Source organism: Ruegeria sp. AP12 (assembly GCF_056540025.1).
Genome location: NZ_JBQFVZ010000003.1, coordinates 1 through 55,760, shown reverse-complemented (window position 1 = coordinate 55,760; position 55,760 = coordinate 1). Strand labels below are relative to the sequence as shown.

The 55,760-nt window shown below is 59.7% G+C and carries 57 protein-coding genes and 2 pseudogenes (1 of these 59 running past the window's edge); 24 read left to right on the top strand and 35 right to left on the bottom strand.

Translation table 11 applies throughout. The annotated features are described in order from the left end of the window. Nucleotides 1-254, top strand: the end of a protein-coding gene (gene msrA, locus ACR0E6_RS11185; protein ID WP_170623512.1) for a peptide-methionine (S)-S-oxide reductase MsrA. Its footprint begins 418 nt before the window's first position; the window shows 254 of its 672 coding nt (coding positions 419-672); its start codon lies beyond the left edge, outside the window; the stop codon is at nt 252-254. Here the strand turns inward: msrA and ACR0E6_RS11180 are convergent. Then, nucleotides 251-1,123, bottom strand: coding sequence for a ribokinase (locus ACR0E6_RS11180; RefSeq protein WP_480583289.1), 873 nt, complete (start codon nt 1,121-1,123; stop codon nt 251-253). The genes msrA and ACR0E6_RS11180 overlap by 4 nt on opposite strands. Nucleotides 1,124-1,126: 3 nt before the next feature. Then, the gene (locus ACR0E6_RS11175; RefSeq protein ID WP_480583286.1) at nt 1,127-3,382 is read right to left on the bottom strand and encodes an NADP-dependent malic enzyme; all 2,256 of its coding nucleotides are present in this window, start codon (nt 3,380-3,382) and stop codon (nt 1,127-1,129) included. 161 nt (nt 3,383-3,543) lie between these two features. On the opposite strand from ACR0E6_RS11175, the gene mutS reads away from it, so the two are divergent. Further along, nucleotides 3,544-6,159 carry a DNA mismatch repair protein MutS gene (gene mutS, locus ACR0E6_RS11170; protein ID WP_480583899.1) on the top strand — a complete coding sequence of 872 codons (2,616 nt, stop codon included), beginning with the start codon at nt 3,544-3,546 and terminating at the stop codon, nt 6,157-6,159. Between the two features lie 58 nt (nt 6,160-6,217). On the opposite strand, the gene ACR0E6_RS11165 is transcribed toward mutS, so the two are convergent. Then, nucleotides 6,218-6,781, bottom strand: coding sequence for a nucleotide exchange factor GrpE (locus ACR0E6_RS11165; protein ID WP_480583283.1), 564 nt, complete (start codon nt 6,779-6,781; stop codon nt 6,218-6,220). 10 nt (nt 6,782-6,791) lie between these two features. Then, nucleotides 6,792-7,856, bottom strand: a complete 1,065-nt coding sequence (gene hrcA / locus ACR0E6_RS11160) for a heat-inducible transcriptional repressor HrcA (protein WP_170631560.1) — start codon at nt 7,854-7,856, stop codon at nt 6,792-6,794. Between the two features lie 112 nt (nt 7,857-7,968). Between hrcA and rph the strand changes: the two genes are divergently transcribed. The 4 genes from rph to ACR0E6_RS11140 are packed head-to-tail and all read left to right on the top strand — an operon-like array spanning nt 7,969 to nt 10,794. Then, nucleotides 7,969-8,682 carry a ribonuclease PH gene (rph, locus tag ACR0E6_RS11155; RefSeq protein ID WP_170735534.1) on the top strand — a complete coding sequence of 238 codons (714 nt, stop codon included), beginning with the start codon at nt 7,969-7,971 and terminating at the stop codon, nt 8,680-8,682. Next, nucleotides 8,679-9,293 (top strand): RdgB/HAM1 family non-canonical purine NTP pyrophosphatase, encoded by a 615-nt coding sequence (gene rdgB / locus ACR0E6_RS11150; RefSeq protein ID WP_480583279.1) that lies wholly within the window; start codon nt 8,679-8,681, stop codon nt 9,291-9,293. The genes rph and rdgB overlap by 4 nt, the downstream gene beginning before the upstream one ends. Next, nucleotides 9,286-10,437 carry a radical SAM family heme chaperone HemW gene (gene hemW, locus ACR0E6_RS11145; RefSeq protein WP_480583276.1) on the top strand — a complete coding sequence of 384 codons (1,152 nt, stop codon included), beginning with the start codon at nt 9,286-9,288 and terminating at the stop codon, nt 10,435-10,437. The genes rdgB and hemW overlap by 8 nt, the downstream gene beginning before the upstream one ends. A 3-nt stretch (nt 10,438-10,440) precedes the next feature. Then, the gene (locus ACR0E6_RS11140) at nt 10,441-10,794 is read left to right on the top strand and encodes a YbaN family protein (protein ID WP_480583273.1); all 354 of its coding nucleotides are present in this window, start codon (nt 10,441-10,443) and stop codon (nt 10,792-10,794) included. Here the strand turns inward: ACR0E6_RS11140 and ACR0E6_RS11135 are convergent. From ACR0E6_RS11135 to ACR0E6_RS11105, 7 genes are all read right to left on the bottom strand, one after another. Further along, nucleotides 10,784-11,680 carry a ParB/RepB/Spo0J family partition protein gene (locus ACR0E6_RS11135; RefSeq protein WP_480583270.1) on the bottom strand — a complete coding sequence of 299 codons (897 nt, stop codon included), beginning with the start codon at nt 11,678-11,680 and terminating at the stop codon, nt 10,784-10,786. The two genes, ACR0E6_RS11140 and ACR0E6_RS11135, sit on opposite strands and share 11 nt — an antisense overlap. Nucleotides 11,681-11,700: 20 nt before the next feature. Next, nucleotides 11,701-12,504 (bottom strand): AAA family ATPase, encoded by an 804-nt coding sequence (locus ACR0E6_RS11130; RefSeq protein WP_170453354.1) that lies wholly within the window; start codon nt 12,502-12,504, stop codon nt 11,701-11,703. Further along, nucleotides 12,497-13,117 (bottom strand): 16S rRNA (guanine(527)-N(7))-methyltransferase RsmG, encoded by a 621-nt coding sequence (gene rsmG / locus ACR0E6_RS11125; protein WP_480583267.1) that lies wholly within the window; start codon nt 13,115-13,117, stop codon nt 12,497-12,499. The genes ACR0E6_RS11130 and rsmG overlap by 8 nt, the downstream gene beginning before the upstream one ends. Beyond that, entirely contained in the window at nt 13,114-14,982 is a 1,869-nt protein-coding gene (gene mnmG, locus ACR0E6_RS11120; protein WP_480583264.1) for a tRNA uridine-5-carboxymethylaminomethyl(34) synthesis enzyme MnmG, read from the bottom strand. Before mnmG ends, rsmG begins: the two co-directional genes overlap by 4 nt. 12 nt (nt 14,983-14,994) lie before the next feature. Continuing rightward, nucleotides 14,995-16,281, bottom strand: a complete 1,287-nt coding sequence (gene mnmE / locus ACR0E6_RS11115) for a tRNA uridine-5-carboxymethylaminomethyl(34) synthesis GTPase MnmE (RefSeq protein WP_480583261.1) — start codon at nt 16,279-16,281, stop codon at nt 14,995-14,997. Nucleotides 16,282-16,311: 30 nt separating this feature from the next. Next, nucleotides 16,312-17,583 (bottom strand): transcription termination factor Rho, encoded by a 1,272-nt coding sequence (gene rho, locus ACR0E6_RS11110; RefSeq protein ID WP_170520887.1) that lies wholly within the window; start codon nt 17,581-17,583, stop codon nt 16,312-16,314. A gap of 122 nt (nt 17,584-17,705) precedes the next feature. Then, nucleotides 17,706-18,155: a CopD family protein gene (locus ACR0E6_RS11105; protein WP_480583258.1), complete on the bottom strand. Its 450-nt coding sequence runs from the start codon at nt 18,153-18,155 to the stop codon at nt 17,706-17,708. A 404-nt stretch (nt 18,156-18,559) separates the two neighbouring features. Here ACR0E6_RS11105 and ACR0E6_RS11100 point away from each other — a divergent pair, with 404 nt between their 5' ends. The 4 genes from ACR0E6_RS11100 to dnaQ are packed head-to-tail and all read left to right on the top strand — an operon-like array spanning nt 18,560 to nt 21,294. After that, entirely contained in the window at nt 18,560-19,159 is a 600-nt protein-coding gene (locus ACR0E6_RS11100) for a Maf family protein (RefSeq protein ID WP_480583255.1), read from the top strand. Then, a complete protein-coding gene (locus ACR0E6_RS11095) occupies nt 19,156-19,989 on the top strand; it encodes a shikimate dehydrogenase (protein WP_480583252.1) in 834 nt (277 codons plus the stop codon). The genes ACR0E6_RS11100 and ACR0E6_RS11095 overlap by 4 nt, the downstream gene beginning before the upstream one ends. Continuing rightward, nucleotides 19,986-20,579 (top strand): dephospho-CoA kinase, encoded by a 594-nt coding sequence (gene coaE, locus ACR0E6_RS11090; protein WP_480583249.1) that lies wholly within the window; start codon nt 19,986-19,988, stop codon nt 20,577-20,579. Before ACR0E6_RS11095 ends, coaE begins: the two co-directional genes overlap by 4 nt. Then, nucleotides 20,572-21,294, top strand: a complete 723-nt coding sequence (gene dnaQ, locus ACR0E6_RS11085) for a DNA polymerase III subunit epsilon (RefSeq protein ID WP_480583245.1) — start codon at nt 20,572-20,574, stop codon at nt 21,292-21,294. Before coaE ends, dnaQ begins: the two co-directional genes overlap by 8 nt. A 24-nt stretch (nt 21,295-21,318) precedes the next feature. On the opposite strand, the gene secB is transcribed toward dnaQ, so the two are convergent. Both secB and ACR0E6_RS11075 read right to left on the bottom strand, forming a co-directional pair. After that, nucleotides 21,319-21,819 carry a protein-export chaperone SecB gene (gene secB / locus ACR0E6_RS11080; RefSeq protein ID WP_170453344.1) on the bottom strand — a complete coding sequence of 167 codons (501 nt, stop codon included), beginning with the start codon at nt 21,817-21,819 and terminating at the stop codon, nt 21,319-21,321. A 54-nt stretch (nt 21,820-21,873) separates the two neighbouring features. After that, nucleotides 21,874-22,374 carry an FxsA family protein gene (locus tag ACR0E6_RS11075; protein ID WP_170631592.1) on the bottom strand — a complete coding sequence of 167 codons (501 nt, stop codon included), beginning with the start codon at nt 22,372-22,374 and terminating at the stop codon, nt 21,874-21,876. A 108-nt stretch (nt 22,375-22,482) separates the two neighbouring features. Between ACR0E6_RS11075 and ACR0E6_RS11070 the strand changes: the two genes are divergently transcribed. The 3 genes from ACR0E6_RS11070 to ACR0E6_RS11060 are packed head-to-tail and all read left to right on the top strand — an operon-like array spanning nt 22,483 to nt 24,766. After that, nucleotides 22,483-23,142, top strand: a complete 660-nt coding sequence (locus ACR0E6_RS11070) for a Tim44/TimA family putative adaptor protein (protein ID WP_170453342.1) — start codon at nt 22,483-22,485, stop codon at nt 23,140-23,142. After that, entirely contained in the window at nt 23,139-24,179 is a 1,041-nt protein-coding gene (gene mltA / locus ACR0E6_RS11065) for a murein transglycosylase A (protein WP_480583241.1), read from the top strand. The genes ACR0E6_RS11070 and mltA overlap by 4 nt, the downstream gene beginning before the upstream one ends. Then, nucleotides 24,179-24,766 carry a Smr/MutS family protein gene (locus tag ACR0E6_RS11060; RefSeq protein ID WP_480583239.1) on the top strand — a complete coding sequence of 196 codons (588 nt, stop codon included), beginning with the start codon at nt 24,179-24,181 and terminating at the stop codon, nt 24,764-24,766. Before mltA ends, ACR0E6_RS11060 begins: the two co-directional genes overlap by 1 nt. Here the strand turns inward: ACR0E6_RS11060 and ACR0E6_RS11055 are convergent. From ACR0E6_RS11055 to hslU, 3 genes are all read right to left on the bottom strand, one after another. After that, nucleotides 24,763-25,983, bottom strand: a complete 1,221-nt coding sequence (locus ACR0E6_RS11055; protein ID WP_480583236.1) for an MFS transporter — start codon at nt 25,981-25,983, stop codon at nt 24,763-24,765. The genes ACR0E6_RS11060 and ACR0E6_RS11055 overlap by 4 nt on opposite strands. Continuing rightward, nucleotides 25,980-27,080, bottom strand: coding sequence for an alpha/beta fold hydrolase (locus ACR0E6_RS11050; RefSeq protein WP_170520864.1), 1,101 nt, complete (start codon nt 27,078-27,080; stop codon nt 25,980-25,982). Before ACR0E6_RS11050 ends, ACR0E6_RS11055 begins: the two co-directional genes overlap by 4 nt. Nucleotides 27,081-27,176: 96 nt before the next feature. Further along, nucleotides 27,177-28,484 (bottom strand): ATP-dependent protease ATPase subunit HslU, encoded by a 1,308-nt coding sequence (hslU, locus tag ACR0E6_RS11045; protein ID WP_480583233.1) that lies wholly within the window; start codon nt 28,482-28,484, stop codon nt 27,177-27,179. A 199-nt stretch (nt 28,485-28,683) separates the two neighbouring features. On the opposite strand from hslU, the gene ACR0E6_RS11040 reads away from it, so the two are divergent. After that, the gene (locus tag ACR0E6_RS11040) at nt 28,684-29,085 is read left to right on the top strand and encodes a DM13 domain-containing protein (protein WP_170453336.1); all 402 of its coding nucleotides are present in this window, start codon (nt 28,684-28,686) and stop codon (nt 29,083-29,085) included. 209 nt (nt 29,086-29,294) lie between these two features. Beyond that, nucleotides 29,295-30,536: an MFS transporter gene (locus tag ACR0E6_RS11035; protein WP_480583230.1), complete on the top strand. Its 1,242-nt coding sequence runs from the start codon at nt 29,295-29,297 to the stop codon at nt 30,534-30,536. Here ACR0E6_RS11035 and hslV read toward each other — a convergent pair. Next, entirely contained in the window at nt 30,528-31,085 is a 558-nt protein-coding gene (gene hslV, locus ACR0E6_RS11030; RefSeq protein ID WP_170520858.1) for an ATP-dependent protease subunit HslV, read from the bottom strand. The two genes, ACR0E6_RS11035 and hslV, sit on opposite strands and share 9 nt — an antisense overlap. A 197-nt stretch (nt 31,086-31,282) precedes the next feature. Here hslV and ACR0E6_RS11025 point away from each other — a divergent pair, with 197 nt between their 5' ends. Next, nucleotides 31,283-31,477 carry a DUF1127 domain-containing protein gene (locus ACR0E6_RS11025; protein ID WP_170453333.1) on the top strand — a complete coding sequence of 65 codons (195 nt, stop codon included), beginning with the start codon at nt 31,283-31,285 and terminating at the stop codon, nt 31,475-31,477. Between the two features lie 61 nt (nt 31,478-31,538). Here ACR0E6_RS11025 and ACR0E6_RS11020 read toward each other — a convergent pair whose 3' ends face one another. The 10 genes and pseudogenes from ACR0E6_RS11020 to regB all read right to left on the bottom strand — a co-directional run bounded on the left by ACR0E6_RS11020 (nt 31,539) and on the right by regB (nt 44,151). Further along, nucleotides 31,539-31,901: a Lin0512 family protein gene (locus ACR0E6_RS11020; protein ID WP_170520856.1), complete on the bottom strand. Its 363-nt coding sequence runs from the start codon at nt 31,899-31,901 to the stop codon at nt 31,539-31,541. After that, nucleotides 31,898-32,248: a Lin0512 family protein gene (locus tag ACR0E6_RS11015; RefSeq protein WP_480583227.1), complete on the bottom strand. Its 351-nt coding sequence runs from the start codon at nt 32,246-32,248 to the stop codon at nt 31,898-31,900. The genes ACR0E6_RS11020 and ACR0E6_RS11015 overlap by 4 nt, the downstream gene beginning before the upstream one ends. A 75-nt stretch (nt 32,249-32,323) precedes the next feature. Beyond that, nucleotides 32,324-32,662: pseudogene (gene trxA, locus ACR0E6_RS11010) on the bottom strand (thioredoxin); the annotation flags it as partial. A gap of 42 nt (nt 32,663-32,704) precedes the next feature. After that, nucleotides 32,705-36,064 carry a double-strand break repair helicase AddA gene (addA, locus tag ACR0E6_RS11005; RefSeq protein ID WP_480583224.1) on the bottom strand — a complete coding sequence of 1,120 codons (3,360 nt, stop codon included), beginning with the start codon at nt 36,062-36,064 and terminating at the stop codon, nt 32,705-32,707. Then, a complete protein-coding gene (addB, locus tag ACR0E6_RS11000; RefSeq protein ID WP_480583221.1) occupies nt 36,061-38,985 on the bottom strand; it encodes a double-strand break repair protein AddB in 2,925 nt (974 codons plus the stop codon). Before addB ends, addA begins: the two co-directional genes overlap by 4 nt. Further along, a complete protein-coding gene (locus ACR0E6_RS10995; protein ID WP_480583218.1) occupies nt 38,978-39,664 on the bottom strand; it encodes a nucleotidyltransferase family protein in 687 nt (228 codons plus the stop codon). The genes addB and ACR0E6_RS10995 overlap by 8 nt, the downstream gene beginning before the upstream one ends. Then, the gene (locus ACR0E6_RS10990) at nt 39,661-40,665 is read right to left on the bottom strand and encodes an aminoglycoside phosphotransferase family protein (RefSeq protein ID WP_480583216.1); all 1,005 of its coding nucleotides are present in this window, start codon (nt 40,663-40,665) and stop codon (nt 39,661-39,663) included. The genes ACR0E6_RS10995 and ACR0E6_RS10990 overlap by 4 nt, the downstream gene beginning before the upstream one ends. Continuing rightward, nucleotides 40,662-41,135: a tRNA (adenosine(37)-N6)-threonylcarbamoyltransferase complex ATPase subunit type 1 TsaE gene (tsaE, locus tag ACR0E6_RS10985; protein ID WP_480583213.1), complete on the bottom strand. Its 474-nt coding sequence runs from the start codon at nt 41,133-41,135 to the stop codon at nt 40,662-40,664. Before tsaE ends, ACR0E6_RS10990 begins: the two co-directional genes overlap by 4 nt. Before the next feature lie 41 nt (nt 41,136-41,176). Next, the gene (locus ACR0E6_RS10980) at nt 41,177-42,685 is read right to left on the bottom strand and encodes a PAS-domain containing protein (RefSeq protein ID WP_480583210.1); all 1,509 of its coding nucleotides are present in this window, start codon (nt 42,683-42,685) and stop codon (nt 41,177-41,179) included. 68 nt (nt 42,686-42,753) lie between these two features. Then, on the bottom strand, nt 42,754-44,151 hold the full coding sequence (gene regB / locus ACR0E6_RS10975; RefSeq protein ID WP_480583207.1) for a sensor histidine kinase RegB: 1,398 nt from the start codon (nt 44,149-44,151) through the stop codon (nt 42,754-42,756). A 90-nt stretch (nt 44,152-44,241) separates the two neighbouring features. Between regB and ACR0E6_RS10970 the strand changes: the two genes are divergently transcribed. Further along, nucleotides 44,242-44,868 carry an SCO family protein gene (locus tag ACR0E6_RS10970; RefSeq protein WP_170453322.1) on the top strand — a complete coding sequence of 209 codons (627 nt, stop codon included), beginning with the start codon at nt 44,242-44,244 and terminating at the stop codon, nt 44,866-44,868. An 80-nt stretch (nt 44,869-44,948) separates the two neighbouring features. Then, on the top strand, nt 44,949-45,503 hold the full coding sequence (locus ACR0E6_RS10965) for an ActR/PrrA/RegA family redox response regulator transcription factor (protein WP_050604676.1): 555 nt from the start codon (nt 44,949-44,951) through the stop codon (nt 45,501-45,503). A 44-nt stretch (nt 45,504-45,547) separates the two neighbouring features. Here the strand turns inward: ACR0E6_RS10965 and ACR0E6_RS10960 are convergent, their stop codons facing one another. From ACR0E6_RS10960 to ACR0E6_RS10950, 3 genes are all read right to left on the bottom strand, one after another. Further along, complete coding sequence (locus ACR0E6_RS10960; protein ID WP_480583203.1) at nt 45,548-46,108, bottom strand: CHAP domain-containing protein; 561 nt, start codon at nt 46,106-46,108, stop codon at nt 45,548-45,550. Between the two features lie 283 nt (nt 46,109-46,391). Then, nucleotides 46,392-47,108, bottom strand: coding sequence for a DUF2059 domain-containing protein (locus ACR0E6_RS10955; RefSeq protein WP_480583199.1), 717 nt, complete (start codon nt 47,106-47,108; stop codon nt 46,392-46,394). A 14-nt stretch (nt 47,109-47,122) separates the two neighbouring features. Then, on the bottom strand, nt 47,123-47,713 hold the full coding sequence (locus ACR0E6_RS10950; RefSeq protein ID WP_480583195.1) for an HD domain-containing protein: 591 nt from the start codon (nt 47,711-47,713) through the stop codon (nt 47,123-47,125). Between the two features lie 206 nt (nt 47,714-47,919). Between ACR0E6_RS10950 and ACR0E6_RS10945 the strand changes: the two genes are divergently transcribed. From ACR0E6_RS10945 to ACR0E6_RS10935, 3 genes are all read left to right on the top strand, one after another. Continuing rightward, nucleotides 47,920-48,234: a hypothetical protein gene (locus ACR0E6_RS10945; protein ID WP_170453319.1), complete on the top strand. Its 315-nt coding sequence runs from the start codon at nt 47,920-47,922 to the stop codon at nt 48,232-48,234. A 103-nt stretch (nt 48,235-48,337) separates the two neighbouring features. Then, nucleotides 48,338-49,726 carry an adenosylhomocysteinase gene (gene ahcY, locus ACR0E6_RS10940; RefSeq protein WP_480583191.1) on the top strand — a complete coding sequence of 463 codons (1,389 nt, stop codon included), beginning with the start codon at nt 48,338-48,340 and terminating at the stop codon, nt 49,724-49,726. A 13-nt stretch (nt 49,727-49,739) separates the two neighbouring features. Beyond that, nucleotides 49,740-50,486 (top strand): extensin family protein, encoded by a 747-nt coding sequence (locus ACR0E6_RS10935; RefSeq protein ID WP_170631632.1) that lies wholly within the window; start codon nt 49,740-49,742, stop codon nt 50,484-50,486. Between the two features lie 14 nt (nt 50,487-50,500). Here ACR0E6_RS10935 and ACR0E6_RS10930 read toward each other — a convergent pair whose 3' ends face one another. Next, a complete protein-coding gene (locus tag ACR0E6_RS10930; RefSeq protein ID WP_480583187.1) occupies nt 50,501-51,148 on the bottom strand; it encodes a DUF899 family protein in 648 nt (215 codons plus the stop codon). A gap of 191 nt (nt 51,149-51,339) precedes the next feature. Between ACR0E6_RS10930 and ACR0E6_RS10925 the strand changes: the two genes are divergently transcribed. Further along, nucleotides 51,340-51,681, top strand: coding sequence for a DUF2853 family protein (locus ACR0E6_RS10925; RefSeq protein ID WP_170453316.1), 342 nt, complete (start codon nt 51,340-51,342; stop codon nt 51,679-51,681). A gap of 225 nt (nt 51,682-51,906) precedes the next feature. Here the strand turns inward: ACR0E6_RS10925 and ACR0E6_RS10920 are convergent, their stop codons facing one another. From ACR0E6_RS10920 to tsaD, 4 genes are read right to left on the bottom strand one after another with little or no spacing between them, the layout of a single operon-like run. Beyond that, the gene (locus ACR0E6_RS10920) at nt 51,907-52,329 is read right to left on the bottom strand and encodes an EVE domain-containing protein (RefSeq protein WP_480583182.1); all 423 of its coding nucleotides are present in this window, start codon (nt 52,327-52,329) and stop codon (nt 51,907-51,909) included. After that, the gene (locus ACR0E6_RS10915; RefSeq protein WP_170453314.1) at nt 52,329-52,598 is read right to left on the bottom strand and encodes a YciI family protein; all 270 of its coding nucleotides are present in this window, start codon (nt 52,596-52,598) and stop codon (nt 52,329-52,331) included. Before ACR0E6_RS10915 ends, ACR0E6_RS10920 begins: the two co-directional genes overlap by 1 nt. Nucleotide 52,599: 1 nt before the next feature. Next, nucleotides 52,600-53,562, bottom strand: a complete 963-nt coding sequence (locus ACR0E6_RS10910) for an NAD(P)H-dependent glycerol-3-phosphate dehydrogenase (protein WP_480583179.1) — start codon at nt 53,560-53,562, stop codon at nt 52,600-52,602. After that, a complete protein-coding gene (tsaD, locus tag ACR0E6_RS10905; RefSeq protein ID WP_480583176.1) occupies nt 53,559-54,656 on the bottom strand; it encodes a tRNA (adenosine(37)-N6)-threonylcarbamoyltransferase complex transferase subunit TsaD in 1,098 nt (365 codons plus the stop codon). The genes ACR0E6_RS10910 and tsaD overlap by 4 nt, the downstream gene beginning before the upstream one ends. A 130-nt stretch (nt 54,657-54,786) precedes the next feature. On the opposite strand from tsaD, the gene ACR0E6_RS10900 reads away from it, so the two are divergent. Beyond that, nucleotides 54,787-55,467 carry a uroporphyrinogen-III synthase gene (locus ACR0E6_RS10900; RefSeq protein ID WP_480583173.1) on the top strand — a complete coding sequence of 227 codons (681 nt, stop codon included), beginning with the start codon at nt 54,787-54,789 and terminating at the stop codon, nt 55,465-55,467. Nucleotides 55,468-55,521: 54 nt separating this feature from the next. Then, nucleotides 55,522-55,760 (top strand): annotated as a pseudogene (locus ACR0E6_RS10895) (hypothetical protein); the annotation flags it as partial.

Below are 55,760 nucleotides of genomic sequence, written 5' to 3'. Positions count from 1 at the left end.
CGCAAGCGGAAAAGGCCAAGGCACAGGCGCAGGCCGCATTGGGTCAGACGGTGGTGACGCCAATCTTGCAAGAATCTACCTTTTACCCGGCCGAGGCTTACCATCAGGATTATTACAAGGGCGAAAAACTGGTCTTCACCCGCTTTGGTCCGAAACGTCAGAAGAACGCCTATAAGGCCTATCGCAATGCCTGCGGTCGGGATGCGCGTGTGAAACAGCTTTGGGGCACAGACGCACCCTTTGCCGGGTCTTAATCGAAAGACGCGTCGCGCACTTCGCGCAGATCAGGAATGACATCCGCCGTACCGTGCCGCGTGACCATCAGGGCCGCGGCACGATTTGCTTGCAGGATCGCCTGTTCCATCGGCATCCCCCGGTCCATTCCGGCCAGAACATAGCCGGTGAACGTATCACCCGCCCCGGTCGTATCCACCGCCTCAACTTTATGTGCTGCGAATTCGACCGGATCGCAGCCCTGTTGCAAGTAGCGCGCGCCTTTTGCGCCCAGCGTCACGATCACGTGGCGCACCGGCAGATCCGCTGCGTCCAATCCGGTTTCCTGCCGCAATTGCTCGGCTTCGACCTCGTTCAAGATCAGGAAATCCAGATACGGCAGGATATCCTTCACCGCCTGCGCCTGAAACGGAGCCGCCGCGTAGCAGACAGTCAAGCCAAGCTCATGCCCAATTCGCGCCGCTTCGACCTGCGCGTTGGTTTCGTTCTGTAGAACCAGAAGGTCGCCGGTATTGGCTGACGCCAGAGCCTGCCCAACAGGACCGGCTTCAAGCGCGTGATTGGCACCGGGATAGAGCACGATCAGGTTCTCGCCCTGCGCATCGACAGCTATGATCGCGTGGCCCGTGGGTACATCAACCTCGGCAATGAACCGCGTATCGACGCCATATTCAGTCAGCCGATCCTTCGCCCAGCGCCCATCCGGTCCGACGGCACCAATATGGCTGACACGCGACCCGGCCCGCGCACCCGCGACCGACATATTGGCCCCTTTACCGCCCAGAAACCGCTCCAGCCCGCTGGCCGCCAATGTTTCCCCCGGTGCGGGCAGATGCGGCAGGGCATAGACCATATCCGCATTGATCGAGCCAAGGTTCCAGATCGTCATGGCTTACCCAATATCGCAGGAGGCCAGGATGGCCATGTTCAGAATGTCATTCGCGGTCGAGACGGTCGAGCAGATCTGGATCGGTTTATCGACACCTGAGAGGATCGGGCCAATTACGGTGGCCCCGCCCATTTCCTGCATCAGTTTGGTTGAGATCGAGGCCGAGTGCCGTGCCGGTACGATCAGGATATTCGCCGGCCCGGTCAGACGCTGGAACGGATAGCTGGCCTGTTGATCGACGTTCAGCGCCACATCCACGGTCATCTCTCCCTCGTATTCGAAATCAACACCGCGCTGATCCAAAACCGCTGGCGCGCGGTGCATCTTTTCCGCGCGTTCTGATACCGGGTAACCGAAAGTCGAGAAGCTGACAAAGGCCACCCGAGGCTCCAGTCCCATATGGCGGGCAACAGCCGCAGCCCGTTCGGCGATGTTCGCCAGATCATTCTCATCGGGCCATTCATGCACCAGCATGTCGCCGATCAGCACAATCCGGCCCTTGTGCAGCAGAGCACTGACCCCGGCAGCCCCATGCGCGGCGTCGGCATCAAAAACATGGTTGATCCGATCCAGCACATGCGCCGATTTCCGCGTCGCCCCGGTGACCAGACCATCGGCATGACCATGGGCCAGCATCAGGGACGAAAACACATGCCGGTCGCGCGCGGCCAAACGGTGAATGTCCTTGCTGTCAAAGCCCTTGCGCTGCAATCGTTGGTAGAGGAAGTCCTTGTAGGTATCCAAATGCGTGGTGTTGGCCGCGTTGACCACCTCCAACTCACGCACGGCATCGCCAAGACCAGCGGCTTCCAGCTTTTCCTTCACATCATCCTGACGGCCTACGACCATGGCCTTGCCGAAGCCCGAGCGCTGATACATCACCGCCGCGCGCAACACGCGGGGATCGTCTCCCTCGGCAAAGACCATCCGGCTTTGCGCCGCACGGGCACGAGCATTTAGTCCGCGCAGAATGCTGGCCGTCGGGTCCATGCGGGATTTCAGGCTCAGCTCATAGGCGTCCATGTCGATGATCGGACGCCGCGCCGCGCCGGTATCCATCCCGGCCTTGGCGACCGCAGGCGGGATACGGTGGATCAGGCGCGGATCGAACGGCGTCGGGATGATGTAATCGCGGCCAAAGGTCAGCGATTTACCATAGGCCATGGCGACTTCATCCGGCACATCCTCGCGCGCCAGACGGGCCAGCGCATGAGCACAGGCGATCTTCATCTCGTCATTGATGGCGCGGGCATGGATGTCCAACGCGCCACGGAACAGGTAGGGGAAGCCCAGAACGTTGTTCACCTGGTTCGGGTAGTCGCTGCGCCCGGTGGCGACGATGGCATCGACGCGGACCTCGTGCGCTTCTTCCGGCGTAATCTCGGGATCCGGGTTGGCCATGGCGAAAATCACCGGGTTGTCGGCCATGCTGGCGACCATATCCTGCGTCACCGCACCTTTGACCGACACGCCCAGGAACACGTCCGCGCCCTTCATGGCCTCTTCCAGCGTGCGCAACTCGGTGGTGATCGCGTGGGCCGATTTCCACTGGTTCATGCCCTCGGTCCGGCCCTGATAAATCACGCCCTTGGTGTCACAGACGATGCAATTTTCATGCTTTGCACCCATCGCCTTGAGCAGTTCGATACAGGCAATCCCCGCAGCGCCTGCCCCGTTCAGAACGATCTTCACATCCTCGATCTTCTTGCCCGAGATATGCAGCGCGTTCAGCAGACCCGCCGCACAGATCACCGCCGTGCCATGCTGGTCGTCGTGGAAGACGGGGATGTCCATCTCTTCCTTCAGGCGCTGCTCGATGATGAAACATTCCGGCGCCTTGATGTCTTCCAGATTGATGCCGCCAAATGTCGGCCCCATCAGCTTGACCGCGCGGCAGAACTCATCTGGGTCCTCGGTGTCCAGTTCGATATCGATCGAGTTCACGTCAGCAAACCGTTTGAACAGGACGGATTTGCCCTCCATCACCGGTTTGGAGCCCAGCGCGCCAAGATTACCCAGACCCAATACGGCAGTGCCGTTCGAGATCACGGCGACCAGATTGCCCTTGTTGGTATAGTCATACGCCGTCTCGGGCGCTTCGGCGATGGCTTCGCAGGGAACCGCCACGCCGGGGCTGTAGGCCAGCGACAGATCGCGCTGGGTGGTCATGGGAACGGTGGCCTGCACCTCCCACTTGCCGGGGGTGGGGTCCAGGTGAAAGGCCAGCGCCTCTTCTTTGGTGATCTTCGCTTTGGGCATTTTAAACGTCGGTTCCATGACTTCGGGGCTGACGCCTCATAGCGCAGGCGGGGCTGCGCCTCAACGGGAATACGTTTTCACCTTTCGTCGCGGGGGCCGCGTTTGTAAGGTCGCGCCCGGAATACGCCAGAAGGGGGCCGCTTTTGTCCACAGTCACGCCGATGATGGCGCAATATCTCGAGATCAAAGAGGCCCATGCCGATGCCCTGCTGTTTTATCGCATGGGCGATTTCTACGAGATGTTCTTTGAGGATGCAGTGAATGCCGCCGAGGCGCTGGATATCGCCCTGACCAAACGCGGCAAGCACAACGGCACCGATATTCCCATGTGCGGCGTGCCTGTTCATGCCGCCGAGGGCTATCTGCTGACCCTGATCCGCAAGGGGTTCCGCGTGGCTGTCTGCGAACAGATGGAGAGCCCGGCTGAAGCGAAGAAAAGAGGCTCTAAATCAGTGGTAAAGCGCGATGTCGTGCGTCTGGTGACGCCCGGCACCCTGACCGAGGACGCGCTGCTTGAGGCCCGCCGCCACAACTTTCTGGCCGCTTATGCCGAGGTCCGGGATGAGGCCGCTTTGGCCTGGGCCGACATTTCCACCGGTGCGTTTCACGTGATGCCTTTGACGTCCATACGCCTCAGCCCCGAACTGGCCCGGCTTGCCCCGTCCGAGTTGATCGTGGCAGACGGGTCGGAACAGCCTCTGCAGGAATCCGTCCGCGATCTGGGCATTTCACTCACTCCCATCGGGCGCGCCAGTTTCGACAGCACCGCGGCAGAAAAACGCATCTGCGGGTTGTTTCACGTGGGCGCTTTGGACGCCTTCGGCACCTTCGGGCGTGCCGAGATTTCGGCCATGGGCGCTTTGATCGACTATCTGGAGATCACGCAAAAGGGCAAACTGCCCCTGTTGCAAACGCCGCTCAAGGAATCCGAAGACCGCGTTGTGCAGATCGACGCGGCGACGCGGCGCAATCTGGAACTGACCCGATCTTTGTCCGGCGGACGCGCCGGATCGCTGCTGTCGGTGGTCGACCGCACAGTCACACCGGGCGGCGCGCGGCTGCTGGAACAGCGCCTCTCCAGCCCCTCGCGCAATCTCGACGTCATCCACGCCCGTCTGGACGCGGTGAGCTTCGCCACCGAAGACAGCCTGACCGCCTCGGACCTGCGCGAGGCGTTGCGCAAAACCCCCGATCTGGACCGCGCCCTGTCGCGGCTTTCGCTGGAACGCGGTGGCCCCCGCGATCTCGCCGCCATCCGCAACGGTCTGGCGCAGGCGGCGACCATCGCCGAACTCTGCGCCCCGCAAGACCTACCCGTCCTTCTGGCCACCGCCGTGCAGAACCTGACCGGTTTCGACGACCTGCTGACCCTGCTGGACGACGCCCTTGTCGCCGAACCGCCCCTGCTGGCCCGCGACGGTGGCTTCATCGCCCCCGGTTTCGACAGCGAGTTGGACGAGGCCCGCACCCTGCGCGACGAAGGCCGATCCGTCATTGCAGGGTTTCAGCAGAAATACGCGGAACATACCGGCATCACATCGCTGAAGATCAAACACAACAACGTGCTTGGCTATTTCATCGAAACCACGGCAACCCATGCCGAAAAGATGCTGAACCCGCCGTTCTCCGAGACCTATATCCACCGCCAGACCACCGCCAATCAGGTGCGGTTCACCACCGTTGAACTGTCCGAGATCGAAACCCGCATCCTGAATGCGGGTAATCTGGCGCTGGAGATTGAAAAAAGGCTCTATCAAAGGATTTCTGGTGAGATTCTGGCCAAAGCTGCGCATCTGAATCAAGCCGCCCGAGGGCTGGCCGAACTCGATCTGACCACCGCGCTGGCCGATCTGGCACGCGGCGAAAACTGGTGCTGCCCGCAGGTCGACACCTCGCGCGCCTTCGACGTTCAGGGCGGTCGCCACCCGGTTGTCGAACACGCCCTGCGCCAGCAAGGTGGCGATGCCTTCATCGCCAATGACTGCGACCTCAGCGCCGACAAGGGTGCCGCCATCTGGCTGCTGACCGGCCCCAACATGGCGGGTAAATCAACCTTCCTGCGCCAGAACGCCCTGATCGCCTTATTGGCGCAAATGGGCAGCTACGTCCCGGCAGAGAAGGCCCATATCGGCCTCGTCAGCCAGTTGTTCAGCCGTGTCGGCGCATCCGACGATCTGGCACGGGGCCGCTCGACCTTCATGGTGGAAATGGTAGAAACCGCCGCCATCCTGAACCAGGCCGACGACCGCGCGCTGGTGATCCTCGACGAGATTGGCCGCGGCACCGCCACTTATGACGGGTTGTCGATCGCCTGGGCCACATTGGAACATCTTCACGCGGCCAACCAATGCCGCGCGCTCTTTGCGACCCACTACCACGAACTCACCGCGCTGGCCGGTAAACTCGAAGGCGTCGACAACGCCACCGTGGCGGTCAAGGAGTGGGAAGGCGAGGTGATCTTCCTGCACGAGGTCCACAAAGGCGCCGCCGACCGGTCCTACGGCGTACAGGTCGCCCAGCTTGCAGGCCTGCCCGCATCGGTGGTGGACCGGGCGCGTATCGTACTGGACCAGCTGGAAAAAACCGAACGCGAAGGCGGCAAGCAAAAAGCCCTGATCGATGACATGCCCCTGTTCTCCGCCGCGCCGCCCCCGCCGCCGCCAGCCCCCAAGGCTTCCCCTGTCACCGACATGCTGGCGGATATTCTGCCGGACGAGCTTACCCCGCGCGAGGCCCTCGACCTGATCTACAAACTGAAAGAGGCGGCCAAATCCTGACCGCCCCTTCTTCTGTTCAAAAATACCTCCGCCGGAGGCTTGGCCTCGCAGAGGCCAATCAGCTCGCAGATGTCGACGACACCCCAACCTGCGCCGGACGCAGCAACCGGTCATGCAGCATGAACCCTTCGGCAGAAACCTGAATGATATCGCCCGCGCGGGTCCCCGGCACCGGAGCCTCAAACATCGCCTCATGCACATTCGGATCGAAGCGGTCGCCAACTTCGGGCGTGATCACCTCGATCCCGTGCTTCTGGAACACATCCTTCAGCGCCCGCATGGTCAGCTCAACACCTTCCAGCAAACCGGCAGCCACTTCTTTCTGCTCATCCGTCGCCGCCTCAAGCGCGCGTTTCATGTTGTCGTAAACCGGCAGCATGTCGCGCGCCAGTTTCGATCCACCATATTGCTCGGCATCACGGCGCGCCTTGTCGCCACGCTTGCGCGCGTTCTCGGCATCCGCCAGCGCGCGCATGAACTTGTCCTTGTAATCGTCCCGCTCGGCACGCAGCGCGTCGATCTCCAGCGCCTCTTCGCTGATATCCATCAGCTCTTCGGCCAGCTCTTCCGCCTCGGCGGTTGCGATATCGTCCAGAAAATCTTCGTTCTTGGGCTCTGCCATCTCTTACCCTCTAGCTCCGGTCGGATATCAGCTTGCCGACCAGTTGCGCCGTATAATCCACGATCGGCACGATCCGTCCATAGTTCAGACGCGTGGGCCCGATGACCCCGACCGCACCGATTATCTTTCGATCAGCGTTCATATATGGAGACACCACCAAAGAGGAACCCGAAAGTGAGAAAAGTTTGTTCTCGGACCCGATAAAAATGCGCACACCGTCGCCTTCTTCGGTCAATTCCAGAAATTCCGCGATGTCCCGCTTGCGTTCCAGATCGTCAAACAGGGTGCGGATACGGTCCAGTTCCTCGGCCTCGCCCGAGTCACCCAGCAGATTCGCCCGCCCGCGCACGATCAAACGGGCCGAGTCGCCCCCGTCCCCGTCCCAGGCGGCCATGCCGCTTTCGACCATCTCGCGTGCCAGCACGTCGATTTCCTGTTTGCGCGCGTCGATCTGGCTTTGCATCTGACGGCGCACTTCGCTCAGCGTGCGCCCCTCGATCAGCGCATTCAGGAAATTCGCCGCCTCGCGCATCGAACTGGGCGTCTGCCCCGGAGGCGGCGTGAACAGACGGTTTTCCACATGCCCGTCCGAGAACACCAGAACCACCAGCGCGCGATCATGCGCCAATGAGACAAACTCGATATGTTTGATCTCGGTTTCATGTTTGGGCGTTAGAACCAGCGAGGCACCATGTGTCACGTGTGACAAGGCCGACCCCACTCGGTCCAGCATCCCGCCTACATCGCCTGCATTAGAGCCTAATGTTTCATCCAGCTTCTGCCGGTCATCAGCCCCCAGATCGCCAACTTCAAGCAAGCCATCCACAAACATCCGCAGACCCTGCTGGGTCGGAATCCGCCCGGCACTGACATGGGGGCTGTCGAGCAGGCCGAGATATTCCAGATCCTGCATCACGTTGCGCACGGTTGCGGCGCTGACTTTTTCCGACAGGGTGCGGGTCAATGTCCGGCTACCAACGGGTTCGCCGCTGTCCAGATAGCTTTCGACGATCAGCCGGAACACCTCGCGCGACCGGTCGTTCATCTCGCTCAGAATTTTGCTTGCTTCGCTCATCCGCGTTCCTTTGCTGGATCGCCATTAAATCGCAGGCAAATGAAAGGTCAATCGGGGTTGCATCGTAACGCTGCGGGGCGTTATCCCCAACCCAGCAAACAAAGGATTTTCCATGCGACCCTCAGGACGTGATCTAAACGAAATGCGCGCGGTTTCAATCGAGACCGGCTTTACCAAACATGCCGAAGGTTCCTGCCTGATCAAGATGGGCGATACCCATGTACTGTGCACCGCCACCATCGAGGACCGGGTGCCGCCGTTCATCAAGGGCTCGGGTCTGGGCTGGGTTACTGCCGAATACGGAATGCTGCCCCGCGCGACCAACACTAGGATGCGGCGTGAGGCGGCAAGCGGCAAGCAAGGCGGGCGCACCGTGGAAATCCAGCGCCTGATCGGCCGCGCCCTGCGCGCCGGTGTGGATCGGGTTGCATTGGGCGAACGACAGATCACCGTCGACTGCGATGTGATCCAGGCCGATGGTGGCACCCGTTGTGCTTCTATCACCGGCGGTTGGGTGGCGCTGCGTCTGGCGGTAAACAAGCTGATGAAGGCGGGCGATGTGATTTCGGACCCCTTAGTGGACCCTGTTGCAGCGGTTTCTTGCGGTATTTACGCCGGTCAGCCGGTTCTGGATCTGGACTATCCCGAGGACAGCGAAGCGGGCGTCGATGGAAACTTCATCATGACCGGATCGGGCAAACTGATCGAAGTGCAGATGAGCGCTGAAGGATCCGTCTTCAGCCGCGCCCAGATGGATCAGCTGATGGATCTGGCCGAAAAAGGCGTGGCTGAACTGGCTGCCGCGCAGAAAGCCGCCACCGCATGACCCGCAAGTTCGACGGGGACAGGCTGCTGGTCGCAACCCACAACAAGGGCAAGCTTGAGGAGATGGCGCATCTGCTTGAGCCCTTTGGCGTGACCGTTGTCGGCGCGGGCGAGATGAACCTGCCGGAACCGGAAGAGACCGAGGATACCTTTGTCGGCAACGCCCGGATCAAGGCTCATGCCGCCGCCAAGGCTACCGGTCTGCCTGCCCTGTCGGACGATTCCGGGATCACCATCGACGCGCTGGACGGCGCGCCGGGCGTTTACACTGCCGATTGGGCCGAAACCGGCAGTGGCCGCGATTTCCTGATGGCCATGACACGCGCGCATGATGAGCTTGAGGCGAAAAACGCACCCCATCCCCGCACCGCGCAATTCCGCTGCACTCTGGTTCTTGCCTGGCCCGACGGGCATGACGAGGTGTTCGAAGGCATCGCCCCCGGCCATCTGACCTGGCCAATCCGTGGCAAGGACGGGTTCGGCTATGATCCGATGTTTGTCCCCGAGGGCCATGACATTACCTTTGCCGAAATGGATCGCTGGGAAAAGAACAAGATCAGCCATCGCGGCCGCGCCGTGCGCGCCTTTGTTCAGGGCTGTTTCGGTGGATGACTGGCGACATGGAGGTTTCGGCCTCTATGTCCACTGGCCCTTTTGCGAGGCCAAATGCCCCTATTGCGACTTCAACAGTCACGTTTCCAGAAATATTGATCAAAAACAATGGCTTGGCGCATATCTGGGTGAATTGCACCGCAGCGCCGCCGAAACCCCGAATCGCGTTCTTGATACGATCTTCTTTGGCGGCGGCACCCCATCGCTGATGGACCCCGACACCGTCGCCGCGGTGATCGACACGGCCCGCGCCCTGTGGCGCCCCTCGAACGATATGGAAATCACGCTTGAGGCCAATCCCGGCTCGGTCGAAGCTGGTCGGTTTGCCGCCTATCGCGACGCCGGGGTGAACCGCATCTCGATGGGGGTTCAGGCCCTGAATGACGACGATCTGCGCCGATTGGGCCGCATCCATACGGTGGCCGAGGCCCGCGCCGCCTATGACATCGCGCGCAATTGCTTTGACCGGGTCAGTTTCGATCTGATCTATGCCCGACAACACCAGACCTTGGGCGCGTGGCGCGCGGAACTGTCTGATGCACTGTCGATGGCCGTCGACCACCTGTCGCTGTACCAACTGACCATCGAGGACGGCACCGCCTTTGGCGACCGTTACGCCCTAGGCAGGTTGCGCGGCCTGCCCGAAGATGACAGCGCCGCCGATATGTACTTGGCCACGCAGGACATCTGCGACGCCCACGGCCTGCCTGCCTATGAGGTCTCCAACCACGCCCGCCCCGGTGCGGAATCCCGGCACAATCTGATCTATTGGCGCTACGGCGATTATGTCGGGATCGGTCCCGGTGCCCATGGGCGGGTCACGTTGAATGGCCAGAAACACGCAACCGAGACCTACCTGAACCCGGACCGCTGGCTGAAAGCGGCCACACAAGGCAACGGGGAAAAAGAGCGCACATCGTTATCCCCGACGGATCAAGCCAAAGAATACCTTATGATGGGTATGCGCGTAGCTGAAGGACTAGATATTGATCGATACAGTCGATTATCTGGCCTACCCCTGCCCTCGGACGCACTGGATCACCTGACCGATATCGGCATGATCCACCATCAAAACGGGCGACTTATGGCAACAGCGGATGGGCGCGCGGTTTTGAATGCGGTGATCCGAGAGCTTTTGGAGTAGCGGATGCAGTTTCTCTGGGCCGGGCTGGGACTTGTTTGCGTTGCGCTTGCAATGGTCGGAGTCGTTCTGCCTTTGCTGCCTACGGTGCCTTTTCTGCTGCTGGCTGCGTTTTTTTTCGCCCGATCCTCCTCCCGCCTACATAACTGGCTGATCACGCACAGGCTGTTCGGGCCAATGATCCTGGACTGGCAGCGATCCGGCGCAATCCGCCCGGCCGCAAAAAAGGCGGCCACCTTGTCGGTCGCCGCCGTGTTCGGGCTCTCGGTCATGTTATCTGCGCCGCCCCATGTCCTGATCATTCAAGCCGTCGTTCTGGGCGGCGTCATGGTCTTTATCTGGACCCGCCCTAGCGGCTGAGTTTTGCACACAGATCGTCCAACTGATCCAGATTCTCATAGGTCAGAACAACCTGCCCGGTCTCGGTTCCCGGCTTGTGATTGATCGACACTTTCATCGCCAGAATAGCCGAGAGATCCTTCTCCAGCGCCCGCGTATCCGCATCCTTGCCTGCATTCAGGTTTCGCGACCTCGGCGCGGGGCGGTCAGTATCACCCTGCTGCTGCTTCTTCACCAAAGCTTCGGTGGCGCGGACGGACAGACCTTCTTTAACTACCTGTTTGGCAAGTTCCGACGGATTCTCGGCCGTGATCAGCGCCCGCGCGTGCCCTGCGGACAATTTGCCTTCGATCACCAATGTCTGCACATCTATCGGCAAGGACAAAAGACGCAGAAGGTTTGCAATATGGCTGCGGCTTTTGCCCAAAGCCTCGGCCAGTTTTTCCTGCGTGTGACCAAACCGGTCCATCAACTGCTTATATCCGGCGGCTTCTTCCACCGCGTTCAGATCGGCCCGCTGAATGTTTTCAATGATTGCAACTTCCAGAACCTCGGTATCGTCCAAATCCCGAACTATGACTGGAATATCATGCAGTTGCGCCATTTGCGCCGCACGCCAACGACGCTCACCCGCGACGATTTCATAGGCGCCTTCGCCAATGGACCGCACGATCAGGGGCTGGATGATGCCCTTTTCCTTGACCGAGGCCGCGAGCTCATCCAACTGCTCTGGCGAAAACGTCCGGCGCGGCTGATTTGGGTTGGCTTGCAGCATTTCAATCGGAACCGTCAGGTCAGGTCGACGCGGCTGAGTCGGTGCCAGACCATCAGCTTCCTGAGTTACATCCGCCATCAGGGCAGACAACCCGCGTCCCAGCCCCCTTGGTTTTGCTTTCTTGGCGCTCACGTCGCCCTCCTCACTGCCGCTTAAGCGGCGACTTTATTGTTCTTGTGCATGACTTCGCGGGCCAGATGCCGATACGCCATCGCCCCAAGCGAACCTGAATCATATTGCAAAACAGGCAACGCATAAGACGGGGCCTCACTGACCCGGACATTCCGCGGTATCTTGGTTTTAAAAACCATCTCACCCAGATTGTCACGCGCATCTTTTTCGACCTGACGGGACAAGTTGTTGCGGTTGTCATACATGGTCAACACAACACCTTCGATTCTCAGGTCCGGATTCGCGGTTTGCCGAACCTCTCTGATCGTCAGCATAAGCTGCGAAAGACCTTCCAGCGCGAAGAATTCGCTTTGCAATGGAACCAGCACCGAATGGGCGGCAACCATGGCGTTCACAGTCAACAAATTCAGGGATGGGGGGCAGTCGATCAGAACAAAATCAAGCTCAAAACTGTCGATCGAGGTCTGACGCAGCGCATCATGCAACAGATAGCTGCGTTTTTCGTTGGAAATCAGTTCGATATCGGCAGAACTCAGGTCAACAGTGGCCGGAACGACAAACAGCCCATCAATCTCGGTCTCCTGCACAACCGCTTCCAAGGGCGCATCGTCAAGAATGAGGTCGTAGGTGGTCCAATCCCGATCTTCGACACCCAGCCCGGTTGAAGCATTACCCTGAGGATCCAAGTCAACCACCAAAACGCGGCATCCGGCCTCGGCCAACCCTGCTGCCAGATTGATCGCCGTGGTTGTCTTTCCAACTCCGCCCTTCTGATTGGCAACCGCAATTATCCGGGGCCCGGAAGGACGAGACAGATCAACCACGTGATACTCCTTTGATCTTAAGGATGACAGCCTGGGGTTCTGTTAAACTTGTAATCGGCTCGGCTTCGAATTTCCATTCTTCCTGTGCCTCGACCAGTTCTTTTTTCCAGTTCGCGCCTTTCGGCAACAAGGCCGTGCCGAACTCGGCTAAATGCCTGTCACAAAATGACAAAAGCGTATTCAAGTCTGCCAGGGCCCGGGCTGATAGGATGTCAGCGCCCAATGGATCAATCGCTTCGATCCTTTTGGAGATCACCTGGCAGGAAACCCCGCATTCCCGCGCGACATTCCGCAGAAAAGCAGATTTCCTTTGATCGCTTTCGACAAAATGAAAATGGGTGTTCGGCGCCTCTTCCACAGCAATGATCGCACAGACCATCCCGGGAAAACCGCCACCGCTACCCAGATCAGCCCAGGCTTCAAAGGGATCAGCGCACCGGAACACCTGTACTGAATCCAGAATGTGCCGATTCCAGATGTCATTCATGCTGTTACGCGATACCAGGTTGATCCTTGGATTCCAGCGCTTCACCAGGTCAACATAGAGGCTCAGCCGCTCGAATGTTTCACGTGAAACATCGAGCGCATCGAGTTTTGAATGGTCCAGAGTCATGCTTTTCGCGCTTTTTCGTCCCGACGCAACTTGGCCAGCACCAGTGTCAAAGCCGCCGGAGTCACGCCTTCAACCCTGCTGGCTTGGGCGATATTTGCTGGTTTGGCTTGCGAGAGTTTCTGTTTCATCTCTGATGACAACCCATCGAGCGAAAAGAAATCGAATTCGCGCGGAATAACATAGGATTCATCGCGCTTCATGGCTTCGACGTCGCGCTGCTGTCGTGCGATGTAATTCGCATACAGCGCATCCCGCGCGATCTGAAGCCGAATGTCAGGTTCAACCGGGGTCAACTGAGGAATGAGCGGCAGCATATCTTCAAAAGAGACGTCTGGAAACGCCAGAATCGCCATCCCATCCCGGCGATTTCCGTCCTGATTGACGTTGATTCCAGCCTCTCTGACCTGTTTTGGGGTGTATGTCTGCTGGGTCAGCAGTGACTTAGCGCCATCTAGCTTGTCCATTTTGGCTTCAAAATGGGCACGGCGTTCCTGACCAACACATCCAGTCTGCACCCCCAGCGGGGTCAAGCGTTGGTCCGCATTGTCCGCCCGCAGAGACAGCCTAAACTCGGCGCGTGAGGTGAACATACGGTACGGCTCAGCCACCCCTCGGGTCGTCAGATCATCAATCATGACGCCGATATAGCTGTCAGCCCGCGTGAAGTGCAGCGGATCTTTGCCCTGCACGTCCAATGCCGCGTTGAGGCCCGCGACCATGCCTTGGGCTGCCGCCTCCTCATATCCTGTAGTTCCATTGATCTGACCCGCAAGATATAGGCCGGGAACATCCGGCAGAGACAGTCTTGCCGTCAGCACACGCGGATCGACGTAATCATATTCAATCGCATATCCAGGCTGAAGAATCTCGGCCTGTTCCAACCCCTTGATCGACCGGACATAGTCCAGCTGCACGTCTTGCGGCAGCGAGGTTGAGATTCCGTTGGGGTAGATTGTATGATCATTCACGCCTTCCGGTTCCAGGAAGATCTGATGCGAGTCCTTATCCGCGAACCGAACAATCTTATCTTCGATTGACGGGCAATACCGAGGTCCAACACCGTCGATATGACCGCCATACATTGCCGATTTACTTAGGTTTTTCTCAATAATCTCATGGGTCCGCGCGTTTGTATGTGTGATTCCGCAAGAGATTTGGGGCGCGACAACCGAAGTCGACAAGAACGAAAACAGGGTTGGCTCATCATCCCCGTCCTGCCGTTCTAACCCAGTCCAGTCGATGGTTCGCCCGTTCAGCCGAGGTGGCGTACCTGTTTTCAGGCGTCCGGCCGGCAGGTTGTAGCTGTCCAGCCGCTCTGCCAGTTTGACAGAGGGGCGGTCGCCCATGCGGCCTCCAGGCTTGGACACGTCACCGATATGAATAACGCCGCGCAGGAAGGTGCCGGATGTAAGGATGACAGCGCGCGCTTTGACCTCTGAACCGTCGCCAAGCTTCACTCCGGCCACGCGCTCCCCATCCATCAGAAAATCGATCACTTCACCGACAATGACTGACAGATTGCTCTGGCGTTCCGTCTCATTCTGCATCGCCGCGCGGTACAGGGCGCGGTCGGCTTGGGTTCTGGGCCCTTGCACGGCCGGGCCTTTGCGGCGGTTCAAAAGACGAAACTGGATACCCGCCTGATCCGCGACTCGGCCCATAACGCCATCCAGCGCGTCGATTTCGCGCACAAGATGGCCCTTCCCCAGCCCACCAACGGCCGGGTTGCATGACATGACCCCGATGTCTGATGCGGACAACGTGACCAGTGCTGTCGCCGCTCCCATACGGGCTGCGGCGTGAGCGGCTTCGGTTCCGGCATGGCCGGCGCCTATGACTACAACATCGAAGTCCGAATGTTTCACGTGAAACACTCCCTATTTTCCAAGACAGAAGCTTGAGAAGATTTCGTCCAACAAATCTTCAACCCCAATTCTGCCGACCAAAACCTCAAGCGCGCGGATCGCGGTGCGCAGTTCTTCTGCTGCAATATCATACAGGTCCGGACCTGATTCCAGAACCGACATGGTAACGGTCAACGCCTCTTTGGCGTTGATCAGCGCAATCCTGTGCCGTTCGCGGGTAGCTATACCATGGCTAGTGGTTCGTTCACCAAGAACACACGATATGTTGGAAATCAGCTCATCTATCCCTTGCCCGGTTTTACCCGAGACACCGAGCGTACCACCTTGCTGAAGATCCGCTTTCGGCCTGACCTGAATGTCACCGGACCGCATTTCGACGCCAAGCTCTGATGGATCGTCGGTGAGGAAAACACGCAAGTCAGCTGCTTCCGCGCGCTTCTTCGCCAGCGCAATACCCAGGTTTTCGACATGATCTTCGGTGTCGCGCAACCCGGCTGTATCCAACAGAGTGACCGGCAGCCCGGCCAGATCCATGCGCACTTCGATCACATCCCGCGTTGTACCCGCATATTCCGACGTGATTGCAGCCTCGCGCCCGGCCAAAGCGTTCAACAGAGTGGACTTGCCTGCATTGGGCAGGCCTACAATGGCAACTTCGAACCCGGTTCGTATGCGTTCTGCGATCCGAACACTGTCTGCTTCGCGTTGCAACTCTGTGCTCACGCCTAAGATCAACTGCCGGACTTCCGGGGTCACATCGGTGGGAACCTCTTCATCGGCGAAATCAATCACAGCCTCCAACAGGGATGCAGCCCGGATCAGATCGCGCCGCCAGCGTTCGGCCAGATTACCCAACTCTCCGGCCAGAATCGTCTGTGCCTGTTTGCGTTGCGCTTCGGTTTCGGCGTCGATCAGGTCTGCCAGACCCTCGACCTGAGTCAGGTCCATCTTGCCGTTTTCAAGGGCGCGACGGGTGAATTCTCCGGGTTCGGCCAGACGCAACCCGTCAGTCTCAGACAGGCATCGCATCACAGCATTGACGGCGGCGGTACTGCCGTGGATTTGCAACTCGGCGACGTCTTCACCGGTAAAGCTGGCCGGGGCCCGAAAGGTCAGGATCAGCCCATCATCCAGACGCGCGCCATCTGCGTCCCGCAGGGTGCGCAGGTTCATACCCCGCGGCGGAAGAGGGCCACCGGCTATCTTTTCCGCAGCGGTACGGGCGACAGGACCAGAGAGGCGGATGACCGCCACCCCTGCTTTGCCTTGCGCGCTGGCCAAGGCGAATATCGTATCCATTCGAAGGCCTCGCGTGGGTTAAGACCTGTGTCAGGTGTTCATCGAATCGAAGAACTCGCCGTTTGTCTTGGTCTGTTTCAACTTGGACAACAGGAACTCGATGGCGTCGGTCGTGCCCATCGGGTTGAGGATACGACGCAGAACGAAGGTCTTGGCCAGATCGCCCTTGTCGACCAGCAGGTCCTCTTTCCTTGTACCGGACTTGAGGATGTCGATCGCCGGGAACACGCGTTTGTCGGCAATCTTGCGGTCCAGGACGATTTCCGAGTTACCGGTGCCTTTGAATTCTTCGAAGATCACCTCGTCCATCCGGCTGCCAGTGTCGATCAGCGCCGTGGCGATGATGGTCAGCGAGCCACCCTCTTCGATATTCCGTGCCGCGCCAAAGAACCGCTTGGGCCGTTGCAGGGCGTTTGCGTCCACACCGCCGGTCAGAACCTTACCCGAGGATGGCACCACGGTGTTGAACGCCCTACCAAGTCTTGTGATTGAGTCGAGAAGAATAACAACATCTCGTTTGTGTTCGACCAGACGTTTGGCCTTTTCGATCACCATTTCCGACACGGCCACGTGACGCGTTGCTGGTTCGTCGAAGGTCGAAGACACGACCTCACCCTTCACCGAGCGCTGCATGTCCGTCACCTCTTCGGGGCGTTCGTCAATCAGCAGGACGATCAGATAGCACTCCGGGTGGTTCTGTTCGATGGAATGAGCGATGTTCTGCAGGATCACTGTCTTACCGGTCCGCGGCGGGGCCACGATCAGCGACCGCTGACCCTTACCGATGGGCGAGACCAGATCGATCACGCGGGCCGATTTATCCTTGATGGTCGGGTCTTCGATCTCCATCTTCAGCCGCTCATCTGGGTAGAGCGGCGTCAGGTTGTCGAACAGGATTTTGTGCTTGGCCTTCTCAGGGTCTTCAAAGTTGATCTTTGTGACCTTGGTCAGCGCGAAATACCGCTCGCTATCATCCGGCGCTTTGATTTCGCCTTCAACGGTGTCGCCGGTGCGCAGCGAATGCAGGCGGATCATGTCGGGCGAGACATAGATGTCATCGGGACCCGGCAGATAGTTCGCCTCGGGCGAGCGCAAGAAGCCGAAGCCGTCCTGCAGAACCTCAAGCACACCATCGCCGCCAACGGTCCAGCCCTCATCCGCGCGTTCGCGCAGGATCTGGAACATCATCTCGCCCTTGCGCATGGTCGAGGCGTTTTCGATTTCCAGCTCTTCGGCCATCGCCAGAAGGTCTTTGGGGCTTTTGGCCTTCAGGTCGGCCAGATTCAGGGAGTCAGTGGACATGATATATACCTTCACCGCTGACAGCGCGGCACGAAGTGGAATTTCAGTACGGAAGATACGCCGCCCGGACGGGCGTGTTGACCCCTACATAAGCGCGCCTGCGCCGGGAGTCAAACAGCCCCTCAGAACTTCAGAACGACCGCCAGGACGATGATTACCATCAAAAGGGTCGGAACCTCGTTCATCATGCGATACTGCCGCCCTGTGAGCGTATTTTGCCCCTCAACGAAGTCCTTGCGTCGTGCCATCAGCCAGTGATGGAACCAGGTCATCCCGATCACGGCTGCCCCTTTCAGCCAGGGCCAGGTAAAATCCCATCCGACGATGCCCGGCGTGAACACCATGATCAGGCCACACACCCAAGCCACGATCATCGCGGGACGCATGATCACGCGCAGCAGCTTTTCTTCCATTTCAAAGAAGATCTCTTGCGCGCCATCGACAGCCTGCGCCTTTTCAACGTGATAGACGAACAATCGGGGCAAGTAGAACAGGCCAGCCATCCATGAGATCACGGCCATGATATGCAATGCCTTCACCCATGGGTAGATCGTGAAAAGCAGATCAGTCATTCCGGCTCCGGTCGTTGCTCGGAACTCTCCCTAATAAAAAAATAAGAAAGAAGAAAGGAAGATGGTTTTGTAGGGTGCGTAATTTCCGTGGATTACTTTTTTACCCCTTGGTTTTCCCCAGGTGGACAGTTTTGACGAGACGCAGGCCGATTCTGTGAGTTTCAGAAATAGATATTAAATAACAGACACTTATACCATATCTATCTAACACCTTCTGGGGATAACTGCCTGAATATCTATGGGGGATTCAGTTATCCCTTGGTTCCGAGTTATCCTTGTCCCGGATGGACAGCGTTTGGGCGACTCGGGGAAGTTTCGAGCAGATTTCCCGGGCTTGCGTGTCAATCGGAAAACCATACAAAGCGTCCAAGAACGCTCAACGATTTGCACACGGGGTTGTCCACATGTCTGTCCCCATCATCCTGGCCTCGGGCTCAAGCATTCGCGCGCAGCTGCTGGAAAATGCAGGCGTGCCCTTCACCGTGCAGGTGGCGCGCGTGGATGAGGATACCATAAAGCGCGCGTTGCTGGCTGAAGAGGCCTCGCCCCGCGACATCGCAGATGCGCTGGCCGAGATGAAGGCGCGCAAGATCAGCGACAAGTCCCCCGGCGCGATGGTGTTGGGTTGCGATCAGGTGCTGGATTTCGAGGGGCAGTTGCTGTCGAAACCAAAATCGCCCGAGGACGCTTTTGCGCAGCTCAAGGCGATGCGGGGTAAACGCCATATGCTGTTGTCAGCGGCCGTGATCTATCAGGATGGTGAGCCGATCTGGCGACATATAGGACAGGTCCGCCTGCGGATGCGGATGAGTTCCGATGCCTATTTGCGTGATTACATCGACCGGAACTGGGACAGCATTCGCCACGCGGTCGGGGGGTACAAGCTGGAAGAAGAAGGTGTGCGCCTGTTTGCAACCATTGACGGCGACTATTTTAACGTTTTGGGTATGCCCTTGTTGGAACTGCTCAACTATCTGGCTGTCAAAGGGGTGATCGATCAATGACGGACTATCGGGTACCTCTGGCCGGGGTGATCGGGCATCCGATCGGGCATTCCCGGTCGCCCAAGCTGCATGGGCATTGGCTGAAAACCTATGGGTTGCCGGGGCATTACATTCCGATGGATGTGGCCCCTGCGGATCTTGAAACCGTACTGCGGACCCTGCCCAAGGCCGGGTTTGTGGGCGCGAATGTGACCGTGCCCCATAAAGAAGCCGCACTGCGGATCGCCGATCATGTCTCTGACCGGGCAACGGTGATCGGGGCAGCCAATACGCTGGTGTTTCGCGAGGATGGCTCGATCCATGCCGACAACACCGACGGCTATGGGTTCATGGAGAATCTGCGCAGCGGCGCGCCGGACTGGAACGCTCAAGACGGGCCAGCCGTGGTGTTTGGCGCCGGTGGGGCGGCGCGTGCAATTCTGCAGGCCTTGGCCGAAGCTGGCGTGCCCGAGATTCTGCTGACCAACCGCACCCGCGCGCGGGCGGACCATCTGAAAGAGGAGTTCGGCCAACGCATCACCGTGGTCGATTGGGTTCAGGCCGGAAATGTCGTGGAAAATGCGGAGCTTGTGGTCAACACAACCTCGCTGGGCATGCAGGGTCAGCCGGAATTGCGGGTACCATTGGACGGGTTGCAGCCCGGCGCGGTGGTGACCGATCTGGTCTATGCCCCGCTGAAAACCAACCTGCTGAAAACGGCAGAAGAGGCAGGCTGCACCACGGTCGATGGGCTGGGCATGTTGCTGCATCAGGCGGTTCCAGGGTTCGAACGTTGGTTCGGTGTCCGCCCCGAGGTTGACGCCGACACCCGCGCGGCGGCATTGGCATGAGCTTTGCGCTTGGCCTGACCGGCTCGATCGGCATGGGCAAAAGCACCACGGCGCAGATGTTTGTCGATGAAGGCTGCGCGCTCTGGGATGCGGATGCGGCTGTGCATCGGCTTTATGCGCCGGGTGGTGCGGCGGTTGCGCCGATGGGTGCGGCCTATCCTGATGCCATCATCGACGGATCGGTCAGCCGGGACGCGTTGAAACAGATCATTTCACAGGACGGGTCTGCGCTGAAGGCCATTGAGGCAATCGTCCACCCTTTGGTCGCGGCGGACCGGGCGGCCTTCCGCGAAAGCGCGACGGCAGACATTCTGGTGTTCGACATCCCCCTAATGTTCGAAACCGGAGGCAATGCGGCAATGGACGCGGTCGCCTGTGTCTCGATCCCGGCCGAAGAACAAAAGCGCCGCGTCATGGCGCGCGGTACGATGACCGAGGCGCAGTTTGAGCAGATCAGAGCCAAGCAACTGCCAAATGACGAAAAATGCGCGCGGTCGGATTACGTGATCGTGACCAACACTCTGGACCACGCCCGCGCGCAGGTGCAGGATGTGGTCAGGCAAATACGGGCGGGGTTGGCAGATGCGTGAGATTGTACTCGATACCGAAACCACGGGCTTTGATCCCGAAAGCGGCGACCGGATTGTCGAAATCGGCGCGGTCGAGCTGTGGAACCATGTGGCCACGGGTGAGACCTATCACGTCTATATCAACCCCGAACGGTCGATGCCGGAAGAGGCGTTTGGTGTGCATGGAATTGGCCCCGACCTGCTGGAATCCCCACGCCCGCCCGAAAAGGGTGAGGTGACGCTGAAAGACAAGCCCGTTTTTGCCAAGATCGGGCAAGGCTTCCTGGATTTCATCAGGGATTCAAAACTGGTGATCCACAACGCATCCTTCGATATGAAATTCCTGAATGCGGAACTCAGATGGATGAATCTGCCGCAGATTCCCATGGATCAGGCGCTGGATACGCTGGCCATAGCGCGCAAACGGTTTCCAGGCTCACCCGCGTCATTGGACGCGCTGTGCCGCCGGTTCAACATCGACAATACCAATCGGGTGCTGCACGGGGCGTTGCTCGACTCGGAAATTCTGGCCGAGGTCTATCTGGAACTGATCGGCGGTCGGCAGCCTGATTTTGGCCTGTCCACCTCGGCTGCATCAGGTGCAGGTGGTGCGGATGACTGGCGTCCGACGCCACGCGCAACGGCCCTGCCCCCTCGGATCACCGATGAGGAACGCGCAGCGCATGAGGCTTTTGTTGAAAAACTGGGCGACAGCGCCCTGTGGACCCGCGCCTGAACCGGTCAGGCACGGGTCAAACCCTTAGGCGTCGGTCTTTTCGGCCTGCGCGGCCTGACGACGCATCAATTCGTTGCGATAGAGCGCCACGAAATCGATATTGTCCAGGTTCACCGGCGGGAAGCCACCGTCGCGGGTGATGTCGCTGACGATGCGGCGCAGGAACGGGAACAGCATCCGGGGGCACTCGATCATCAGGAACGGATGGATCTGATCCTCTGGCACGCCTTCCACGTGGAACAGGCCGCAATAGTCCAGTTCGCACAGGAACAGGACATCGTCCATGCCCTTGGCTTTCGAGGTCAGCTTCAGCTTGACCGAAACCTCGTACTGATGCTCGGTCGGGCGCTTCTTCGCGTCCAGGTTCACCTGAACCTGAATCTCGGGCTGTACGTCACCCGACACGCCTTTTTGCGCCATGACGTTTTCAAAGGACATGTCACGGATGAACTGTCCCAGAACACGCATCTGAACCTGCGGGGCAGCTTGGGCCGCAGTGTTTTCTGCAGCGTTTTCTTCGGCCATGGATCTACTCCAAAAATGAAATTCGACACTGCTTAGCAACTTGAGGGCGGTACCTCAATGCTGGGGCGGGCCTTCGACCCATTTTGAAGGCTTCGAGGGCTCTTTCCTTGGGCGCACCTCGGTAAATTCTCCGTCAATCACGTCGCCCTGATCGAAGGGGCCGCGCCCGGCCTGAAACCCGGCACCCGTTCCCATCTGGAACTGGGTGACTTTGACCTTGGACTTCAGATACCGGAACACCGCCACCCGAACGCCCGGAATAAGCAGGGCAAAACCAATGGCATCGGTGAAAAAGCCCGGCGTCAGCAGCAATGCGCCGGACAACAGGATCATGGCCCCATGGGCCAAAGGCTCGGTCGGGTCGTCCAGCTTGGCAAAGGATTGCTGCAATTGTCCCAGCGCCATGCGACCTTGTGTCCGCACCAAAACAGTGCCCAAAACCGCTGTCAGGACCACAATTCCCAGCGTTGGCCACAGGCCGATCAGACCACCCACTTGAATAAACAGGGCGATTTCGATGATCGGAACCAACAAAAATGCCAAGAACAGATACATTTGCGTTATCCTTTCCATATGGCCGGGCTGTGGACTTGCCACCAACTGTCACCTACATAGTGGCAGGAGGCCGCGTACACAAAGTCTCGGTTCTGAAAAGAGGATGAAATGAACGAACCCATGATCCAGTTGCTGGTCCTGGCCGGAATTGCCATTTTCCTGATCCTGCGCTTGAAAAGCGTGTTGGGTTCGCGTGAAGGTTTCGAGAAACCTCCTGTTCCGCATCAGCCCGATACGGGCGCATCCCGTCGTGATTTCGAGGTGATCGAAGGCGGCCCCGATCATGACATCACCGACCATGTGCCCGAAGACAGCGAACAAGCGCAAACCCTGGCCGCGATGAAGCGGGTCGAGCCCAGCTTTTCCGTCAGCGAGTTTGTTCAGGGCGCGCGCGGTGCTTATGAGATGATCGTGATGGGGTTCGAAAAGGGCAATCTGGACGAAATCCAGCCCTTCCTGGCGGAAGATGTGTTTGACACCTTCGTCTCGGTCGTGGCGGCCCGCGAAGATCAGGGCCTGACCATCGAGGCCGAGTTCATCGGTGTGCGCGAAACCACGCTTGCGGATGTGTCCTTCGACAAGGACACTAATGAGGCCGAGATCACCATGAAATTCATTGGTGAGCTGACCTCGGTCGTGCGCGATCGCGGGGGTGACATTATCGAGGGCAACCCGAACACCGTGAAACGCCAAAAGGACAGCTGGACCTTTGCCCGTGTGATGGGCAAGGACGATCCGAACTGGCTGCTTGTTGCCACGGACGCATGATTGCCACGCTCCGGTCGCTTTTACTGGTGGGCGTCATGACCACCGCCAGCGCCGCCGGAGCCGAGGCGACGCGATCTATCCTGTCGTTTGACGATCTGCAGGGCTGGGCCGAGGATGACCACGGCGCGGCCCTTTCCGTTTTTCTCAACACCTGCGGCGATCTGAAAGACCCGGACTGGCGCGCGCTATGTGGCGTGGCCCGGACCTATGAGCCGGATGCCGCGCGGGCGTTCTTTGAACTGTTCTTTCGCCCGGTTCTGGTCGAAGACGGTGAAGACGCGCTGTTCACCGGGTATTTCGAGCCCGAACTGGACGGATCGAAAACCCGCACCGACCGTTTCAAATATCCGATCTACAAGATGCCCCCCGAAGCGCGGGCCGAGGGGCCGTGGCTGAGCCGCAGGGACATCCTGACCGGCGATGTGATGCAGGGGCGCGGGCTTGAGATCGCCTGGGTCGATGACCCAGTCGAGCTGTTCTTTCTGCAAATTCAGGGCTCGGGCCGGGTTCGTCTGCCGGATGGTGGGGCATTGCGTGTTGGATACGGCGGCGCGAATGGTCATCCCTACCGGTCGATTGGCGTGGAATTGGTTCGGCGCGGGATTTTGGGCTCGCATGAGGTCAGCGCTCAGATGATCCGCGCCTGGGTGCGCAAGAACCCCGAAGCCGGGGCTGAACTTCTGTTCCACAACCCATCTTATGTGTTCTTCCGCGAAGTCAGCCGCGTCGCGCCCGAACTGGGGCCGCTAGGGGCCATGAACCGATCCATCACCACCATGCGCAGTATCGCCGCCGATCCGGCCTATACGCCGCTGGGTGCCCCTGTCTGGGTGGAAAAAGACGGGAAGAACCCGCTGCGTCGATTGATGATCGCGCAGGACACCGGCGCGGCGATCAAAGGCGCGCAGCGGGCGGATATTTTCTTTGGGACCGGGGACGAGGCCGGTCAAGCAGCCGGGCGACTGAAAGACCCCGGCCGGATGGTTGTACTGCTGCCAATCCAGCGCGCCTACGCTCTGTTGCCGGATGAATTCTGATGACCCGGCGCAAACTGACCAGTGAAGAGATCGATCTGTGGCGCAAGGTCGCCAAGCAGGCTGAGCGGCTGCACCCCGAGATCCCTCAGACCGTGCACCCGACGACCTTGCCGAAACCAATGCCCAAGAAACTGCCAAAACCGCGGATCGAGGCGTTTGAGTTGGGGCAATCCCATCAGAGTAAACCTTCTGGGAACACGCTGAAGCCGTCGATCACGGAAACGCTGCGGTCTGCACCGGTGCAGATGGACACCAAGGCGTTCAGTCGCATGAAGCGCGGCAAGTTGAAGCCCGAGGGCAAGCTGGACCTGCATGGCATGCGGATCGATACGGCGCATCCAGCGCTTGTGCGCTTCGTGCTGACCGCGCAGGCGCAGGGAAAGCGGCTGGTGCTGGTGATCACCGGCAAGGGCAAAGATCGCGATGAGCCCGGTCCGATCCCCACACCACGTGGCGTGCTGCGCAATCAGGTGCCGCATTGGCTGTCGATCCCTCCGCTGGCGCAGGCGGTGATGCAGGTGACGCCCGCCCATATCAGCCATGGCGGGGATGGGGCGTATTACGTCTATCTGCGGCGCTCACGTTAGAAATCGGCCTTGGCACGGTGAATGCCCAGCCAGATCAGCGCGCAGACCAGCAGGAAAAATCCGGCGACCCACAGAAATTGCGCGCTGAGCGAAACCCCGAGGTCGATCAGCACACCGGTCAGAACCGGGCCGATGGCCGACCCAAGAACCATCAGCGCTGTCGCCAATGCCTTGATCGCGCCGATATGCCGGGTGCCGTAGAACTCGGCCCAGAAGGCGCTTGGCAAGGTGTTATGCGCCCCAGCGGTGATGCCCAGAAAGATCAATCCGATCAGAGCGTTGCCGATGGTGTCCGAGAAAGCCAATACGCCAAAGCCAATCGCCATGGGGATTTGGTAAAACGGCATGATCCGTGCGGTGCCCCATTTGTCCAACGCCCAGCCTGCCGCAAACATGGCAAGGATCGAGACCCCCGCGAAGACGGGAAACAAGGCGACCAACTGGATATGAGGCCAGTCCTTGACCTCGGCCAGATGCACTTGATGAAAGAAGAAGGCGGTGATGAAGGCCGAGGGCCCCAGGATCGACGGAGCCATGCACCAGAACAGCGGGTGAAACAGCGCCTCGCGCCGGGTCCAGTGACGCCCCTGCATGCCGGTTGACGCGTATTCGTCCGCCAGGGCTTGGGGCGTGCGTTCCTGACGCAGCAGGCGGATCAGAACCGGGATGCCCAGCAGGATCAGACCCGCCGCAATGACCCAAAGCCAGCGCCAGTCCAGAAACGCCATCGTAGCGACAAAGGTCAAAGGCAGCAGCGATTCGCCAATCGAATAACCCAATGAGGCGATGGACAGGGCTTTGCCCCGCGATGCGGTGAACCAACGCGCCATCGCCACCTGCGCCAGATGGACGCTCATCCCCTGCCCGAACAGGCGCAGGAAAAAGACAACCAGCGGCAACAGAACGATCCAGCTGTTCAGCGCCATCGCCAGCGCGGCCAAGGCCAGACCTGCCAGAACGACGGGGCCCAGCGCCCGCACGCGGAAGACGTCGGTCAGCCCCCCGGCCCAGACCATCACGCCTGCCGCCACCAGCGTACCCAGCGAATAAAGCCCGCCCCAGGCCCCGTGGCTTAGCCCGTAATCCGCCCGGATTTCCCCTGCGAAGATCGAAATGAAGAAAGTCTGCCCAAAGCTGGACAGGAAGGTCAGCAATAATCCTGTGCCAAGCCAGGATGCGTTGTCGAAAAGAAACTGACGCAGGCTGAACCGCGTCACGGGGTCGACACCTCGGCCTGTCCGGATTCGGTCAGAACAATCTCGGTCGCGCCTGTTGGATTGCGCTCGCTGGGCGGAACCAGAATATCGATGCCCGGCCGCTCATCCGGCCCGAACGTGTTGCTGACCCGTCGCAGCGAACTGAGAATGGCCAACAGCGCCGGCGAGGTCGCGGCCACAAAATGCGAAGATTGCGCATCGCTGTTAAAGGCGGTCGTGTCGATCACGTTGATCGGAAACTCCTGCAAGGTCTCAATCGAACTGATATTGCCCAGCCGTTCGCCCTCGGCCGTGCCGCGCAGCCGGGCCGAGACGTTCAGGATCTTGTCCTTCTGCGATACCATCACGATGAACGGGTCAGGCGGGGTCGCGATCCGGCTCATCTGCGAGCGGAACAGATCCACATCCAGATCGGGTGAGATCAGGACAACCCCATCGAGGTTGCGTTTCGACCAGCCGGGTTCCTGAAGCTCGGCCTGTCGCATCATCTCCATCGACAAGGCGCTGCCCATGGAATGCGCCAGCAGGATCACGCGTTTGACCCCCATGGACTTCAACTCTCGAATGGTCTGTTCCAATCCGTCTCGGGCAAACAACATGCTGTCCAGATCATATGCATAACCATAGCCGGTCGCCCGGCTGGGCCATGAATAGACCAGCGTCGTTCCGGGAATGCCGATGTCATGAGACAGCTGAGCCGCGCGAAAAATGGTCTCGGTCTGGGTCGAGTTATAGCCGTGGACAAAGATCGTCACATCATCCTGACCCCGCAGATGCTGCCGCAACCCTTGGGCGCCGTTCAGCTGCTCGACTTCCGCCAGCACAAATTCCTTTTGCGGGTTCGGGTTGGCGTAAGAGAATTTCAGGCTGCCGGGCGTATGCGAGGGCGGGATGGACACGGTGGTCTCAAGAAATTGCAGCGCCTCGCCGCGCCGAAAGCCAAAGGATCCGTCAGGTTCACGCGCGCGGGTCGTGCTGGCAAAGACGGTCTTGGGCGTGCCAACCGACAGCGCGGTTGGAACGATTTCCGAAATCGTCCTGTCGACGCAGGCCCCCAGAGACAGGGATAGAAACAATAGGATGAAATAGCGCAACACGACCTGCCCCCGGAACGTTTGGCGCTAAGCTATCGAATTCTGGCCCCACGTCCAGCAACATGGGGCCTGTGCGACGGCAAGTTTCGGCTGAATCTGTTACAGAACGTAACGGCTGAGGTCGGTGGACCTGGTCAACTCGCCCAGATTGTCTTCCACGAATTGCGCGTTCACAGTGATCTCGGCCCCGGCCTGATCCGGTGCGTTGAACGAAAGCTCTTCGAACACCCGCTCCATCACCGTGTAAAGCCGCCGCGCGCCGATGTTTTCGACGCTTTGGTTCACATCCGCCGCAATCCGCGCCAGCGCCGCGATCCCGTCTTCGGTAAAGCTGACCGTGACCTCTTCGGTGCCCATCAGGGCGGTGTATTGGCGGGTCAGCGCGTTGTCGGTTTCGGTCAGGATGCGAACGAAATCCTCTTCCGTCAGGGCGCGCAGTTCGACGCGGATCGGCAGACGGCCCTGCAATTCCGGCAACAGGTCGGACGGCTTGGCAATGTGGAACGCACCGGACGCGATGAACAGGATATGGTCGGTTTTCACCGGGCCATGTTTGGTGCTGACTGTGGTGCCTTCGATCAAAGGCAGCAGGTCGCGCTGCACCCCCTCGCGGCTGACATCGCCGCCGCGCGCGTCCGAGCGGGCACAGACCTTGTCGATTTCATCCAGAAACACGATGCCGTTCTGTTCGACCGAGTCCAGCGCAGTCTTGGTGACGGTTTCATCGTCCAGCAGCTTGTCTGCCTCTTCCCCGATCAGCGCGCCATAGCTTTCGGCCACGGTCATGCGCTTTCTGACGGTGCGCCCGCCAAAGGCCTTGCCGAAAATGTCACCCAGATTCATCATCCCCATCTGCCCGGCCGGCTGGCCGGGAATGTCCAGCATGGGCATCGGGTTCGAGGTATCGGACAGTTCCAGCTCGATCACCGTATCGTCCAGCTCGCCCGCTTTCAGCTTCTTGCGGAACATCTCACGCGTGCCTTCACGGGCGTCTTCGCCTGCAATGGCGGTGATGACGCGATCCTCGGCGGCCTCATGGGCACGGGCCTTTACATCCTCGCGCATGTATTCTCGGGTCTGGACAATGGCCGCATCGGCCAGATCGCGCACGATCTGTTCGACGTCGCGACCGACATAACCGACTTCGGTGAACTTGGTGGCCTCGACCTTGATGAAGGGCGCGCGGGCCAGCTTGGCCAGACGGCGGCTGATCTCGGTCTTGCCGACGCCGGTGGGGCCGATCATCAGGATGTTCTTTGGATAGACCTCATCCCGGATATCGTCGGCCAGTTGCTTGCGCCGCCAGCGGTTGCGCAGCGCCACGGCCACGGCGCGTTTGGCGTCTTTCTGCCCGATGATAAAGCGGTCCAGTTCCGAGACGATCTCGCGCGGGGTCAGGTCGGTCATATGCGTTCTATCCGTTTGTTTCGCAGCGGAACCTAATCATACCGGGCGAAAACACAAGCCGATCACGAAAACATCACGCCAACTCACAGAAAGCACACGGATTTTCGTGGTGATGTGAATCGCCATCCCCATGTGCGTTACGGCATAACCATCCGCGATGGGCAAACCCGCCTGCATCTATTTATGGAGATACCTCATCATGATGACTCGTCGTTCGCTTTTTGTGAAAGCTGCAGCCACCGGCGCGGCCCTGACCCTGGCCGGCACCACCACTGCCCTGGCCGGCGGCGCCAAAAAGAAAGGCAATTTCGAAGGCCGCTCGAACCACATCACAAGCGGTTCGGTGAAACTGGTCAAGGATGGCGACCGTTACATCGTTGAGCTGGGCGACGACTTCTCGCTGGATGGTGGCCCCGACCCGCGCGTGGCCTTTGGTAAAGACGGCACCTACGCCCCCGACAGCAAGCTGGGCGCGCTGCTGAACCTGACCGGCAAGCAATCCTACGCCGTACCGCCGACCATGGATGTGTCGGGCTACAACGAAGTCTACATCTGGTGCGAGGTTGCCGGTGTACCGCTGGGCGTTGCGTCGCTGAAGTAACCACTCTGGTCAGAGGTCGGGCCAACCGACCTCTGACACATCGTACAAGCGTTTCGGGTTTAACTTGAAACACGAATACCCTGCCACGCCTTCGGCGTTCTCGGGACATTCGCGTTGCGGTAAGAGTCAGGTAAAACCCGAAACGCTTTAGGTAACAGGACAACTGTCTGCTACACTCGCCCCAAGGTATTGGAACCGGGGGCGTTTTTATGACCAAGATTGCCAAGATCACCTTGCTGTTCGTGGTGTTTGTCGACCTGATCGGGCAAGGGCTGGTCTTTCCGATCATCAATTCCCTGATCATGGAAACCAAATCCGGCTTCCTTCCCAACAACACCCCCGAAGGCCGGAGGCATTTTTACTATGGCCTCGTGATCGGGTGTTTCTTTCTGTCCTGGTTTCTTGGGGTCGTTTACGTCTCGAAAGTCTCGGATTCCATCGGGCGCAAGAATGCGTTGTTGGTCTGTCTGGGTGGCGCGTTGGTCGGTTATGCGCTGACCATCGCTGCGCTGTATATGAACAGCCTGCTGATGCTGATCATCGGGCGCTCGATCACCGGGTTCACGGCGGGCAACCAACCTATCGCGCAGGCGGCGATGATAGATGGCAGCACCGATGCCGCCGACCGCGACCGCAACATGGGCTATATCGTGACCGGTGTCAGCTTTGGCCTTGTCGGCGGCCCGATTATCGGGGCCGTCCTGTCCGATGCCGCCCTGCTGGGCAGTTATGCCACCCTGAAAACCCCGTTCTACGGGGCCTTCGTTCTGGTGCTGGTCGCCATCTTCCTAGTGACGACATTCTTCAAGGACACCCGTACCGACCGCGAACCCTTTGTCTTCCGCCCGCGCGACATCACCGACAGCCTGATTGCCGTGCGCGGTCATCCGATGGTTCTGAAAATCCTGCCGGTCTATTCATTCTTCATGATCGCCAACGTGACCTTCTATGTCTTTGTCGACAATTTCCTGACCAGCCGCTTTGACTATGGCGTGATTGGGGGCAGCATGGCCATGGTGGTAATCGGCGTCGCGCTGGCGTTTTCCAGCACCTTCCTCGTCAAACCCGCGCAAGAGAGGTTCAGCAAGCATTCGATCATCTACAAGTCGCTGATCGCCATGGTGATCTGCGGGCTGGCATTTGCCTTCAGCCCCAGCGGAGTACTCAGCTATGTGCCGGTTTTCCTGTTCTATTTCCTGTTCGGCGTCGCCTACCCGACCCTGCTGGGGCTGTTCTCATCCAGCGTCAGCGAGGCGGATCAAGGTTGGGTCATGGGCGTGACCACCGCCGTTTTCTGTCTGGCGGGTGGCATCATGTCCCTGATCGGCGGCGGATTGATGAGCATCGACATCCGCGTGCCCTACTACATCGTCGTCATCGCCGCGATCTTCGGCCTGATCGGAATGCACCGCCGCTGGAAAGGGAAAGAGATCAAGGCGCTGTTAGCCTGAAATGGTCTCAACCGTCAGATTGCCGTTGGTATAGACGCAAATATCGGCAGCAATCGCCATCGCCTCACGCGCCACCTGCTCGGCCTCTTTGTCGCTGTCCATCATCGCGCGGGCTGCGGCCAAGGCGAAGTTTCCGCCCGATCCAATTGCGGCCACGTTATGCTCGGGCTCCAGCACGTCCCCTGCCCCGGTGATTACCAGCAGGTCCTTGCCGTCGGTGACGATCAGCATAGCCTCTAGCTTTTGCAGGTATTTGTCGGTGCGCCAGTCCTTGGCCAGCTCGACCGAGGCGCGGGCCAGTTGGCCGGGCGTGGCCTCAAGCTTGGCCTCCAGACGTTCCAGCAGCGTAAACGCATCGGCGGTCGAACCGGCAAACCCGGCGACCACTTCGAACCCGCCCGGTGTCAGGCGACGCACCTTGCGGGCGGTGCCTTTGATCACGGTCTGACCCAGGCTGACCTGCCCGTCCCCGGCTATGACAACCTGCCCGCCTTTTTTGACGCCAATGATCGTTGTGCCATGCCAACCGGGAAATTCGCTGTCTGCCATGAAAGCCTCCGTTCTTGTCGGCGTTATATATGGGCCGGGCGCGGGATCGGCGCAACCCGTTGTGAAACTGCCCAAAAGATATGCAATAAATGCAAATCAGGACTGCCAAACCAGCAATTGTGAGTTTCAGATGAAGACCCTACATGGGCCTCACAACCGACAACCGGTCGGCTGTTTCACATCAAAGGACTGCGCACATGGCAACCACTGCAAATATTCATGCGCCGCTCGGAGCAGCTACCATCCTGCACGTAGTGGACGCGTTCACCAACGCTTTCGAAACCGTTGTTGAATGGAACGAGAGCCGTAAGACCCGCAAGCTTCTGTCGGAACTGAGCGACACACAGCTGGAAGATATCGGTCTGGTTCGCGCGGATATCGCGAAGCTCTGATCCTTCGACCGGATCGTCAAATCGGAACAGCCGCCCGGATCCCCGAGCGGCTTTTTCTTTGTCATTTCAAAGCGTATTTACCGACCTGAGACGGCACAAATGCCTCGATTGCAGCCGTTGCCACGATGTGACGGGTGCCAGCCGCCTGATCTACCACGTCCTGTCCCCCCAGCACTGCATGTACTTCGGCCTGTCCGCGCGGAAGGTCGGCCGCCACCTGGGCACAATCGACCTGATCGGGGTTTTGCACGCCGATTGTCACCTGCACCCGCATCTCGCCGTGATCGACGCCAAGATTCGAGAACAGCGTGATCGAGGAGTGATGCAGCGCGTCCTGCACCGCACGCCGCGCGGCCTTGGTATAGTCCTGACCATAGAGGTCATTGCCCATCCCCATTTCCAGAATGATGCGCTGTTCGCTCATTGCACCGCCTCCATGTCGAACGAAACCGCAAGCGCGGCATTGGCGATGACCGTGCGACCAGTGCTGCCGGGCTTGTCGATGTCCAGACCGCCCTTGGTGACGGTGACGCTGGGCGAGCCATAGGGAAATACCGCGACCAGCTTGCTGGTATCCACCTGATCGGGCTGTTGTACCCCGATCTCGACATCGATGATCATCGCCTCTTTCGGAAAGCCGAACAACTCGGCCATGTCGATCGAGTTATGCCACAACGCATCCTTGATCGCGCGCAGCGCTGCTTCGGTGTAATCCATCCGGCGCAGCGATGTGCCCATGCCGAATTCCACCAATACCCGTGTTTTGGCCATCTGCCCCCTCCGGTTTTTCAATAAAAAAGGCGCCCGGTTGCAGGCGCCTTTGATCTTTCATCAATCCCAAGCGGATCAGATGGATTCTTCGATCCAGCTTTGCAGCGCCGCCTTCGGTGCCGCGCCCGCGCGGTTCGAGACGACCTGACCGTCCTTGAAGATGAACAGCGCCGGGATGCCACGGACGCCCATGGCGGCGGCGGCGTTGGGGTTGCTGTCCACGTCCACTTTGGCGATTTTCACCTTGTCGCCATATTCGGCAGCCAGTTCTTCCAGCGCGGGGCCGATCTGTTTGCAGGGGCCGCACCATTCGGCCCAAAAGTCCACAACTACGGGAACGGCCGAGTTCTTGACTTCGGCATCAAAGGTATCGTCGGTAACGGCTACGGTCGACATATTCTGTCTCCTGAATGGGGTAAACTCGGGAACAGAACGTAGGTGCCGGTTCGGGTAAGGTCAAGATATCTGGGTGCGGGCCAGTGCATCCGTCACAAGATCGTGTGGCAACCACATCAGGTCCGCCGTGCGGGTCCACAGGATCGCCGTGCGAATGGTCTTGTCGGGATAGATCTGCGCCAGCGCCTGCGCATAGGCCCCCATCTGGCGCAGCAGGCCTTCGGGGCAGGTCTCGGCACTATCCGGAACGGTGGCATTTGATTTGAAATCAATCACATGCACTTCTTCTTCCGTCACGATCAGCCGGTCAATAACACCGTGCATCCGCTGCCCGTTCAGGTCGGCGGATACCGGCACCTCGGCCAGCGTATCCGGGGCGAACACGGGGCTGAGGGGGGGCGCCGTCAGAACGGCCATGGCTTCGTTCAGCAACTCGGTTCGATCCGCGTCGTGCATATCGGGCAGAAGCCGGGCGCAAAGCTGTGCCCAGGTGTCCTGTGCGCTGCCGGGCAGGTGCTCCAGCAACAGATGCAGCCGAGTGCCGCGCAGCTTTGCGGCCTCTTCATCCTGACCGGCATCACCGGGCAGCGCCTTTGCCCCGCCAAGTTCCGACGGGCTGATGGTTTCCTCGATCTGCGGTGCATCTGGGGCGGCTTGCGCGCAGAACGCGGGCAGATCATACGCCGTTTCCGGCGCGGCGTGGTGTTCAACGCATGGCAGGGCATCCCAATCCCCATTCGCCAATCGCCGCTTGCCCGAACCTTCAAGCTGGGTCGCCCCTGCCCGTTCCATCGCGGTCTCGACCATCTGGTACCAACTGGTCCCATCCTTGCCGACATCCCCCGCGGCCGCCACGATCAACCACTTTTCAGACCGTGTTAGAGCCACATAGAGCAGGCGTAGCCGTTCGTTTTCCTCGCGGCTTCGGGCCTCATCCCGTGCCTGAGAGATCAGCTTGGGCGACACATCCGCAGGCACCTTCCACAACGGCGTTCCATCCGCGACCATGATCTCGGCATCGCGCGGGGCCTGCCGTTTTCCGGTATCGGGCAGGATCACGATGGGCGCTTCCAACCCTTTTGAGCCATGCACCGTCATCACCCGGATCATGTCGCCCACACCGCTCATCTGCCGTTTGATTTCCAGATCGTCGGTCTGCATCCAGACCAGAAACCCGGTCAGGCTGGGAATATCCGTGCGCTCATAAGCCAAAGCCTGCGATAGCAGCGCGTTGATCCCATCCTCGGCCTCGGCCCCCAACCGCCCCAACAGCTTTCGCCGCCCGTCATGGCGGGTCAGAATGCGTTCGATCAGGTCATAAGGGCGCAGGAAATCGATCTGCCCGCGCAGGTCGTTGAGCACCGCCAGCGTTTCAGGAAATTCCTCGGCCCGGTTGCGCAGCGCGGCCCACAGGAATTTCTCTTTCCGCCGATGGGCCAGATCGAACAACGCCTGTTCGCTCCATCCGAACATCGGTGATTTCAGGACGGTGGCCAGCGACAAGCTGTCCTCGGGTGTGGCAAGGAAACTCAGCAGCGCGGCCAAGTCCTTGACCGCCAGCTCAGCGCCGACTTTCAGGCGATCAGCCCCGGCAATGGGCAGGCCCTGGGCCTTGCAGGCGCGAATGATCTCGGCAAACAGGTCTGAGCGGCGCTGGACCAAGATCAGGAAATCACCCGGCCGTACTTTGCGGCGGACAAACGTACCGGGCGTTTCGCCATCTTCGGGGACCGTCTCACCCTGCTCGATCATGCGCTTGATCGACCCTGCCACCTGCTCGGCCAGAATGACGGTGTGGTGGCGCGAACCGGGCCGGTCAACGGGGTCGGTCCAGTCGCCATCCTCGTCATCTTCGACCTTTTCGACCACCGGCCACAGATCGACGCGCCCCGGCAGATCCGCCTTGAACGCGCGGTGTTGGCTGTCCTTGTGAAACCCCGCATCGGTGCGGTTTTCGAACAGAATATCGACCAGCGACAGGATCGCGCTGGAGGATCGGAACGAGTATTCCAGCGTAGAATCCCAAAGTTTAGAGCCTGATTCTGTCAGCTTTCGCCCAAACTCAGCCTGCATCCGATCAAAGGCTTGCGGGTCCGCGCCCTGAAACGAGTAGATCGACTGTTTCTTGTCCCCGACCACGAAAATCGTGCGTTCGACTCCGGATCGGGCCCCCTCCCCGCTGGTGAATTCCTGAGCCAGCTTCTCGACCACATCCCATTGATCCGGGCTGGTATCCTGCGCCTCATCCACCAGAATATGGTCGATGCCACCATCGAGTCGGTACAGCACCCATTCGGCCACCGCCGGGTCGTTCAAAACCTGTCGTGCGCGCAGGATCAGGTCGTCGAAATCCAGCCAACCGCGCAGCTGCTTGCGCCGCTCGTATTCCGGCAGGAAAGCGGCGGCAAAGCGATGCAGAACGGCCGTTTTCTGCGAGGCCACCAGTGCGAGGCGCTGTTCGCGCGCGGCCTCGACCCGCAACGTCAACGCTTCGAGTTGCGGCATCCGGTCAGCCAGCGCGCCTTCGCGCAGGGCCTTGGTCGGGAAGCCGTTGATCTTGGCGGTAAAGGGTTCTTTTGCGCCTTTGCCGGTCAGAAACACAGCCTCAAGCATGGGCAGATGTGTCAACCGCGCCTCGGTGAAGCCAGAGAGTTTCGCCGCCGCCTTGGCGTTGTTGCCGCCGCTTTCGATCAGCGCGGGCAACATGGAATGAATCAGCTCGACCTCGCCACCCAGAAACACCTGGGCCAGCAACTGGTCTTCGTCGAACCCTTCGAACAGCCCAAAACGCTGCAACAGGTCGGTGTGTTGTAACGGCTGTGCGAACAGGTTGCGCCGTTGCGCAACCGCTGCTGTCACCTTGTCAAAATCTGTATCGGTGACGAAGCGTGCAACATCCTCGATCAACCCGGCTTGGGGGCCTTCGGCGAAATCCTCAATGATTTCTTCGCGCAACAAGGCGGCGGCGCGGTCTTCCATCTCGGTGAATTGCGGGCTGACACCGGCCTCCAAAGGAAATCGACGCAGCAGCGAGGCGCAAAACGAGTGGATGGTCTGGATCTTCAGCCCGCCCGGCGTTTCAATCGCGCGGGCAAACAGGGTGCGTGCCTGCGCCAGCCGGTTGGGATCAATTACGCCCTCGACACCCAGATCGGTCAGTTGTTGCAACAGCGATGCGTCGCCCAGCATCGCCCATTCTCCCAACCGCTTGAACAGTCGGTTCTGCATCTCGCTGGCGGCGGCCTTCGTGTAGGTCAGGCATAGGATATGCTGCGGCTGCACCCCGTCCAGCAACAGCCGCGCCACGCGGTCGGTCAACACCCGCGTTTTGCCCGACCCCGCATTGGCCGCCAGCCAGGTCGAAGCATCGGGGCGCGCGGCCTGCACCTGCCGCTCGGTCGCGTCGTTGCGGGGGGTCATGTCAGGTCCTCAGGGCGGGTTTCGGCGGTGCGATCCCATTCGCCGAACCGGGCCAGATGGTCATAGTCGCCAATGTCGGTGTCCTTGTGCAGCATCCGGCGAGATGAAAAGCCCTGATAAGGCTCTAAATAGGCCGAAATCAGCTCTTTCAGCTCGGCCAGAACCTTGTCGGCGGGTTCCTTGTTCAGCGGTGCGGCGACCTCTTTGTAGGTGCCGCCCATGCCGATAAAGATCGCCTCGGCCACGCTGACGGGGTCGATCCCTTCGATAGCGCCCTGCTCGGCCATGGCGGCCTCGATCAGCAGTTGTTTGTCGAACTTGGCCTGCTGGCTTTCGGTCGGCGGCGCGCCGGTTTTGTAATCGATGATCCGCAACGCGCCCCGGCTGTTGCGGTCGATCCGATCAGCGCGCCCGACAATGGTGAAATCCAACGGCGCAAGCACCAGCTTCATCGCGGCCTCAAAGGCCACCGGCCCACCATCGCCCCGGCGTGTGGTTTCGGCGGACAGGAAAGCGTCGGCAATCCGTTCCAGCCGTGCCAGCCACAATTTGCGCGCGGTCGGCCAGGCAACATGGGTTTCCAGCAAATCCTGCGCGCGTTTCAGGAAATTCTCGCGGGTCAGCAAGGCGGTGTCCAACACGCTGTCCTTGACGAAATGTTCGAGGATTTCGTGGATCACGATCCCGCGCAGCAAGGCATCGGGGGCCTGCACCAGCGGGTCCAGCGGTTTCAGCCGCAGCACATGCTTGGCGTAGATCGCATAGGGATCGCGGATCAGTCGCTTGATCTCGGTCACCGACAGACGCCGAGGCCGCGCCGCGACCGGAGGGCGCGGGGACGGGCGTTGCGCCGCATCGATCCGGGGGGCCTGTTCCAGCGTTTTCGCCCAGCTTAGGTATGTTTGACCCCGCGCGCGCATGTCTTTCAGAGCCTCTCGGCCTCCCTGATCGGGCAAACCCTGCAGCAGGTTGGTCAGGCGGTTCAGCCACCGCGACGGCACGGTTTCCGCATCGTCCGAGCGGGTGGCGCGGGTCAGGCAGACCTCGGGCGCGCCGATGGCCTGCTGGAAATCATGCGCCGAAAGGCCGATCCGGCGCTCGGGCAGCAACAGCCCCGCCTTGTCGCGCATCTGACGGTTCAGCCAGGGGTCGGGCGCAGGGGCCTCGGGCCAGCTGCCCTCGTTCAGACCGCCCAGTATCAGCAGATCGGCCCCCTGCACGCGGGCCTCAAGCGTTCCCCAGATCATGATTTTGGGATGCGGGGCATCGCGGTCGCGGACCTCTTCCCCGGCTAAAAGCGCACCAAGCAAGTCGGCGAAATCATGGGCGGTCATGGGCCCGCCATGGTGCGCCTCGTCCTGCAGGGCGGTCAGAACGGCCAGCGCCTTTTGCCCCGCGTTCTTGTCCCAAAGCGTGCCTTGTTCGCCTGCGCTGTCGGCTGAAATGGCTTCGGCCAATGTCCGCAAGTGGGCGACCCAATCGGTCAGCGGGCGTTCACCGGTGATTTGCTGATCGCAGAAATGCGTTCCGACCCAATTCAGCCAATCCGCAGGTGCGTCGGTGCGAATGGCCGAGGCCGTCAGGCTGGCATGTTCGGGAAACGGGGGGCCATGGCGACGCAGATCCAGTTCCAGATCGCGGGTGTGCAGCAGATGCGCGCCACGCTCAGCTCCGTCATGGCAAAGCGGGTGTTTCAGCAGGGTCAGCAAAGCCTCACCATCCAGCCGACGGGCAAACAACCCCGCGACATGGCGCAGAAACCGGCCCGGAGGCGACAGTTGCAAGGGCAGGCCTGCGCTGTCATCGGGCAGGATGTTCCAACGGTCCAGCGCCGCGCTGACTTGTCGGGTCAGCATCCGATCCGGCGTGATCAGGGCGGCGGTCTGGCCGGTTTCCGCCGCTTGCCGCAGGCGCAGGGCGATGGCCAGCGCCTCGGACCGGGGCGAGTCCGCCTCGATCAGTGTCAGGTCCTTGGTCGCACGGTCCAGATCCGCCAGTTGCGGGCCTTCGGACATCCAGGCGTCGGTGATCGGGGCAGGGCGTAAAGCCAGCGAAACCAACCGGTTACGCGCGGGTGACGGTGGTCGCTTGTCCGTCCAGGGCTGAATCTGATCGGGGGTCAGTTCCAGCGCGTGCATCAGCTTGCGGAAGCGGTATTGTGGATGATCCTCTGAGGTCAGCGCCTCATCCAGGCGATCCCAAACGGCATCCGGCTGGTCAAAATCATAACCCGGCAGGATCAACGCGCCCTGCGGCAAGCGCGCAACGGCCTGCATCAGCATCAGCGTTGTACCGCGCGATCCGGTCGATCCGGCCAGGATTACGGGATGCTCAGGCGGCGCGTCCTGCCAGCGGGCAATCAGGTTTTCGACCACGCGACGTTGGCGGGCCTGCACATCCATCGCCTGATCGCCTGCATCGACAAAATGATCTGCGATGCCGATAAACGCCTGTGCCCGCGCCCAATGGCCAGACATGTCGCTGACATCCAATTGCCGGATCGCGTCGGGTGAGACACCTTCGCCCTGCATCTCATCAATCAGCGCTGCAAGACTGTCAGACAGGTCAAACAGCGAGGCGCGCGCGGCCAGATCGGGCTGTTGCTCTAACAGTTTCGAGATCAGCTGCGTCAGCTCCAACCGTCGCCGCAGGGGCGGAATGGCGGGCGGGATCTGCGCCAGATCGACGTTTTCCCCCAGATCGGTGACCAGAGACAGGCGCGGCAGCAGGCAGGGCGGGCCCTGATCGAACAGGTCGCGCACGCGGCGCGCCATGCGGCGGGTATTGACCACCAGTTGCACCCGCGCCAGCGCCTCGGGCGGGCCATCGCTGCGTTGGTGCAGCCCGTCGACCAGCGCCTTGGGAAAGTCGGTGCCGGGCGGAACGGCGAACACGCGGGGCAGGGCGCTGGGCTTAAACATCGGCCAGCAACCCTTCGGCCAGCGCAATCCCCTCGGGTCGTCCGACATCGCACCATCGACCGGGGTATTCAGTGGCAAACAGGCGGTTTTGGGCCTGCATCCAGTTCCAAAGCAGGTTGAGAGAGAACGCCTGTTCCGAAAATTCTGCCAACCGATCCGTTTTGACGATCTGCGCGCCGCCATAGACCAAACCCGGCCCGCGTGTGATCCGACCCTCGGCATCCGCGGTGAAATCGCCGGTGCCACCGTGACCCACCGTGCGGGCAACAGGAATGCACATCAGCAGGGCGTCCATCTTTTGCGGATCCCACGCGTTTTGCAGCAAGGTCAATGGGTTCGGCCCGGCCCAAATCGCGTCGGTGTTCAGGGTGAAGACCGGATTTGACGCCAGCAGGGGCAGGGCGGCGCGCAACCCGCCGCCGGTTTCCAGTATCTCGGGCTCTTCCCGCGACAACAGCACCCCTCTGGGCTTCAGATGCGCCGCAAGCTGATCGGCGTGGTAGTGCAGGTTCGCGACCACGCGTTCGGGGTTTAAACCCTCAACATGTTCTAATGCGTGATCGATCAGAGGTTTCCCCGCCACGTCGATCAAGGGTTTTGGCCGGTCTTTGGTCAATGCGCCCATGCGGGTTCCAAACCCGGCGGCAAACATCATGACCGCTGTCGGAGCGTTGGTCATACCGCCCTCAGCCTCGCCAGATTTTCAGCGGTCGGCTCGGGCAGCGCCTCCCGCACCACATCAGCCACCGAAAGCAGGGCGGGATGTTCCAGATCGCGCATCAGATGGGACCAGGTGGCCGGGATCAGATCAATATAATGCGGTTTTCCATAATCCGTGGCCAGCCGCGCAAACCCACCCAGAATACGCAGGTTCCGCTGCGCGCCCAGAACGCTGTAAGCGGTGCGGAAATCGTGATCATTCATGCCCGAGGCCGCAACATAGCGGTTGATCATCTGCATCTCGGTCCCCACCGAAACCGACCGGCGGACATCCTGAAGCAGAGACACCAGATCATAGGCCGGGTGCCCCAGCATCGCGAGTTGGAAATCCAGCAACCCGACCCGCTGCACCCCGTCACGATCCGGCATCCAGATCAGGTTTTCGGCGTGATAATCGCGCAGAACCACCACCTTTGTTCCGGACGTTTCGCGGTGCAGAATATCGGAAAACCGGCTTTCGAACCGGGCCAGCGCGTCGGTGTCGTGGTGCCCCAGAATACCCTGGGCATATTTCGTGAAGGACAGCGATGACAACTCGGTCATCAGCGCCGGGTCGTAGGACGGTAAAGACAGCGAGGGCGCATTGTGCAGGTGAAGCAGCACATCGGTCGCGGCCTCATACAGCGCGCGTTCCTTGCCGGGATCCTTGTCCAGAACGCGGGCGAACAGGTCATCGCCCAGATCTTCCAGCAGCAGAATGCCAAACTCGGCGTCTTCGGCGTAAATCTCGGGGGCGTTCAACCCGACCGAGCGCAGGTATTCTGCCACCCGCACAAACGCGTTGACGTCTTCACCTTTTTCGGGCGGCGCATCCATTAGAACGGCGGTGCGACCGGTCGCGGGATCGGTCAGACGCTCATAGCTGCGGTTCGAGGCATCCCCGGCCAAAGGCGCGCGGCGGGCCCCGGCCCATGGGGTCTGCGCGATCAGCGCCTCGGTCAGTATGGCCCGGTTGGTCATGTGGTCGTCTCCAGTTTTTGCGACCATTTCGGGTCGGACCATTTAAGCGTCAGGTGGCGGGTTTCTTCCGCGTTAGGGTCTGTTTCGAACACAAGACTTAACGCGGATTGCGGCGTCAGAGGGCCCAGTTTATCGGGCCATTCAACCAAGCAGATCGCGGTTTCAAACGCGTCGATCAGACCCAGTTCTTCGACCTCTTCGACCATGCTCAGCCGGTAAAGATCGCAATGCCAGACCTCACCGGCCTGCGTGTCATAGGCCTGAACCAGAGTGAATGTGGGTGAGGGCACATCCTCGGGCACCTGCATCAGCGACTGGATAAGGCTGCGGGCGAAATGCGTCTTGCCGCTGCCAATGGGTCCTTCAAGCAGCACAATATCCCCGGGGCCGAGGGTGTTGCCCAATCGGGTGGCAAAATCGGCGGTGTCGTCCGGGGATGTCAGGGTAAGGGAAACAGGCGGCGTCGTCATGGCGCCACAATGGCCTCGCGCCCGCGCGGCTGCAACCCGGTTCAGGCGCTGATTTGCTGGATTGGAGTTCGGTCCAGCACGGCGGCATCACAGGCAAAGCGCACAATGGTCGCGCCGTTCTGCATCGGGGTCACTGTGCAATCCAGTTTGGTGCCGTCGCGCATCCCGATCTCAGCCGACCATTCGGCCCGGTTGTCGCGCATTTCAACGAAATCCCGGATCTCGCCCAGAATGGGCGTGGCAACACAACGCTCCTGCCATTTGCGGGTCACATCCATGACCGAGTCGCTGTGGAATCCTGCATCCTCGGCATCGCCCCAAAGCTTTTGATAGGCGTAGTTGGTCAGCGCCAGCGTGCCATCATCCGCAAAGACGGCAATGGCATCTGCCAGCTTGTCCAGAATCGATTGCATCAGGTCCATTTCCGCACGGAACCGGCGGGTCAGGGTAATCTCGGCCGTGATATCTTCGAACAGAAAGGCGACGGCCCCATCGGGATGCGGACGACCGCTGACAGAATAGACCGAGCCGGACGGCAGAGACCATGTTTCCTGATAATTCCCATCCTCTGCCGCCTCGAGCAGATCGTTCATCTGCTTGCGCCACGACCGGTAATTCTTGGGTTCCGGCATCATGTGCTGATCCCGCAGCCGGTCAAAGAAACTGGACAGGCTGGGACGGCAGCTTAGGAAATCCGGGGGCAGGGTGGTCAGGTCGATCAGCGCCGGGTTGAACAGGGCCAGCTGTCTGTTGCGGTCAAAGATGGCCAGACCGATGGACAGCTGAGCAAAGGTCTTGGTCATCGTCTGCACGAATTTGCGCTGGGCGGTTTCCGCCTCGACAATCGCGTTGACGTCCATGGCATAGCACAGGCAGCCCTCGTCATGTTCGATCTGGGTCAGGTCGAACCATAACTGACTGTCGCTGCCGACAACATCAATCGGGATGCGGGTTTTCCCGGCAGGTCTTGGGTCACCCTTTTGGGTCGGAAACAGTGGCGCAGTCAGATCCACGTCCTGACCGCGCGCCTTGCGGGCCAGCGCGATATAAGCGGCGTTGCACCACGTAACCCGGTTTTTGTGGCCCCAAAGCCAGACCGGATAGGGGGCCTGATCCATCGCCAGCCGGATCGGATCGTTCGGATCGCGCAGTTGACTTTCGGATGATTTCGCAGGTTCGTGCAACTGCACCCGTACGATTCCGTCGATCCATTCGCACAGAACCTCTCGCTCAACCGTGCAATCGATGGCAGAGACCACCAGATTGCCCTGATCACGCACGATATCCGGCGTTTCCGGAAAGTTGGGGAAGTCCCGCTGCAACAAGCGGCGCAGCCCGTCCCAATCCCCCACCTGCTCGAACCCTGCCAGCGCGATATCGGAATGGCTGATCAGCCGATCCCCATCGAACAGAAACACTGCGTCAAACAGCAAGGCGTTCGAAAACATCCCATAGCTTTCATCCCGGCGCGCGCGGCGCGGAAGCAGCCATTGAATGGCCAGACAGCACGATACAAGGCTGATTGCGGCCAGGATGATCCAGTCAGCCATAGAAAACCCCATGCCAGAACAAATGCTGGGATCAGACTATGGCTCTGATTGGTTAACGGTCTGTTAATTCAGACCTGGATGTGCTGGTTGCTGCCCGAAGGCACCGGCGTGTCGCCCTTTTGCGCGTCAATCAGCTTGCGCGGCCAGGACACCCGCACAATCGCGCCCTTGTGGGCGGGATTGTCGGACAGGTGCTGATAGGGGTCCGATCCGTTGGCAAATTCCAGTTCGGCCCCGCTGCGTTCCAGCAGGGTCTTGGCGATGAACAGGCCCAGCCCCATCCCTTCGTATTCCGGGCGGGCGCGCTGATCGGTCTCGGCCCGGCGACGGCGCATAAACGGATCCCCGATCCGCCCAATCAGGTGCGAGGGGTAGCCGCGACCGTCATCCATGATGCTGACGGTGATCTGATCCGTGGTCCAATGCGCCTCGACCCAGACATTGGCGCGCGAGAAATCCACCGCGTTCTGGATCAGGTTGCGCAGGCCATGAATGATCTCGGGTTTGCGCAGGATCGAGGGCTGTTGCACGTCCCCATCCTGTGCCGGGCCTTCGGCGAAGTGAACTATCTTGCCGCGCTCGATATGCGGTTCTGCGGCCTCATGCACCACGGTCGAGATCGGGGCCTGCCGCAGATGCAGGTCATCCTTCCCGGCCCGGCCCATATCGCGCAGGATATCGCGGCAGCGGTCGGCCTGTTCGCGGATCAACGCGGCGTCTTCTTTCAGGTCGGGTCGGTCATCCAGCTCTTCGATCAACTCGGAACTGGTCAGTTTGATCGTGGCCAGAGGCGTCCCTAATTCGTGTGCGGCAGCGGCAACCACACCGCCCAGATCGGTCAGCTTCTGCTCACGCGCCAGGGCCATATGGGTGGCCGACAGCGCCTCGGACATGGATTGCACCTCGGAACTGACGCGGTGCGAATAAGCGCCGATGAACACGATGGCGATCAGGATCGCGGCCCAGTTGCCGAACAGAAGAATATCCGGAATGCGCAGAATCAGCCCGATATCGGTGCGCAGGGGCAGGTGAAATTGGGCCAGCAAGGTGGCGAGTATGATGGCAACGCCACCAACGATCAAAGTGGACCGTGTGCTCATGACATTGGCCGAGATGGTGACGGGCCCCAGCAACAGCAGGGCAAACGGATTGTTCAGACCGCCGGTCAGGTACAGCAGAAACGCCAGTTGCATCAGGTCGAACAGCACCATCAGGAAGTTTTCGAACTCGGTCAGGCGCTTGTTCTGCGGGAACAGGAAAATCGCGGTCAGGTTGCCCATGACCGAAACACCGATGGCCAGATAGCACAGCCCGACCTCAAGCTGCACATGATAGGTTTGCTGGGCCACGGTGATCGCGGTGATCTGTCCCACGATGGCCACCCAACGCAGCAGGATCAGCGTGCGCAGCCGGATCCAGCTGCTGCGCTCCTGGCCGCGCCAAAACGTCTGGTTGGAATCTGCCATCGGTCGATTATGTCCTGTTGCATCGGCTGTTCATCTTGATAGGTGTCCCGGCCGAAACGATCAACAACCCCTTGCGCACGGATAATCGCCATGACCCGCCTGTATGCTGTTCTCGCAACCGTTGTTCTGGCTATTGGCCTTGGGGCCATGTGGCTTTTGACCCAAGGGTCGGGTTCGGACGACAAGTTCGCGCAATGCCGGTCCAGCCAGATCGCCGGGGGCACAGCGGCCATTGGCGGGCCGTTCGAGCTGATCAACGGCAAGGGCGAGACGGTGACTGACGCAGATGTGATCACCGAACCGACGCTGGTTTATTTCGGCTATACCTTCTGCCCCGATGTCTGCCCGTTCGATATGTCCCGCAACGCAGAGGCGGTCGATATTCTGGCCGGGCGCGGGTATTCCACGACGCCCCTGTTCATCTCGATCGATCCGGATCGGGACACGCCCGAGGTGGTCGGCGACTATGCCTTCAACCTGGGTGGCAAAACCATCGCGCTGACGGGATCGCCCGAACAGGTCAAGGCCGCCAGTCAGGCCTACAAGACCTATTACAAGGCCCATGACAAAAGCGATGAATACTATCTGGTCGATCATTCGACATTCACCTATCTGGTGACGCCCGAGGATGGGTTTCTGGAGTTCTTCAAGCGCGACGACACCGCCCAGCAGATGGCCGACAAGGTTGGCTGTTTCCTCGATCAAGGCGCGTCCTGACAAGGTTGTTTGACCTTTGTTCCCGCGCTGCTATTACTCTTGTTCAAGCCAACGGCATGACATAGCGGAAAGACCCAAGAATGGCAGACAGTTCTCAGCTTGATATCGGCCCTGACAAATCCCTGCTTCTGGTGGATGATGACGAGCCGTTTCTGAGACGTCTGGCCAAGGCCATGGAAAAGCGCGGGTTCGAGGTTGAAACCGCCGGTTCCGTCGCCGCAGGTCGCGCGATCTCTACCGCCCGTCCGCCCGCCTATGCAGTTGTCGATCTGCGGCTTGAGGATGGCAATGGTCTGGATGTGGTCGAGGTTTTGCGTGAAAAGCGCCCCGACAGCCGGGTTGTTGTACTGACCGGCTATGGTGCGATTGCAACCGCAGTGGCGGCTGTGAAGATCGGCGCAACCGACTACCTGTCAAAGCCCGCCGACGCCACCGACATCACCAACGCGCTGCTGGCCAAGGGTGATGAACTGCCCCCGCCGCCGGAAAACCCCATGAGCGCCGACCGCGTGCGGTGGGAGCATATCCAGCGGGTCTATGAGCTGTGCGACCGCAATGTTTCCGAGACGGCGCGTCGGCTGAACATGCACCGCCGGACGTTGCAACGGATTTTGGCGAAGCGTAGCCCTCGGTAAAAAGCAGAGCTTTGACTGGTCTGTTCAAAGCGTAGTCTTTTAGACTACTCGCCAGACTTCGGATAGATGAACCCGTTCACCGGGTACAAACTGCCATACTGACCCGGTAGGCTTTCGACCCGAACCAGCGTCCAGTCGTTGTTTTTGGACACATCCCTCACGCCCATCTTCAACGACACCTTGTTGCGGTGCCAGTTGGCGTGGTTCACGATGACTTCCCGCTCGGTCACAACGTCGGACACGACAGCCACATGGCCCAGCGGCATCCCGCGGGTTGCCCGAAACGACATGACCGAACCGACAACCGGTTCATTGCCCCGCGCGAAACCACTGCGCGCCTTGCCCCACCAATCCTTGGCATTGCCGCGAATTTCGATACCGCTGAGGTCGCGCGCATAGGGCACGCACCACACCCTCTGCCCCCGAGCCTGCTTTTGCGAGACCTCGCGCAGCGCCATGGACTGACGTTCCGGATCGAGTTCCAAATCGGTTGGACCTTGGGCGCAAGCAGAGACCAGACTCAAAAGCCCCACCACGATTGCGGTGCGGATTGTGCCGGACAAGCGCGGCCAAGTCGTGTCTGTTTTGCGTGTGCCGGTGCTCAAGAATCTTCACTGTCCATTCGAAGACACGTGAGTTTTAGGGGGATCCGATGGGTTGTGAAAAGAGGCCTGTCAGCTCGTGGCAAGATTTCGCCGGTTCTTTGTTACACAAATAGGACAATAGCCGGGCCAGAAGGGGAAAATAACGAAGTGTTTGACTACCTGACATGGGCACAGCTTGTTCGAGACGGCGCGACGTCTGAGAATGCATGCCGGACATAGTAGTGGAATTTGGCGGCGTGTAGTCGTAGGTGATTATTGTCTCTTGAGCGCGCTTTTTGATCAACTAGTGTTTTATCTCGCTCTCGAGTTTTGCAATAAAATCCTTGCGAGCTATTGGGTTGGAGAACCAGAAAAGCCCCTTTGTTTTGAGCGCGCTGAGTACAAACTCTGTTCTTATTGCCGCCTCACCGCTTCGTAGAGAAAACACGCCCGTCGTCATAAGTCCATCACTACAAGAAACTTGGTGCTCAGAACTCGCGCCGAAGGCCTTTCCGGTTTCGCTTTCGAAGAAGTATCGAAAATCCCTGAACTCTTGAGGTGAAAGAAAATGGCGGATTTTAGTTTCTTCATATCCCCAAGCCAGAGGAGAAATAACAATTCTGTCTGCTGCCTCTGCCTTACACTCCTTGTAACTAAGTCTTCTTAGTTTTTGCCAGACACCGGTTTGGTAAAAGGATTTGATCTCGCTTAATTGCTGTGCATCGAATGTCTTAAGATATGATTTGGCAAAATCGTCAAGCTGCTCGTCGATGGCAACATCTGTGATTTCACTAGGAACAAGGATTTCGAGGCGCTCGGCATCTCTTACTCTTATGTTGTGGTTTCTCAACAGACTATCGAGGTACCTAACATAATACTTTGAAGCATTGGTTCTCATCGTGCGAAGTTCTTCTTCTAGAAACCGTTGGCTAGCGATATATTTCGCATCGTCTTCTGGAGATGCAGATGCCGTAAGTGCAAGGCAGCACAATAAAATCACTGTGAAACACAGCCTATTCATCTCGAAACTTCCTACTATCTCTCTAGCAACGCGCTATGCCGTGCCACATACGCTTCTCTTACCTCAACCGGCGGGCGTAGCGTGATCGTCAGCCCCTCCATCACCGCCCGATCCGGACGACCGAAGAACTTCGTCGCCTCAGCCTCGGAAAAGCCAGCAATCTGCGTCGCCTCCATCCAGGCGCTGATCTTGTCGGCTTTCTTGATCTGCCGTTTCACCGTTTTCGGCACCTCGGCCGGCAACCCGAACCGGATATGGATCGCCGCCGCCAGACGGTCATCCAGCGCGCCATAGTCCGGGCCGACGGCGGATTTGACGGGTGAGATCATGTCGCCAATCACATATTCCGGCGCGTCGTGTAACAGGGCTGCAAGTCGCCATTTCGTGGGTGCTTTGGGGGCTATACGGCCAAAAATCTCTTCGACCAGCAGGGAATGCTCGGCCACGGAATAGGCGAAATCGCCGTTTGTCTGCCCGTTCCAACGCGCCACAAAGGCCAGACCATGCGCGATATCTTCGATCTCGATATCCACCGGGGTCGGGTCCAGCAGGTCCAGCCTGCGGCCTGACAGCATCCTCTGCCATGCTCGGGGTTGTGTTGCCATTCTGCCATGCCTTGTGAAGTGGGACACATTAAAATCGTATTTTTCTGCTATGATGTACCTGTCAGGATCACTTGCTGCCAACGTTTTCTTGAGCGTTCGTGCTTTGAAACATCACCACTCGATCCCGACATAAAAACCGAGGGGGGCACACGCTTCTCCCGGTGTGCGCCTCTCACAAATGCAACGCGAAGTGAAAGGAGCAAGTTATGTTCAAGCGTTTATTTGCAATTGCCCTGACTTTTGGCATGGCCGCCACGGCCCCGCCCGCCTTTGCCCGAACCTGTGCAGAGCGCGAGCATGTGATTGACAGATTGCAGAAGAGTTACTCGGAAGAGCTGGCTTTTGGCGGTTTGCAGAAAACACGCGGCGCGCAGTCGGTCATGGAGGTTTGGACCTCAAAAGAAACGGGCAGTTATACCGTTTTGGTGACCCAGGCGAACGGCATTTCCTGTATTGTCGCCGTTGGCACCGATTTTTTCGAAGCGATCCCGAAAGTCAAAGTTGACGGCACGCCAAGCTGATAAAACTGGCGTAACACTCCGTTTTCGGACATCCACATTGCCACCTGCCCCAAGGGATGTTAGGGGCAGCCAAGTGTGATTGACCGAAAAAATGGAGCGCCAGATGGCCGGGGACTATATCGTTAAAGACATTTCGCTGGCCGGGTTTGGCCGCAAGGAACTGGATATCGCCGAAACCGAAATGCCGGGGCTGATGTCCTTGCGTGCGGAATATGGCGACAGCAAGCCTTTGTCGGGCGCGCGCATCGTCGGTTCGCTGCACATGACCATCCAGACAGCCGTTCTGATCGAAACGCTGACAGCACTTGGCGCGGATGTGCGCTGGGCGTCGTGCAACATCTTCTCGACCCAGGACCATGCGGCGGCAGCGATTGCCGAGGCGGGCATTCCGGTCTTTGCCATCAAAGGCCAGACGCTGGAAGAGCATTGGGATTATCTGGACAAATCCTTCCTGTTTGAAGACGGTCCCAACATGATCCTGGACGATGGTGGCGACGCCACGCTGTATATCCTGCTGGGCGCACGCGCCGAAGCGGGTGAGGACATCATCCCCGTTCCCGGTTCGGAAGAGGAAGAGGTGATCAAGAAGCAGATCGCCAAGCGCATGGCGGCCTCGCCCGGTTGGTTCACCAAGATGCGCGACCAGATTCAGGGTGTCTCCGAGGAAACCACTACCGGCGTGAATCGTCTGTACCAGCTGGTGAAAGACGGCCACCTGCCGTTCCCGGCGATCAACGTGAATGACAGTGTCACCAAGTCGAAGTTCGACAACAAATATGGCTGCAAGGAATCGCTGGTTGACGGCATCCGCCGCGCCACCGACACCATGATGGCTGGTAAGGTCGCTGTTGTGTGCGGCTATGGCGACGTGGGCAAAGGCTCGGCCGCCTCGCTGCGCGGTGCTGGCGCCCGTGTGAAAGTGACCGAAGTTGATCCGATCTGCGCGCTGCAGGCCGCGATGGACGGGTTCGAAGTGACCCTGCTGGAAGACGAAGTTGAAAGCGCGGATATCTTCATCACCACCACCGGCAACAAGGACGTGATCCGCATCGAGCATATGCGCGCGATGAAGGATATGGCCATCGTCGGCAATATCGGCCACTTCGACAACGAAATTCAGGTGGCCAGCCTGAAGAACCACAAATGGACCAACATCAAGGAACAGGTGGACATGATCGAGATGCCCTCGGGCAATCGCATCATCCTGCTGTCCGAAGGTCGCCTGCTGAACCTCGGCAACGCCACCGGGCACCCGTCTTTCGTGATGTCGGCGTCTTTCACCAACCAGGTTCTGGCGCAGATCGAGCTGTTCACCAAAGGCGATCAGTACGAAAACAAGGTCTACATCCTGCCCAAGCATCTGGATGAGAAAGTCGCGCGCCTGCATCTGGACCGCATCGGTGTGAAACTGACCAAGATGGATAATGAACAAGCGGCCTATATCGGTGTTGCGCCGGAAGGCCCCTATAAGCCCGAGCATTACCGCTACTGATCGCGGATCGGGTATGAGCAAACGCACAGGACGCCGCCGGATTTCGTATCTGGCGGCGTCTTTCTTTTCGATCATCGTATTTCTATTTCTTGTTGGTTCGGGCGGGTATCTGTTGCTGTCCCATCCGCAATCGCCTGTTCCATCGCATTGGAATCCGATGCGGGATCTGACCGTGAAAGCCCGGGTCACACCAGTTACCAGATACCAATTGAACCGGGCGCTGGCGGATGAGGCGCAGTGCCGGGCGGCCCTGTCCGACGCGGGTGTGGCGTTTGAACCGATGGAGGATCTGGTCGTTGATCAGAACTGCGGCATTGCTGGTCGGGGCGCGTTGTCGCAACTGACCTCAGCCAAGGTCGCGGCTGTTGAGACACGCTGCACCACTGCCCTGCGTCTGGCGATGTGGGAACATCACGTGGTCCAGCCAGCCGCGCAGGAGATTCTGGGCACTACGGTCCGGTCCCTGCGCCATCTGGGCAGCTATAACTGCCGCCGCATGCGCACCGCTCAAGGTGAAAACAGCGGGTGGAGCAGCCATGCCACTGCGGATTCGATTGACATCATTGGCGTCACCCTGGCCGACGGGCGCGTGCTGAACCTGTTGGACGACTGGACCGAACCCAGCCCCGAGGCCGATTTTCTGCGTCAGATCGGGCGCGGCGCATGTGATTGGTTTCGCGTGGTGCTGGGCCCTGATTTCAATCGCTTGCATGCCGATCATTTTCACCTTCAGGGGCCCGGCTGGGGCTATTGCCGATAGCCGAGCGCGCCGTTTCAGCGTAGGGAGGGCATGAAATCTCCGCGGCCCTGTGGTGTGAAATCCAGAACATTCCACAATGGCCACGCCGCATCCACATGCCGGGGATGCCAATCGCTGGGTTCAAAGAACAGCTCGGAACTCCAGAAATGGTGAATTCCGTCCGAAAGGCGCTGAAAGACATTCAGGATGGGAAGCTGGTCACCCCCTTCGGTCTCGGCCAGATAGTCGCTCTGGTACCGTGTCCCCAGCGCGGAATATAGCGGGAGTGCATTCCAACCCATCTTGTCCTTGAGGGACAGGAGTTTTTCGGGCGTGTTCTGCGCCACCACTGCAACCGATGCCTTTTGCGCCAGATGATGGATCTGAGAGTTCAGCCCATCCAGAAAGGCCGAACACATCGGGCAGGGGCGTTCCGCATCCGGTCCGTACATCAGCGAATAGATGATCAGCGTATCCTTGTCGCCAAACAGCGACGACATCGGTGCGGCCTCGCCGGCGAGATTTCGGAACGCGTAGTCGTCTGGGATCTTGCCCCCGACAGGCAGAGCACGGCGCAAGGCCGCGACCTCTTCAACCTGTGCTCTCAGGTCCCGCTCGGCGGAAAGAAGCGCGTTACGAGCGGATCGATATGCGGTGGTTTCATTGGGTAGGGAAACGGGCATCAGGACCTCCGGGATTCGTAATTAACAAAAATGTTAAATAAAAAATCCACGAAAATCAATTCGCGAGGTTCCGCAAAGTTCGGCCTAGGGGGAAACCTTGTGATTTTTCCCTTTTGGGAAATCTCATTGCAAGGCTAGTCTCTCGGGCATCGGTGAAAAGTGCCGTGACAACGGATTAAGGAGAATGGGACATGGGCAAACGCGACGATTTGATCGCCAAATACGCTGAAGATCTGAAAGGCAAATGTGGGATGGACCCCGATATGGACCTGCTGACAAAGGTCACCATCGGTTGCGGTCCGGCGATCTATGACGCGGATGCGTCGACAGTGGCGGCCAGCCAGGAAGGTGAACTTGAGACCGTCAAGAACAACTTCCTGATCAAGAAACTGGGCCTGTCCGACGGTCCCGAGCTGATGGAAGCGATCAACAAGGCCATGGAGACCTATGGCATGTCCGAGCGCAACAAATACCGCGCGGTCGTCTATTACATGCTGACCAAGCATTTCGGGAAAGAATCCGTTTACGGTTGATCCCCGCACTATACGATTACAAACGCCCGCCTGTCCCCAAGGCGGGCGTTTTGCATTTGAATTGGATTCTAAGGACTTGCCGTTTGAAACGCGGTCGCGGATCGGGCTATGGTCAATCCAGTGACCAGGACGGTCAGAACCAGATTTTCGATACACGTGTGGTGAGTAGGGAGCACGTGGGGTAGGGAAGGTTCTGCGCCGTGCAAGGCCTTCCCTTTTTTACGTTCAATCCGCTTGGGTTTCGCCCAGAGCACAGATTGTAACCCATTCCGCATCGCTGACAGGCTGCACGGACAGGCGTGAGTTTTTGACCAGCACCATCTCGGCCAACCGCTCATCCGCTTTGATCTGATCCAGCGTCACGGGCTCGGCGAACGGGCGCACCGCCTTGATGTCAACGCATTCCCAGCGTTCGTCATCGGTGGTGCTGTCGGGATGGGCTGCGGCGCAGACCTCGACGATACCGACAATCGCCTTGTCCTTTTGCGAAAGATAGAAAAAGCCGCGATCGCCCACGGCCATCTGCCGCATGAAATTGCGTGCCTGATAGTTGCGTACGCCATCCCATTCTTCGCCCACATTGCCCTTGGCGACCTGCTGATCCCAGCTCCAGGTCGAGGGTTCGGATTTGAACAGCCAATACGCCATCAGCCGATCACCCTTTTCCAGGGGATCAACTCGACCGACTCGAACAGCCCCGCCAAAGCATAGGGATCGTTTTCAGCCCAGGTTTTGGCCTCGGCCATGTCCTCGACATCCAGAATGACCAGAGATCCGATCATGTCCTCTTGCTCCAACAGTGGCCCGGCTTGCGAGACGACGCCGGTTTCCTCGATATAGGCCAGGTGGGCCGCGCGGTTGTCCAGACGGGTTTGCAGCGCGCCAGCTTTGTCTTTGGCGATCAGGGCGATGAGCATTCTATTCCTCCTTAAGCGGCCGACCCAGCAGGGACTGAATCGCCTGAGCTACACTGTAGGCACCGTCGCTGAGTTCCGCCACCGTTGTGCTGATTGGCATGTCCAGACCCTCGGCCTTGGCGATCTTGGCCATGGCGCGGGCGGTGGCGACACCTTCGACGGTTGTGGTCTTGTCGAACGGCTGATTCAGACCCAAACACAGGCCAAAACGATAGTTTCGCGACAGTTCAGATGAACAGGTCAGCACCAGATCGCCCAACCCGGACAGCCCCATCAACGTATCCGGTTGCGCCCCGCGCTGGGCGGCAAAGCGCTGCATCTCGGCAAAACCGCGGGTGATCAGGGCAGCCCGTGCGCTGTCTCCCAACCCTGCCCCGATAGCAGCGCCGCAGCCGATGGCCATGACGTTTTTCAACGCGCCGCCCAACTCGGCCCCGGTGGTGTCGGTGGTGCGGTAAAGGCGCAGGTTTGCGGTGGTCAGCCGGGCTTGCAGGTCTTCGCCCGTAGAGGCGTCTGCGCAGGCCAATGTCAGCGCCGTAGGCAGGCCGCGCGCGATGTCATCGGCAAAACTGGGCCCGGTCAGCAGTGCTGGTTGGGCATCCGGGACGGTTTCACGGATCACCGCCACCGGGCCAAGACCAGTGGACAGTTCAATCCCCTTGCAGCAGGCGACCAGGGTTTTGCCCGCCAGTGCCGTTCGGTGCTGGGTCAAGGCCGCGCGCAACTGCTGCATAGGCACCGAGACCAACAGCAAATCCGATTGGCACGCCTGATCGATCTGCGCCGTCACCGTGATCTGGGGCGGCAAAGGCACACCGGGCAGGCGTTGTGCGTTCTCGGCCGTCTCCTGCATGGCGCGGGCTTGCACTGCGTCGCGCGACCACAAGGTGACAGGCCCGTTGCCTGCCAGAGAAATCGCAAGGGCGGTTCCGAACGCGCCAGAGCCCAGTACTGAAACGCTCATGCCTTGGCCCCTTTCTTGCCGCTGCCCAGCATCGCCGGGCTGGTTTGATCCAAGGGCCAGCGTGGACGTGCGGTCAGGTCCAGACCATCCTGCGCGCCGGTGCGAAAGCGTTCAAGCCCGGCATAGGCGATCATCGCCGCGTTGTCGGTACACAAGGCCAGCGGTGGGGCAGTGAACGAAACGCCTTGTTCGGAAGAAACAGTCTCTAACGCGGCCCGAATGGCGGAATTTGCGGCCACACCCCCGGCCACTGCGATCACAGGATCGGCAGGGTTTTGTTCCAAATACAGACCGATCGCGCGACGGGTTTTCTCGGCCAGCGTATCCACAACCGCCTGTTGGAACCCGGCGCACAGATCAGCGCGGTCCTGCCGGGTCAGCCCGCCTTTTTCCGCCACGATCTGATCGCGCATCCGCATCAGCGCCGTTTTGAGCCCCGAGAAAGACAGGTCACATCCGGGCCGATCCAACAGGGGGCGCGGAAACCGGAACCGCTTGGGATCGCCCGAGCGCGCCTCGGCTTCGACCGAAGGGCCGCCGGGCTGCGGCAGGCCCAGCAAGCGGGCGGTTTTGTCGAACGCCTCACCGGGCGCATCGTCGATTGTCCCGCCAAGGCGCGTGAACGCGTCGGGGCCGTGGGCGATCAGGTACTGGCAATGACCGCCCGAGACCAGCAGCATCAGATAGGGGAACGACACGTTATCCGTCAGCCGCGGGGTCAGCGCATGCCCGGCCAGGTGATTCACGCCGAGCAGCGGCAGACCGGTCGCGGCGCTGATCCCCTTGGCGCACATCACGCCAGACATGACCCCGCCGATCAGGCCCGGCCCTGCGGTCACGGCAATGGCGTCCATGTCGCCCAGACCCAATCCCGCAGCCATAAGCGCCTGCACCACACAGGTGTCCAGCTTCTCGGCATGGGCCCGTGCCGCGATCTCGGGCACGACGCCGCCATAGGCGCTGTGCAGCTCGGTCTGGCCATGCACGACCGAGGACAGAATCTCGGCCCGCGCGCCCTCTGTCTGGCGCACCACGGCGGCCGCAGTATCGTCGCAGCTGCTTTCCAATCCAAGGACGGTAAGTGTTTGCACCATTGGCACGATCCGTTGCATCATGATTGGCAAGCGGGGTATCACCCTGCGCGGATGCAAACAATCCCAAGGCCAAAGGCGCCGATCGTTGTATTTGTTGATGACACGCCCGCGCGCTGCCTCGGAGAGGTTTGTGGCGCAGCTGCCGACCCGCACCAGATCACGGGTGACCGTCATCCATTCCCCCATTCTGGAAATCAAACCGCTGCCGGTGCAGGTTTCAACATCCGACGTGCGGGGGCTTATCTTCTCGTCAGCCAATGCGGTGAACGCGGCGGCATCGATGGGGGTGAGACGCGATCTGCCCGCCTATTGTGTGGGTCCGACCACGACCGGCACCGCCAAAGGCGCAGGCTGGACGGCGCAGATGGTTGGCGGCACGGCCGAGGAACTGGTGGCGGCCCTGCTACAGATCCGGCCGCACAGCCCGCTGTTGCATCTGCGCGGCGAACACAGCCGTGGAAACGTGGCCGAGCGTTTGACAGAACTGGGTGTCACAACGCGGGAACAGGCGGTTTACCAGCAACATCTGCGACCGCTGAGCGCCGAGGCTTTGGCGGTTTGCAACGCAGATCGGCCAATCATCGCGCCGATATTCTCACCCCGGACCGCGCAACAATTTGCCGACATCTGGGCCGGAACCGCGCCCCTTTGGCTGGCCGCGATCAGCCAGGCAACGGCGGAACCCCTTAAATCCTTGGGCTACACGCGCCTGAAGATCGCCAAAGAGCCGACGCCCGTAAAAATGCGCAAAGCCGTTAAAAAGCTTGTGAAACATGCGATGCGGGTTGAGGGCGAGCCGGGTGCAGATTAACTTGAAACAGTCTGTAGTTCTGGTGATTTTAGAATCGATAAGGGGAATGTGACGGTGGCGGGCAAAAAGAAAACCGATCAGGAACCGGTGGAAACCCCGAAATCGGACGACGTAGCCGAAGGCGCAACTGTCGATCCAACTGTCGAATCTGATGACGCGGCTGTTGACCAGAACGACGCCAGCGAAGACCTGACTTCCGAAGCCGAAGCCGAAGCCGAAGCCGAAGCCGAAGCCGAAGCCGAAGCCGAAGCCGAAGCCGAAGCCGAAGCCGAAGCCGAAGCCGAAGCCGAAGC

Coding starts and splice junctions, on each gene's coding strand:
- ACR0E6_RS11075 (WP_170631592.1), bottom strand. CDS start 22,374: ATGTATCTGTTCTTGGCATTTTTGTTGGTTCCGATCATCGAAATCGCC.
- ACR0E6_RS10955 (WP_480583199.1), bottom strand. CDS start 47,108: ATGAATAGGCTGTGTTTCACAGTGATTTTATTGTGCTGCCTTGCACTT.
- ACR0E6_RS11180 (WP_480583289.1), bottom strand. CDS start 1,123: ATGACGATCTGGAACCTTGGCTCGATCAATGCGGATATGGTCTATGCC.
- ACR0E6_RS10995 (WP_480583218.1), bottom strand. CDS start 39,664: ATGACCAACGCTCCGACAGCGGTCATGATGTTTGCCGCCGGGTTTGGA.
- rph (WP_170735534.1), top strand. CDS start 7,969: ATGCGACCCTCAGGACGTGATCTAAACGAAATGCGCGCGGTTTCAATC.
- ACR0E6_RS10980 (WP_480583210.1), bottom strand. CDS start 42,685: ATGGCTGACTGGATCATCCTGGCCGCAATCAGCCTTGTATCGTGCTGT.
- ACR0E6_RS11165 (WP_480583283.1), bottom strand. CDS start 6,781: ATGGCAGAGCCCAAGAACGAAGATTTTCTGGACGATATCGCAACCGCC.
- ACR0E6_RS11105 (WP_480583258.1), bottom strand. CDS start 18,155: ATGACTGATCTGCTTTTCACGATCTACCCATGGGTGAAGGCATTGCAT.
- ACR0E6_RS11020 (WP_170520856.1), bottom strand. CDS start 31,901: ATGAGCGAACAGCGCATCATTCTGGAAATGGGGATGGGCAATGACCTC.
- mutS (WP_480583899.1), top strand. CDS start 3,544: ATGATGGCGCAATATCTCGAGATCAAAGAGGCCCATGCCGATGCCCTG.
- ACR0E6_RS10925 (WP_170453316.1), top strand. CDS start 51,340: ATGGGCAAACGCGACGATTTGATCGCCAAATACGCTGAAGATCTGAAA.
- ACR0E6_RS10970 (WP_170453322.1), top strand. CDS start 44,242: ATGACCCGCCTGTATGCTGTTCTCGCAACCGTTGTTCTGGCTATTGGC.
- ACR0E6_RS10930 (WP_480583187.1), bottom strand. CDS start 51,148: ATGCCCGTTTCCCTACCCAATGAAACCACCGCATATCGATCCGCTCGT.
- ACR0E6_RS10945 (WP_170453319.1), top strand. CDS start 47,920: ATGTTCAAGCGTTTATTTGCAATTGCCCTGACTTTTGGCATGGCCGCC.
- rdgB (WP_480583279.1), top strand. CDS start 8,679: ATGACCCGCAAGTTCGACGGGGACAGGCTGCTGGTCGCAACCCACAAC.
- ACR0E6_RS11100 (WP_480583255.1), top strand. CDS start 18,560: ATGTCTGTCCCCATCATCCTGGCCTCGGGCTCAAGCATTCGCGCGCAG.
- ACR0E6_RS10920 (WP_480583182.1), bottom strand. CDS start 52,329: ATGGCGTATTGGCTGTTCAAATCCGAACCCTCGACCTGGAGCTGGGAT.
- ACR0E6_RS10915 (WP_170453314.1), bottom strand. CDS start 52,598: ATGCTCATCGCCCTGATCGCCAAAGACAAAGCTGGCGCGCTGCAAACC.
- ACR0E6_RS10965 (WP_050604676.1), top strand. CDS start 44,949: ATGGCAGACAGTTCTCAGCTTGATATCGGCCCTGACAAATCCCTGCTT.
- ACR0E6_RS11095 (WP_480583252.1), top strand. CDS start 19,156: ATGACGGACTATCGGGTACCTCTGGCCGGGGTGATCGGGCATCCGATC.
- addB (WP_480583221.1), bottom strand. CDS start 38,985: ATGTTTAAGCCCAGCGCCCTGCCCCGCGTGTTCGCCGTTCCGCCCGGC.
- mltA (WP_480583241.1), top strand. CDS start 23,139: ATGATTGCCACGCTCCGGTCGCTTTTACTGGTGGGCGTCATGACCACC.
- ACR0E6_RS11025 (WP_170453333.1), top strand. CDS start 31,283: ATGGCAACCACTGCAAATATTCATGCGCCGCTCGGAGCAGCTACCATC.
- tsaE (WP_480583213.1), bottom strand. CDS start 41,135: ATGACGACGCCGCCTGTTTCCCTTACCCTGACATCCCCGGACGACACC.
- ACR0E6_RS11035 (WP_480583230.1), top strand. CDS start 29,295: ATGACCAAGATTGCCAAGATCACCTTGCTGTTCGTGGTGTTTGTCGAC.
- ACR0E6_RS10910 (WP_480583179.1), bottom strand. CDS start 53,562: ATGAGCGTTTCAGTACTGGGCTCTGGCGCGTTCGGAACCGCCCTTGCG.
- hslU (WP_480583233.1), bottom strand. CDS start 28,484: ATGACCGACCTGACCCCGCGCGAGATCGTCTCGGAACTGGACCGCTTT.
- ACR0E6_RS10935 (WP_170631632.1), top strand. CDS start 49,740: ATGAGCAAACGCACAGGACGCCGCCGGATTTCGTATCTGGCGGCGTCT.
- mnmE (WP_480583261.1), bottom strand. CDS start 16,281: ATGGATACGATATTCGCCTTGGCCAGCGCGCAAGGCAAAGCAGGGGTG.
- ACR0E6_RS11040 (WP_170453336.1), top strand. CDS start 28,684: ATGATGACTCGTCGTTCGCTTTTTGTGAAAGCTGCAGCCACCGGCGCG.
- secB (WP_170453344.1), bottom strand. CDS start 21,819: ATGGCCGAAGAAAACGCTGCAGAAAACACTGCGGCCCAAGCTGCCCCG.
- ahcY (WP_480583191.1), top strand. CDS start 48,338: ATGGCCGGGGACTATATCGTTAAAGACATTTCGCTGGCCGGGTTTGGC.
- hrcA (WP_170631560.1), bottom strand. CDS start 7,856: ATGAGCGAAGCAAGCAAAATTCTGAGCGAGATGAACGACCGGTCGCGC.
- rsmG (WP_480583267.1), bottom strand. CDS start 13,117: ATGACTCTGGACCATTCAAAACTCGATGCGCTCGATGTTTCACGTGAA.
- coaE (WP_480583249.1), top strand. CDS start 19,986: ATGAGCTTTGCGCTTGGCCTGACCGGCTCGATCGGCATGGGCAAAAGC.
- ACR0E6_RS11140 (WP_480583273.1), top strand. CDS start 10,441: ATGCAGTTTCTCTGGGCCGGGCTGGGACTTGTTTGCGTTGCGCTTGCA.
- ACR0E6_RS11060 (WP_480583239.1), top strand. CDS start 24,179: ATGACCCGGCGCAAACTGACCAGTGAAGAGATCGATCTGTGGCGCAAG.
- rho (WP_170520887.1), bottom strand. CDS start 17,583: ATGTCCACTGACTCCCTGAATCTGGCCGACCTGAAGGCCAAAAGCCCC.
- hslV (WP_170520858.1), bottom strand. CDS start 31,085: ATGGCAGACAGCGAATTTCCCGGTTGGCATGGCACAACGATCATTGGC.
- ACR0E6_RS11015 (WP_480583227.1), bottom strand. CDS start 32,248: ATGGCCAAAACACGGGTATTGGTGGAATTCGGCATGGGCACATCGCTG.
- tsaD (WP_480583176.1), bottom strand. CDS start 54,656: ATGGTGCAAACACTTACCGTCCTTGGATTGGAAAGCAGCTGCGACGAT.
- dnaQ (WP_480583245.1), top strand. CDS start 20,572: ATGCGTGAGATTGTACTCGATACCGAAACCACGGGCTTTGATCCCGAA.
- regB (WP_480583207.1), bottom strand. CDS start 44,151: ATGGCAGATTCCAACCAGACGTTTTGGCGCGGCCAGGAGCGCAGCAGC.
- ACR0E6_RS11175 (WP_480583286.1), bottom strand. CDS start 3,382: ATGCCCAAAGCGAAGATCACCAAAGAAGAGGCGCTGGCCTTTCACCTG.
- ACR0E6_RS11070 (WP_170453342.1), top strand. CDS start 22,483: ATGAACGAACCCATGATCCAGTTGCTGGTCCTGGCCGGAATTGCCATT.
- ACR0E6_RS10950 (WP_480583195.1), bottom strand. CDS start 47,713: ATGGCAACACAACCCCGAGCATGGCAGAGGATGCTGTCAGGCCGCAGG.
- addA (WP_480583224.1), bottom strand. CDS start 36,064: ATGACCCCCCGCAACGACGCGACCGAGCGGCAGGTGCAGGCCGCGCGC.
- ACR0E6_RS10990 (WP_480583216.1), bottom strand. CDS start 40,665: ATGACCAACCGGGCCATACTGACCGAGGCGCTGATCGCGCAGACCCCA.